This window comes from Klebsiella sp. BIGb0132 (assembly GCF_024810075.1).
Lineage (GTDB): Bacteria > Pseudomonadota > Gammaproteobacteria > Enterobacterales > Enterobacteriaceae > Klebsiella > Klebsiella terrigena.
The window spans coordinates 57,672-115,342 of sequence record NZ_JANUDW010000011.1 but is presented as its reverse complement, the minus strand read 5'-3'; the positions used below and the strand labels follow the sequence as shown (position 1 = coordinate 115,342).

39 protein-coding genes (2 of these 39 cut by a window edge) are annotated in these 57,671 nt (G+C 60.4%); 16 read left to right on the top strand and 23 right to left on the bottom strand.

The window, feature by feature from the left end; translation table 11 throughout:
- The 14 genes from M2416_RS23170 to M2416_RS23105 form a co-directional block, all read right to left on the bottom strand.
- On the bottom strand, positions 1 to 859 hold the 5' portion of the coding sequence (locus M2416_RS23170; RefSeq protein WP_259227059.1) for an ABC transporter ATP-binding protein. 617 nt of this gene lie to the left of the window's left edge; only the first 859 of its 1,476 coding nucleotides appear in the window; it begins with the start codon at positions 857 to 859; the stop codon falls past the left edge of the window.
- Positions 859 to 1,611, bottom strand: coding sequence for an ABC transporter permease (locus M2416_RS23165; protein WP_259227057.1), 753 nt, complete (start codon positions 1,609 to 1,611; stop codon positions 859 to 861). The genes M2416_RS23170 and M2416_RS23165 overlap by 1 nt, the downstream gene beginning before the upstream one ends.
- Positions 1,608 to 2,555 carry an ABC transporter permease gene (locus M2416_RS23160; RefSeq protein WP_259227055.1) on the bottom strand — a complete coding sequence of 316 codons (948 nt, stop codon included), beginning with the start codon at positions 2,553 to 2,555 and terminating at the stop codon, positions 1,608 to 1,610. The genes M2416_RS23165 and M2416_RS23160 overlap by 4 nt, the downstream gene beginning before the upstream one ends.
- The gene (locus M2416_RS23155; protein WP_259227053.1) at positions 2,552 to 4,039 is read right to left on the bottom strand and encodes an ABC transporter substrate-binding protein; all 1,488 of its coding nucleotides are present in this window, start codon (positions 4,037 to 4,039) and stop codon (positions 2,552 to 2,554) included. Before M2416_RS23155 ends, M2416_RS23160 begins: the two co-directional genes overlap by 4 nt.
- A 58-nt stretch (positions 4,040 to 4,097) precedes the next feature.
- On the bottom strand, positions 4,098 to 6,296 hold the full coding sequence (locus M2416_RS23150; RefSeq protein WP_259227052.1) for a TonB-dependent receptor: 2,199 nt from the start codon (positions 6,294 to 6,296) through the stop codon (positions 4,098 to 4,100).
- Between the two features lie 133 nt (positions 6,297 to 6,429).
- Positions 6,430 to 7,383, bottom strand: coding sequence for a helix-turn-helix transcriptional regulator (locus tag M2416_RS23145; protein WP_045859363.1), 954 nt, complete (start codon positions 7,381 to 7,383; stop codon positions 6,430 to 6,432).
- 275 nt (positions 7,384 to 7,658) lie between these two features.
- Complete coding sequence (locus M2416_RS23140; RefSeq protein ID WP_076945572.1) at positions 7,659 to 8,984, bottom strand: salicylate synthase; 1,326 nt, start codon at positions 8,982 to 8,984, stop codon at positions 7,659 to 7,661.
- A gap of 15 nt (positions 8,985 to 8,999) precedes the next feature.
- Positions 9,000 to 10,604, bottom strand: coding sequence for a (2,3-dihydroxybenzoyl)adenylate synthase (locus M2416_RS23135; protein WP_259227049.1), 1,605 nt, complete (start codon positions 10,602 to 10,604; stop codon positions 9,000 to 9,002).
- Positions 10,597 to 11,301 (bottom strand): class I SAM-dependent methyltransferase, encoded by a 705-nt coding sequence (locus tag M2416_RS23130; protein ID WP_076945574.1) that lies wholly within the window; start codon positions 11,299 to 11,301, stop codon positions 10,597 to 10,599. The genes M2416_RS23135 and M2416_RS23130 overlap by 8 nt, the downstream gene beginning before the upstream one ends.
- Positions 11,302 to 11,304: 3 nt before the next feature.
- Positions 11,305 to 12,069, bottom strand: coding sequence for a thioesterase II family protein (locus tag M2416_RS23125; protein WP_259227047.1), 765 nt, complete (start codon positions 12,067 to 12,069; stop codon positions 11,305 to 11,307).
- Positions 12,066 to 13,157, bottom strand: coding sequence for a Gfo/Idh/MocA family oxidoreductase (locus M2416_RS23120; RefSeq protein ID WP_259227046.1), 1,092 nt, complete (start codon positions 13,155 to 13,157; stop codon positions 12,066 to 12,068). Before M2416_RS23120 ends, M2416_RS23125 begins: the two co-directional genes overlap by 4 nt.
- Positions 13,154 to 14,281 carry a saccharopine dehydrogenase NADP-binding domain-containing protein gene (locus M2416_RS23115; protein WP_259227044.1) on the bottom strand — a complete coding sequence of 376 codons (1,128 nt, stop codon included), beginning with the start codon at positions 14,279 to 14,281 and terminating at the stop codon, positions 13,154 to 13,156. Before M2416_RS23115 ends, M2416_RS23120 begins: the two co-directional genes overlap by 4 nt.
- Positions 14,281 to 19,698, bottom strand: a complete 5,418-nt coding sequence (locus M2416_RS23110) for a non-ribosomal peptide synthetase (protein WP_259227042.1) — start codon at positions 19,696 to 19,698, stop codon at positions 14,281 to 14,283. Before M2416_RS23110 ends, M2416_RS23115 begins: the two co-directional genes overlap by 1 nt.
- Positions 19,695 to 29,273: a non-ribosomal peptide synthetase gene (locus M2416_RS23105; protein WP_259227041.1), complete on the bottom strand. Its 9,579-nt coding sequence runs from the start codon at positions 29,271 to 29,273 to the stop codon at positions 19,695 to 19,697. Before M2416_RS23105 ends, M2416_RS23110 begins: the two co-directional genes overlap by 4 nt.
- A 404-nt stretch (positions 29,274 to 29,677) precedes the next feature.
- On the opposite strand from M2416_RS23105, the gene M2416_RS23100 reads away from it, so the two are divergent.
- The 6 genes from M2416_RS23100 to fabF all read left to right on the top strand — a co-directional run bounded on the left by M2416_RS23100 (position 29,678) and on the right by fabF (position 36,100).
- Positions 29,678 to 30,391: a 4'-phosphopantetheinyl transferase family protein gene (locus tag M2416_RS23100; RefSeq protein WP_076945580.1), complete on the top strand. Its 714-nt coding sequence runs from the start codon at positions 29,678 to 29,680 to the stop codon at positions 30,389 to 30,391.
- Positions 30,392 to 30,571: 180 nt separating this feature from the next.
- A complete protein-coding gene (locus M2416_RS23095) occupies positions 30,572 to 31,318 on the top strand; it encodes an NADPH-dependent F420 reductase (protein WP_259227037.1) in 747 nt (248 codons plus the stop codon).
- Between the two features lie 344 nt (positions 31,319 to 31,662).
- Positions 31,663 to 32,220: a winged helix-turn-helix transcriptional regulator gene (locus M2416_RS23090; RefSeq protein ID WP_041146304.1), complete on the top strand. Its 558-nt coding sequence runs from the start codon at positions 31,663 to 31,665 to the stop codon at positions 32,218 to 32,220.
- Entirely contained in the window at positions 32,204 to 33,247 is a 1,044-nt protein-coding gene (locus M2416_RS23085) for an HlyD family secretion protein (RefSeq protein ID WP_259227034.1), read from the top strand. Before M2416_RS23090 ends, M2416_RS23085 begins: the two co-directional genes overlap by 17 nt.
- On the top strand, positions 33,244 to 34,806 hold the full coding sequence (locus M2416_RS23080) for a DHA2 family efflux MFS transporter permease subunit (protein ID WP_259227032.1): 1,563 nt from the start codon (positions 33,244 to 33,246) through the stop codon (positions 34,804 to 34,806). The genes M2416_RS23085 and M2416_RS23080 overlap by 4 nt, the downstream gene beginning before the upstream one ends.
- 19 nt (positions 34,807 to 34,825) lie before the next feature.
- Positions 34,826 to 36,100: a beta-ketoacyl-ACP synthase II gene (gene fabF / locus M2416_RS23075; RefSeq protein WP_259227031.1), complete on the top strand. Its 1,275-nt coding sequence runs from the start codon at positions 34,826 to 34,828 to the stop codon at positions 36,098 to 36,100.
- Between the two features lie 240 nt (positions 36,101 to 36,340).
- Here the strand turns inward: fabF and M2416_RS23070 are convergent, their stop codons facing one another.
- The 4 genes from M2416_RS23070 to M2416_RS23055 all read right to left on the bottom strand — a co-directional run bounded on the left by M2416_RS23070 (position 36,341) and on the right by M2416_RS23055 (position 40,450).
- Positions 36,341 to 36,643, bottom strand: coding sequence for a helix-turn-helix domain-containing protein (locus M2416_RS23070; RefSeq protein ID WP_076945586.1), 303 nt, complete (start codon positions 36,641 to 36,643; stop codon positions 36,341 to 36,343).
- A gap of 4 nt (positions 36,644 to 36,647) precedes the next feature.
- Entirely contained in the window at positions 36,648 to 37,001 is a 354-nt protein-coding gene (locus M2416_RS23065; protein ID WP_076945587.1) for a type II toxin-antitoxin system RelE/ParE family toxin, read from the bottom strand.
- A gap of 279 nt (positions 37,002 to 37,280) precedes the next feature.
- The gene (locus tag M2416_RS23060) at positions 37,281 to 39,968 is read right to left on the bottom strand and encodes a cation-transporting P-type ATPase (RefSeq protein ID WP_259227030.1); all 2,688 of its coding nucleotides are present in this window, start codon (positions 39,966 to 39,968) and stop codon (positions 37,281 to 37,283) included.
- Between the two features lie 50 nt (positions 39,969 to 40,018).
- A complete protein-coding gene (locus tag M2416_RS23055; protein ID WP_076945589.1) occupies positions 40,019 to 40,450 on the bottom strand; it encodes a universal stress protein in 432 nt (143 codons plus the stop codon).
- A gap of 532 nt (positions 40,451 to 40,982) precedes the next feature.
- On the opposite strand from M2416_RS23055, the gene M2416_RS23050 reads away from it, so the two are divergent.
- Genes M2416_RS23050 through M2416_RS23040 form a run of 3 tightly spaced genes read left to right on the top strand, consistent with a single transcriptional unit; the run spans position 40,983 to position 46,092 of the window.
- Positions 40,983 to 42,068 (top strand): efflux RND transporter periplasmic adaptor subunit, encoded by a 1,086-nt coding sequence (locus tag M2416_RS23050; protein WP_076945590.1) that lies wholly within the window; start codon positions 40,983 to 40,985, stop codon positions 42,066 to 42,068.
- Complete coding sequence (locus M2416_RS23045; RefSeq protein WP_259227027.1) at positions 42,068 to 45,130, top strand: efflux RND transporter permease subunit; 3,063 nt, start codon at positions 42,068 to 42,070, stop codon at positions 45,128 to 45,130. The genes M2416_RS23050 and M2416_RS23045 overlap by 1 nt, the downstream gene beginning before the upstream one ends.
- On the top strand, positions 45,127 to 46,092 hold the full coding sequence (locus tag M2416_RS23040) for an acyltransferase (protein ID WP_041146314.1): 966 nt from the start codon (positions 45,127 to 45,129) through the stop codon (positions 46,090 to 46,092). Before M2416_RS23045 ends, M2416_RS23040 begins: the two co-directional genes overlap by 4 nt.
- 27 nt (positions 46,093 to 46,119) lie before the next feature.
- On the opposite strand, the gene pagP is transcribed toward M2416_RS23040, so the two are convergent.
- Complete coding sequence (gene pagP, locus M2416_RS23035; RefSeq protein WP_076945593.1) at positions 46,120 to 46,695, bottom strand: lipid IV(A) palmitoyltransferase PagP; 576 nt, start codon at positions 46,693 to 46,695, stop codon at positions 46,120 to 46,122.
- A 225-nt stretch (positions 46,696 to 46,920) separates the two neighbouring features.
- On the opposite strand from pagP, the gene M2416_RS23030 reads away from it, so the two are divergent.
- The gene (locus M2416_RS23030) at positions 46,921 to 47,853 is read left to right on the top strand and encodes a nucleoside recognition domain-containing protein (protein ID WP_076945594.1); all 933 of its coding nucleotides are present in this window, start codon (positions 46,921 to 46,923) and stop codon (positions 47,851 to 47,853) included.
- Here the strand turns inward: M2416_RS23030 and M2416_RS23025 are convergent.
- Positions 47,845 to 49,386, bottom strand: coding sequence for an alpha/beta hydrolase (locus M2416_RS23025; RefSeq protein ID WP_374761804.1), 1,542 nt, complete (start codon positions 49,384 to 49,386; stop codon positions 47,845 to 47,847). The two genes, M2416_RS23030 and M2416_RS23025, sit on opposite strands and share 9 nt — an antisense overlap.
- 188 nt (positions 49,387 to 49,574) lie before the next feature.
- Between M2416_RS23025 and M2416_RS23020 the strand changes: the two genes are divergently transcribed.
- The 6 genes from M2416_RS23020 (at position 49,575) to M2416_RS22995 (ending at position 56,216) form a co-directional block, all read left to right on the top strand.
- Positions 49,575 to 49,820 (top strand): histidine kinase, encoded by a 246-nt coding sequence (locus M2416_RS23020; RefSeq protein WP_259227024.1) that lies wholly within the window; start codon positions 49,575 to 49,577, stop codon positions 49,818 to 49,820.
- Positions 49,821 to 49,952: 132 nt separating this feature from the next.
- Positions 49,953 to 51,407, top strand: coding sequence for an AMP nucleosidase (locus M2416_RS23015; protein ID WP_123709178.1), 1,455 nt, complete (start codon positions 49,953 to 49,955; stop codon positions 51,405 to 51,407).
- Between the two features lie 50 nt (positions 51,408 to 51,457).
- The gene (locus tag M2416_RS23010) at positions 51,458 to 51,793 is read left to right on the top strand and encodes a hypothetical protein (protein WP_259227022.1); all 336 of its coding nucleotides are present in this window, start codon (positions 51,458 to 51,460) and stop codon (positions 51,791 to 51,793) included.
- 57 nt (positions 51,794 to 51,850) lie between these two features.
- On the top strand, positions 51,851 to 55,075 hold the full coding sequence (locus tag M2416_RS23005; protein ID WP_259227021.1) for a molybdopterin cofactor-binding domain-containing protein: 3,225 nt from the start codon (positions 51,851 to 51,853) through the stop codon (positions 55,073 to 55,075).
- On the top strand, positions 55,072 to 55,530 hold the full coding sequence (locus M2416_RS23000; RefSeq protein WP_076945598.1) for a (2Fe-2S)-binding protein: 459 nt from the start codon (positions 55,072 to 55,074) through the stop codon (positions 55,528 to 55,530). The genes M2416_RS23005 and M2416_RS23000 overlap by 4 nt, the downstream gene beginning before the upstream one ends.
- Positions 55,531 to 55,622: 92 nt before the next feature.
- Positions 55,623 to 56,216: an NTP transferase domain-containing protein gene (locus M2416_RS22995; protein ID WP_374761803.1), complete on the top strand. Its 594-nt coding sequence runs from the start codon at positions 55,623 to 55,625 to the stop codon at positions 56,214 to 56,216.
- Positions 56,217 to 56,236: 20 nt separating this feature from the next.
- Here the strand turns inward: M2416_RS22995 and M2416_RS22990 are convergent, their stop codons facing one another.
- The 3 genes from M2416_RS22990 to M2416_RS22980 form a co-directional block, all read right to left on the bottom strand.
- The gene (locus M2416_RS22990; protein ID WP_217698312.1) at positions 56,237 to 57,226 is read right to left on the bottom strand and encodes a Gfo/Idh/MocA family protein; all 990 of its coding nucleotides are present in this window, start codon (positions 57,224 to 57,226) and stop codon (positions 56,237 to 56,239) included.
- Positions 57,219 to 57,539 (bottom strand): putative quinol monooxygenase, encoded by a 321-nt coding sequence (locus M2416_RS22985; RefSeq protein WP_076945600.1) that lies wholly within the window; start codon positions 57,537 to 57,539, stop codon positions 57,219 to 57,221. Before M2416_RS22985 ends, M2416_RS22990 begins: the two co-directional genes overlap by 8 nt.
- A 68-nt stretch (positions 57,540 to 57,607) precedes the next feature.
- Positions 57,608 to 57,671, bottom strand: partial view of an adenosylhomocysteinase gene (locus tag M2416_RS22980; RefSeq protein WP_259227018.1) — the 3' end only. The gene runs 1,094 nt beyond the window's last position; only the last 64 of its 1,158 coding nucleotides appear in the window; the start codon falls outside the window, past its right edge; the stop codon is at positions 57,608 to 57,610.

The following is a 57,671-nucleotide window of genomic DNA, read 5'->3' as shown; positions in this document are numbered from 1 at the left end:
GCCCCGGATGCAGCGCGAAACTCAGCGCCGGCAGCGCGGTCGGTCGCGAATCCCCCGGATGCCAGTGCGTAACCCGCAGCAGCGGCTCCCCCTCAGTGGTTACCGGTCGCGAGCAGGTCACAGGAGACAACCACGCCTGCAGCAGCGGGCTTTTTGGGGTGGCAAAAAGCTGCCGGGTGTCACCATATTCCAGCTGCTGCCCGTTATGCAGTACCAGCATCCGTTGCGCTATCTCCGCCACGGCGTTGAGCTGGTGACCGATCAGCAGCAGGGCAAAGCGGTATTGCCGCTGTAGCTGACGCAGTTCCGCCATCATCTGCTCACGATGTCGCCGATCTAATCCGGCGAAGGGCTCATCGAGAATGAGGAGCTGCGGGCGCTTCAATAACACCCGAGCCAGTGCGACCCGCCGACGCTGCCCGCCGGAAAGCTGGTGAGGTAAACGCTGCAGGAAAGCGTCATCCTGCGGTAATCCGAGCGACGCCAGCATCTCGCGAATGGCGTTGGCATCACCATGATGAAATTCATTAAGCTGACGCCGCACCGACATACCCGGCGTCAGCTCCTGTGCCGGGTCCTGGCCAAGCCAGGCGGTATGCCTGAATCTGAGCTGCCGGAGCTGGCGAGGCGTCGCCTGCAATACCTCGCACCCGCAGCAGATAATCTGCCCGTCGGCGTGGCGCTGCCCGGAGGTCAGGTCACCCAGCAGCGCGCGCCCAAGGGTGCTTTTCCCCGCCCCGCTGCCGCCAATCAGCGCCAGCGAACCACCCGCGGCCAGCTCAAAGTTAATATCCTGCAACACCGCATCGCCCTGCGGGTTGCGGATCGTCAGGCCGGATACCTGCACCACCCAGCGCATCAGATCCTGCTCCAGCGGTCAGTCTGCAAACTGATGGCCACCACCACCAGCGCGATACCAAGCGCAGGTAGCAGCGCCGCCCATGGGTTTAGCATCAGTCCGGGTAATCCGTCGCGCACCATTGACGCCCAGTCGATCCCGCCGGGAGTGGCGATACCGAGAAAACTGGCCGAGGCGAGCAGGTAAATCGCCGCGACTAAACGGGTTGTCCCATCGGCCAGGATACCGGGCACAATCACCGGCAGGACTTCGCGCCATAGCAGTAACGGCAGCGCATCGCCTGCCGCACGCGCGACCTCAACGTAACCGGTATCGAGGACGGGATCCGCCAGCGAACGTACGTAGCGCAGGGTAAAAGGGATATTGAGTAACGTCATCCCGATCAACAGCGCGACCTGCCCGTTGCCAAAGACATAGATCACCCCAATCAGTACCAGCAGCGGGGGCATGTACAGCAGCGGATCCAGTAACACCACCAGCCTTCTCCCGCGATCGGGCAAAGCCACCAGCAGCAGCGCGCACAGGCTGCCTAAAAATGAGGAGCACAGCGCGCACAACAGAGGGAATAGCAGAATATTGCGACCGCCGCTCAGCAGACGGCTCAAGACATCCCGCCCCAGGCCATCGCTGCCCAGCCACAGCGTTTTATCCGGCAGTTGCCAGGCCAGGCCGAGGCTACGCTGTGGGTTATAGGGGGCCAGCCATGGGCCACAGATAATCAGGGTAATCATCAATAAAGCGACGATTCTCACGAGCGCCTCCGCCAGGGATCGAGCCAGACCGCCAGGATATCCGCCGTGAACCAACACAGGGCGGTAATCAGCGCCAGCAGCATCGCTACCCCCTGAAGCAAAATGGCATCACGGGTATTCAGCGCCGTCAGCAGCAGCTCGCCGAGGCCGGGAAAGCCAAATACGCGTTCCACCACCACGGCGCCGCCAATCAGGTAGGGTAAACTGGCGGCAAACAATTGGGCCAGCGGCCCCGCAGCCTGCGGCAGCAAATGGCGGGCCACCAGCGTCAGCCCGCGCACACCGTTAAGGCGGGCGCTGAGGATATTGGGCGCGGCCGTCAGCCTTATCAGCGAGGCGCGTATCATACGCAGCAAATAACAGCCGCCGATCAGTGCCAGAGTCAGCGCGGGGAGAACCAGAATCGACCACTGGTCGCTGATATTGCCGGAAGCCGGCAGCAGGGAGACCGCCGGGAACCACCCCGCCCCAACCGCCAACAGCAGGATCATCAGAGTGGCAACAATAAATTCCGGGGTGCTTAATCCGCTCATTGCGATAAATGAGAGCAGCCGGTCCTGCCAGCGATCGCGATACATCGCCGCCAGTACGCCGCCGGAGCCTCCCAGCAGCAGCATCCCGCAGGCGGCCAGCAGCGCCAGCAGCCCGCTCCGGCGGGCGGCGGGAGCGATAATATCGGCTACCGGCTGTTGGCTGGTTATAGAGATGCCGGGATCGCCGCGCAGAATACCGCTAAGCCACTGCCAGTACCTTGCGGCAACGGGCCGATCGAGACCAAACTGATGCCGCAGCGTCTGCAACGCCTGCGGGGTGGCGCGTTCACCCAGTGCCTGCACTGCGGCATCTCCGGGCGCCAGCGCCAGGGTGAAGAAGATCAACATGCTAGCCAGCCACAGCAGCAGCAGAGCGCTGAGCAGACGCCAGAGGACAAATCTGGCCATCATTGGCCGGCCGCCATTCGGGCGCTGCGGAACAGAGGGATCCCCTGGTTGAGCTCAACGCCCTGTAAAGCCGTCACCGCCGCCGAAAGCCCATCGCGATATCCCCAGAGCAAATACGGCCCCTGTTGCCACAGCTGTTGTTGTAACCGGTCGAGCTGCTGCTGTTGGCGCTGCGGATCGAGTGTTTTACGCGCCTGCTCTACCCCTGCCACAAAATCGTCCGGATACCACCCGCCATAGTTATAGGGGTTGTCATTACCGAACAGCATCGGGATCGCCGCCAGGAAGGGGCGATTTAACGCGTACATCGACAGCATCTGCGCCTGATGCAGACGCGACATATCCCCCAGATAATCGGCCGCGGCCACCGTCTCAACCCTGAGGGTAATACCCACGTCGGCCAGCTGCTGGCGTAATAGTTCTGCCGAGTCGTTCAGCCCCGGAGTCAGATCGGCGGTCAGCAAGGTCAGCTGCGTGATCCCTTTTTTGCGCAGCAGCGCCTGCGCCTCGGCAGCATCGGTCCGGCGCTGAGGGAGCTGGCTGTCAAAACCGCTGAGCCCCTGGCCGAACACGTCATTCCCGAGATAGCCATAGCCGCCGAGAACCACATCAAGCAGCTGCTGACGGTTGACCAGCGTTTTCAGCGCCTGCCGGACCTCAACGTCGTCAAACGGTTTGACCCTGGTATTCATGGCAAAGTAATAACCGCTGGCATTCGCCACGCCGCTGCGGATGATTTGCCAGCCCTGACGTCCGTCCACGCTGCGGGCGCTGCTAACCGGAATATCAAAGGCATAGTCTGCCGCACCGCTCAGCAGGGCGTTTACCCGCGCCGTGGCATCGGCCAGCGGGCGAATTTCAATGCGATCAAACCACGCCGCAGGCTGCCATGCGTAAGGGTTGCGGCTGAGCAGCGCCCCGTTCTGCGCGTTGAAGGAGGCGACCTGATACGGACCGCTGCATACCGGGATCGCCGCATCGCCCCGCCCCTGCTTCCATACCATGCTGGCGGCGGTCAGCACGGTGGTGACCAGATCGGCACGCGGACGGGTAAGAACCAGCTCCAGCTCTTCGGCATTCACCACGCGGCTGGCCTGCATATCGACATCGCTGAAGAATCCGGCAAAGCCGGGAGAGGCGGCCAGGAAGCGCAGGCTCGCCAGCGCATCATCAGCGGTGAGCGGCGATCCATCGGAAAAGCGCACCCCGGAACGCAGTGAGACAGTCCAGCGCGTAGCATCCTGATTGGGGGTAATGGCACGACTCAGCTGATAGTCGGGACGGCCCTGCCGATCCGCCACCAGCACATCGCAGACGTTGCCGCTCACCGCCCAGGGGTAATAGGTTTGCGCGCGCCCGTAATCGAGCGTTTCGCTCTGGCTGCCCAACATCACCACCCGGAGAGTCCGGTCAGCGGCGGCCTGCGCGGCGGGCAGAGCCATTGTCACACCCAGGAACAGCCACCCTGGCAGGCGTAATTTCATCATAGTTGCATCCGGGTAAACTGAATGATGCGCCCGAACACCATCCGGGCGCAGCGGGTAATCAGAATTTAATTTGCGTGCCGACGCCCAACACGCGGCCATGTCCAACGGTAACCGCCTCGCTGCCCGGACCGTAATACAGACCAATGTACTGCGGGCGTTCATCCGTCAGGTTTTGACCAAAGACGTAGACATCGAAGGAGGAGAATTCCAGCCCCACTTTGGCGTTGTAGAGTTGGTAGGCATCAAGCTTGAAGTGGCTGCCGACATCCGCTTCACGACTGCCGACGTACTGATGCTGCGCCAGGGCGAAGATATTGGCTTCCGGCAGTCCCAGCCAGGCGGCAGAATCGTAGTATTGCAGCGTCAGGTTGGTGTTGAATTTCGGTACCGCCGGTACCCGGTTGCCATTGCGTGCGCCGGATGAAGCCGCGACATCATCCGAAACATTGCGTAATTCCGTATGGGTGTAACCCGCCCCGCCGCTGACCTTCCAGTGCTCTGCCAGCTGCAGCGAGCCTTCCAGCTCCATGCCGTAGTTACGGGTATCCATCGGCTTCGGCACGAAGGTGAATGAGGCGGAATCCAGCGCGAACAGGTTTTCATCTTTTACGCTGTTATAGAACAACGAGGCGTTCAGCTCGGCACGCCCGTCGAGGAAACGGTTTTTGCTGCCGATCTCGTAGCTCCAGGAGGAGGAATCCTTATAAGGCTCATCCTTCAAGCCGCTGGGCGCGTTGTTGGTAAAATTAGGGAAACCGCCGCTTTTCGCGCCGCGGGCGACGCTGGTATAGATCGTCGAGTCATCGGTCAGGTCATAACTCAGCGCCGCGCGGCCCGTCACCATGTCGTAATTCAGCACCCCGCTTTGATTGAAGGAGGCCACCGTCCCGGGGAAGCCGTTGGAACGATACAGCGATTCATAGGTTTTACGGTCATGGGTATAGCGACCGCCTAACGTCCCTTTCAGTTTTTCGGAGCCAAATAGCGGCACCGTCACCTCGCCAAAGGCGGCATAGCTGTCGGTGGTGTAATCCCCGTTACGCGTACCGTTGGTGGAAGCGAAGAACGCGGAATCATATTGGGTGGTCAGCTTGTAGCTGTCATGCAGATAGTTGATGCCGCCGACCCAGACAATATCCGCGTCATCGAGGCTACTCAGGCGCAGCTCCTGATACAGGCTGTTCTGGCTTTCGTCATAAGTACTCCAGTCGGTGGCTGGAATAAACGCCGACGTCGGCATACCGAACACTTTGCTAAACGTCAGCGCCTCGGAATTATTGGTCAGGTTTTTAAAATCGTAATGGTTCACCGCGGATACGGAGGTGAACTGCATCCGATCAAGCTGACGGCTGGCGGTTAATGACAGACCGGAGATCTCGCGATCGACCCAGCCTTTAGGATCCAGCTCCACCGTGGGGAAGTTCGGGCCATTTTTGAGAATGAAGTTTGACGGCGTGTTGTTGTCCCGCTCGTAGTTGCCGGTCAGCACGAAGCGGGTACGATCGTCGGGGGTGAAGACCAGCGAACCGCGGAACACCCCGGTTTCCACCTTGCCCAGCTTGCCACCCGGCGCGTTGTTATCCACATCGGCGCCCAGGTTGGAATAGGCGGCGGAGAAGCGCCCGCCCAGACGGTCCTCAATCAGTGGTCCGGAAACCGTCAGCTGACCCACGTTCTCGGATTCACTGTTCAGGCCCGCTTCCGCACGCAAGGTGCCTTCAAAGGTATCGCCAGGCTGGCGCGTGGTGATGTTTATCGCCCCCGCCTGGGCGTTGCGTCCAAACACCGTGCCCTGCGGGCCGCGCAGGACTTCAATCCGTTCAACATCCAGGAAACGCAGATCCGCACCGAAGGCCGGTTGCGGCACGCCGTCGATATAGGTCACGACCGATGTATCATCAAAGCCGAGCGGCTGGGCCATCGGCCCGACCCCTCGGATCGACATATAGGTTGAGCGCATATCCCCCAGTGAGCTGAAGCTGATGTTTGGCACGTCACGGATCAGGTGCTCCACATCATCAATGCGCCGATCGCTCAGCGTCTGGCGATCGAACAAGGTCATGCTGACCGGGACTTTCAACGGATCCTCTTTCACCTTACGAGCCGTCACCACCAGAGTTTCTTCTTTTTTGCTATCGGTGGTTTGTTCCGCGGTAAAAGCCGGGGCTGAAATCGCCAGACCGCACAGCAGGCAGAGCGGTTTAATGGTGCCAGGTAGATTTTGTTTTAAGCGAAACTGGTGTGAACTGGTGCGCATGACCATCCCCATGGTGCTGAAACAGAAACAAAAAAAATCGTTTTATATCTGTCACAATTATATGGGGGTGGTCCTACGACACCCTAGTTAACTCAGCTATGAGCAAAGCCAAATGAGTTATGTTTTCAGCCAGTCAGAGGCTGAGAGAATCGCGCGGAGGCATACCAAATTTGCGGCGATAGGCAGTAGAAAAGTTACTGGGATGCTGATAACCCACATAGTAGGCGGCCTGCTTGACCGTCCACCCTTCCGACTCTAATCCCTGACGGGCCCGGGTCAGGCGCTGGTCGCGCAGGAAGGCGAAAACCGACTGCCCCATGACCGCCTGGAACTTGCTTTTCAGCGCGCTGACGCTGATGCCAACATCGCGCGCCAGGTCGCACAGGCAGTGGTTGCAGTCCAGTTCGGTGACCAGCTTATCCCGCACCTTCAGCATCCGCGCCACGTCGCGATGCGGCGCCATTACCCCCACCTGGGGCACATCCTGATTCGCCGCGCGCAGCACCTGGGCCATCAGATCCAGTACGCAGCTATGGGTCTGCAGCCGACCAATCACGCAGTTATCGCAAAAGCCAAACAGCTCATTGGCCCGATCGATGGTGTACTGCGGGATGATCAAGCTAAAGACATGGTTACGTTGCAAAATACGTTCGACCTGATCCGCCAGCTCTTTATCGCTGATTCGTTCGGGAGCGGCCTGAATCACCAGGCTGCGGCAGTGATGCCCGCGCGGATTGCGGCACCACAGGCGCATACGATCTTTGGTGGCAATCACCTTCGCCATGCCCCGTTCTGCCGGCAGCGGGCTGCCGTCATCGAGGTGATAATTAGGCTCATCGCCGCCGAGGGTCAGTAAAATAGTCAAACAATGCTGAAGCGTGCCGCTGCGATGATCGTCGCCGTTGGCGGTCAGCTCATTGAGACAGAGGTTGACGCCATAGGGCAGCGTGACCGTTTTGATTGTCCCTTCAAACTCGCCAGACTGGCGAACCGAGCGGCTGGCATTTGCCAGCTCGTAGTCATAGCCCCACTGGTGCGCCATATCGGTTAACTGCTGCAGAGAATGTAACTGGTGAGTGGATTGCATAAAAAACCCTCTTTTGTAAGTACCCGGCTGGCGAAGTCGCCGGGTGCTTAGTTCCCGAAACGAAACTCAGGGAATCATCATACTGGGGTTTATAAATATGTAAATAATAATCATTATCAATTAATGACGCTCTCCCCATGCAACAAACAAACGGGGCAGGCTCTACGATCGCCGCATTACGCAGGCGCCCTTCTCAGCCAGGAGGGCGCTTTCGCAACAGGTCAATGAGCCAAAACATCAGCAGTTCTCGCGCCGGTTGCGTCAGGCATCATCCCTCATTTCGCCTGCGAAACCACCAGGTAAGGCGCCACGCTGGAAAGCTTCTCGCAGGTCTCCGTCAGCTCACGTAATGCATTCGACTGAGCAATCACCCCGGCTCCGGCCTGGATCCAGCTTCTCCGCGCATCCTGAAATGCGCTGCGCAGGACCAGTGCCGCTTCGAACGATCGTTCGCCTTCCAGCATCAGTATCGCGCCGGAGTAAAGTTCGCGCGGCACCGTCTCCAGGCGGAGGATGGCAGCCAGCGCCGGGAGCTTGGGAATACCGGATGCGGTGATCGCCGGGAACAGCACATCAAAAGCATCCCAGGCATCGCGCCCCGACGCCAGTTTGCCGCACACCTGAGACCCCAGATGTTGCACGCTCCCTCTTTCGCGTACCGACATCAGATCGGTGACCGCCACCGAGTCACGCACGCACAGCGTTTCCAGCTCCCCAATCGCCGCTTTGACCGAGATAACGTGTTCCACAATCTCTTTGCTATCGCTTTGCAGCTCAGCCCGATTGTAAGCATCTTCTCCCGCCGAACCGGATAGCGCGCGGGTGCCGGCCAGAGGTTCGCTGGTGACGATATCCTGCTCCACCGTCACCACCATCTCCGGGCTAAAACCGGTCGCGGCAAACGCCCCCTGCTGCAGCAAGAAACTGCGCGCCGGGGTATTGGACATTCTCCCGCGCCAGAGGGTCGCGGGCATGTCGATGCGCTCGGCAAGCGCCAGCGCGCGCGACACAATCACCTTGGTGTATTCACCGGCGGCGATCTCTTCAAGCGCGCGCGTCACCTGGTGCTGATAATCTTTCCCCTGCGCGGTGAGGTCGGCCAGCAGCGCCCCCCCGGCCGGGGCCGGGGAGATATCCTGTAACTGCCGGGCGAGGTGCCGGCATTGGTCAGCGCTGTGCGCCAGGATCGTCACTTCCCCCGCGTCAAAAACCAGTTCATCACGCGGCACGAGGAGAGACAGCAGCGGCCACTCCCCGGGCGGAAACGCGATCCCACGAATGCAGGCCGCGTAGTTAAATCCGGCCATACCGAAAACGCGCTGTCCTGCGCCGGCATGCTGCGCACGGAACTGACGGGCATAGTGCGCCAGCGACGAGGTAACGGGCGCTGTCCGACAGCCCTCTTCGCTTTCGGTTATGGCCTGCGAGCCATCAGGCGAAAGGGTTAAACTCGCCCGTTTACCCAGGCCAACATACCAGCATGGCGGCCGCTCATAGACATAGTAATCCTCCGTCGGATTCTGCCGGATAAGGCTGACAATCGCGGCCAGGGTCCGATCTGCGGGCAGATTGAGTCGAAGTTCGCTGCGTGTATCCGTCATGTTGACTCCTGAAAGTTAAACCGCCAGCCGGGCCGCCAGCGCTTGTTTATTGATTTTGCCAATCGGCGTCAGCGGGAAAGCATCAACCAGCGTCAGCCGATCCGGCCATTTAAATGGCGCGACCTGCTGCTGTTCAAGAAACGCCCGCATCTCGGCCAGGGTGAGAGGGGAATGGGCGATGACGACTGCATGGATCGCTTCCTGCTGCTCAGCGAACGTCTCTGCCAGCACCGTCACGTCGCGTACCAGCGGATGCGCCCGCAGGCACTCCTCGATTTCATCGGCGGGCACCGATTCCCCGTGGCGGTTGATGGTGTCGCGGGTTCGCCCCTCCACCAGCAGCTCGCCGCCGGGCAGCTGCCGTACCCGATCTCCGCTGCGGTAGAACCCCCCGGCGGCAAACGCCTGACGATTGTGTTCAGGCGCGCGATAGTAGCCGCGGATGGTGTAAGGCCCGCGAACCAGCAACTCCCCGGCCTGCCCGCGACCCACCGGCAGGCCCTGCTCGTCAACCACCCGGATCTCATCCTCGTCGCATAGCGGTCGGCCCTGCGTGGTGGTAATCAGCTCAGGCGAGTCATCCAGCCGCGTGTAGTTCAGCAGCCCTTCCGCCATGCCAAACACCTGCTGCAGCTGGCATCCCCAGCGGGCCAGCAGCCGGCGGGCGGCATCGGCTCCGAGCCTCGCCCCCCCCACCTGAACCAGCCTCAGCGAGCTAAGGTCGGGTTGCTCCCACTCCGTCGCGTCCAGCCATAGCGTTGCCAGCGAAGGGACCAGCGCCGTGAGCGTCACGCGGTGCCGATGAATCGCGTCAAACGCATCCTCAGCGGCGACGGTGGCCGGGACCACCACGCAGCCTCCGCGGGAAAAGATCCCGAGGATGCCCGGACAGGCGAGGGGAAAGTTATGCGCCATTGAAAGCACGGCCAGGTAGCGGTCATCCGGCTGGACATGGCAAAGCGCGGCGCTGGCGCGAAAGTTGTAGTGATAATCGGCGTGGGTGCGGGGGATCAGCTTGGGTAAGCCGGTTGTACCGCCGGAAAGCAGCAGCAGAGCAATATTGTGGGGCGCATCGCCGGGAGGCAATCCCGCCATCGCCGGCGCCTGGCTGGCGGAAAAACGCCGCTCCGTCGTGGAGAACAGGCTCTGACAGTCGGGTACCTTTGCGCGCAGGCTCTGCGCCTCAATTCCCGCCTGTTTGCCGTCACTCAGGAACCAGCGCGCCTGCGCCAGCTCCACCACGTGCAGGATTTCACGCTGGCGGTGAGCCGGTAGCATCAGTACGGGCACCGCCCCGTTAAGGATCGCCGCGAACAAGGCCACCACGAAATCGGCCCCGTTGGGCAACTGAATAACGACCGTTTCCCCGCCTTGCATCCCTCGCTGCCGGAGTTCACCGGCGAAACGACAGGCCTGGTTGATTAACTGGTGATAGCTCCAGCTGCGGTCCGGTTCGATCAGGGCGGTGCGGTCACCATACTGCCGCCATTGCAGAATCAACTGGCCGAGCGTTTCCGGCTGCCAGTAGCCGCGTTGCGTATAGCGCTCGGCCAGCGCCACCGGCCAGCGCATCTCCTCCGGCAGGATACGACGATCGGGGGAGGCAATCGGTTCAGACATACAGCACCCCCGCCTGCGCGGTCAGACGTTCAGCATGCAGCCCGGTTTCGCGGGCGAGATCGTCCAGACCAAAGGTATGCCAGACGCTCCGGTTACGGATTACCTGCGTGGCGCAGGGGCCGCCGCTTACCGTCCAGCATGAGGTCAGCAGCATGGTGTCGTTGGGTCCAGGCTCACCCTCGAGGGTCGCGTGATAGTGACGCTGGCCGATCGTTTCACTGGCCAACGTCATCGTCGGCAATACCATCGGTTTTTCGACCGGCAGCAGCTCCACGAACACCGGCGCGCCGGGTGCCAGCCGCGGCAGCAATATTGACCACAGCGCCTGACGCGCCTCCGTCGTCAGGTGTCCCAGCACCCCGAAGGCCACGACCGCACCCAGGCGTTCGGGTAGCTGCAGCTTGTCCACCGTGTCCGGGATAATCGTGACGCGCCGCCGCAGCTCCGGCCTTTGCGCCACGCAATGGGTCAGCACCGCGCGCATGGCCGGGGCTGGCTCCACCGCCAGAATATCCACCAGCGGCACGGTTTCGGCTATCGCCTGCACCGTTCGTCCGGTGCCAGCGCCGATATCCAGCACCGGGTCGTGAATATCGGTGAATGCCGACAGCCGCTCGCGCAGCGCGGTTTCACCCGCGGAGTGCGCGCGACCAACCAGATCGTAAAACTCAGCGACCGGAGAGTAGAAGTCTTCCATAGATTATCCTTCACTGAACAAGGGTGAGAACTGCCGTAATGCCTGCCGCACGCAGGCCACCACGGCGGCACGCTGGCTGGCAATGAAAAAGTGATCGCCAGGAAAACGATGCACAATACTTTCCGCGGAGGTGTATGCCGCCCAGGCCTCGGCCTGCGACAGAGGCAGTTCACCGTCGCCTTCGCCGCTCAGCACCACTATCGGGCAGGTAAGCAAACGCGCAGGCTGCGGGCGGTAACGCTCAATCAGCCGGTAATCATTGCGGATCGCCGGTAGCAGCAGCTCCGCCAGCTCTGGCTGTTCGCGCAGCGTCTGGTTATCGTCGCTGAGGCGCAGCAGTTCCTCGATAATTTGCCGATCGCTCCCCAGATGAATACCGCTATCCAGCGGATGAAAATCCGGCGGCTGGCGGCCTGAGACGATCAGCAGTTCCGGATGCCAGCCGTGGGCGGCCAGCGACTGCGCCAGCTCATGGGCGATGGCACCGCCCATGCTGTGTCCGAGCAGGGCAAAACGGCGTCCCGCCAGATGCGGCAACAGCTCCTCCTGCAAGGCGGTCAGCAGCTCGGGCATATTGTCGATGAAGGGCTCAGCGAAGCGGTCCTCGCGTCCCGGATACTGCACCACGGCCAGCTCCGCCTCAGACGCATCGAACAAGTAAGGCCACGGGCGAAACGTACTGGCCGCCCCGCCGGCATGGGGTAAGCAAACCAGCAACAGCGGCGCAGCGGGTGCGGGCTGGTAAAAGCGTAAAAAATGCTGACTCATCGCGGGGTCTCCTCAGTTAACCGATCAATAAGTGGCAGGATGGCCGGCGTGTCGGGATAAATCAGTTCTGGCGGCCCCAGCACCGATGACACCCGATGCCAGAATCCGGTCACGCCCAGCGCCCATTGCACCTGCTGCTGCGCCAGCGCAGGGGCGTCGATGGAGCGCTGAAAATCCGCCACAGCGCAGTCAATGGCCTGCGGCCACAGCCGTTCAAAAATCTCGCTGAAGCTGACGGCTTCGCTGCCGGGCAAAAGGGTGCTGCTGGCTGCCGATAAGCGTTCTGTCCCCTCGCCCTCCAGCACCAGGCGATGGGTTTCATCGCGATGGGTATGTAATCTGGGGCTCCAGATCGCCGGGCCGTGGGTATCCGCGAGTGCCAGTACGCCGCTTTCAGCGGTGATGGTCAGGCGGTGCAGCAACAGCGCGTGGTTGTCGGCGTCCGCCGGATGGATTTGGTTCTGCACGCGCAGCGTCAGCGGAACCCCGCCGATACTGCCGTGCAGGCAGGTGTAGGGCCCCACCTGGCGAGGCTCCATCAGCGCCAGCTGCGCCGGGCGCAGTTTTCCCAGCGCGCGCGCAATCACATCCAGCAGCGGGTAGAGAACCTGTGCGCCGCACACGCCTTCGATGTATTGCACCGGCTGGCGCTGACGCAGAATCTCGGCCGCCTCGAGAAAGCGGCGGATGGGGGCCACAAAGGGGTAGAAGGCATTGATGCCAAAGCGGACGCGATGCTGGTACGCCGTGCGCAGGCAATCGGCCAGCTCGTCAGGATGAAGCGGATGCTCCTGCAATACGTGAATGCCCCGCGATAACAGCTGACAGGCGATTTCCGCGCCCTTGCCGCCCGAGACCGCCGCCCTCACCACCACGCAGGCAAGATCTATATCGGCCGGCAGGCTTGCTACCGAGGTGTAGTGCGCGATATTCAGCTCACGGGCGTAGCCCGCGGACGCGGCAGAGCCGCTGGAAAGGATCCCAACCAGTTCAATCGTCGGATTGTTGGCCAGCGCGCGCAGATAAAAGCGGCCAAAGCTGGTACCACAGACAATCGCGCGGCGGCGGGGTGTCGAAGCTGGAGTCATATCACCCCCTGCTCTGGCTGCCTGTCCGGCAGATACTGGCTGATGTGGGTGCCCGCATGCAGCCGCGTGATATCAGCCAGCACGGTCGCCGGGCTCAGGACGCGGTCGGCAAAATGCACGCCCGGCGCAATCTCGCCGCGCATCAGGCTCATAACGGTACTGACGGCGGTGGCAGCGGTGAGTGCCAGGCTGCTGTCCGTGCGCACCACGACGCGCCGACGCGGCTCTCCCTCCTGCTGCCAGTCAAACACCATCTGGTAATAAGGGGCGTAGCCCGCCAGATCGATTTCGCTGGCCTTCTCCACCGCTGCGCGGGCCAGCGCGAGACTCTGCGATGTGCCATCCACCTTGCCGCGCAGCCCGGTCAGGGTTTCCCGCAGGCATTGACCGCTGAAAACGTTGTACCAGCTCAGCGCGGAGAGATGATGGCGCAGCGCCAGCCGCTCGGCGTCGGCGCTCAGCCAGGGCAGTAACGTAACGTGACCGCTGAAATGCGCCAGCGTATCCGTCTGCTGCGTCGACAGAACGTGGCGTGCGCGACGGCCGAGCCGCCAGCCGGCACCGGCTTCTCCGTACCAGTAATCGCTGCCCTGCAACGCATTGCATTGTTCATTTAGCGACAGCACCAGATCGGCAGCCGCCGCGCCGCTCACCCGCTCAATGCCGCCGCTGTAAACCGTCAGATCGCCGCCGGCACGCTGGCTCATCCAGCCCGGCACCAGATTTGCCAGCCCGGGCAGCATCCCGGCGGAGAGCACCGCAGTCCAGTGCTTATCGCCGGCAGGTTGCCCCTGCAACAGATGCCATGCCGGGCCATCGCCTGAGACATCCACATAATGCGCATGCGCCGAGGCAGCAGCACGCGCCACCCGATCGAGCACCTGATAGGAGGGACCGGCGCAGTTCACCACCGCGACGCAGCCTCGGCAAAACTCGCGCAGCGCCTCCTCCTGCCATAGATCCACCGGCCGAGCCTCCGCATCCAGCCGCGTTGCCAGCTGCCGTAAGGGATCGCCACGGCGACCGCCGAGCCGCAATGCAAATCCTGCCTCAGCCAGCCAGCGGCTGACATAGCGCCCTGCGCCGCCGGTGGCGCCGAGTACCGCGATAATGCTGTCGTTCATCAGGCTTCTCCCGGCGCGGCGTGGCGCGCGATCAGCGCAGCCAGGGTCGGCGCATGCTGACGAGCCAGGCAGCTAAAATGGTCGCCGGGCGTGTCTTCAACAACGAGTTCCCCCAGGCACAGCCGGCGCCAGTAGTCGTGAACGTCGCCGGGCGTACCGGGCAAGAGAGGATCGCTTTCGCTGTTACGCAGCAGAATGGTTTTACCAAACCAGGGATCGGGGCGATATTGCCCCACTGACGCCATGCTGTGTCCGAACAGGGCGTAACGACTCGCAAACAACGCGCTGGCTTCATCCTCCTGATGGTAGGCTCCCTGGGCCATGCCGGCCGTCTGCAGCGCCTGCAGGCGAACGGCCTGCGGCTGCCGGAACCAGCGCGTCAGCGCCTGCGCGACCTGCGGATGGCCGTCGAGGCAATCAAATGCGTCTTCGGCGATACGCTGCGGGGTCCGCTGCAGGATAGCGCTCACGGCGGCGGCCAGCGCCGGCTCCTGCGGCAGACCCAGCTTCTCGAGGTCAGCTCCGATCGCGCGGGCAAACACGTAATCCACCAGCCGCGCGTCATCCACCTGCGGCGGCTGATACGCGCTGATGACCACCAGCTCGCGCACGTTTTTGCCGCGCTCGCTGAGCTGACGGGCGATTTCCGCCGCCAGCAAGCCACCGAGGCAATACCCCAGCAAAGTGAAGCTTTCCCCCTGCGCTGACAACGCATCGGCATAGTGACCGGCCAGCGTCACCAGCGCCTCATGCGGCGCCAGCGCCATAAACGCCTGCTGGCTGGGCAGTTCGAGACCAACACCGCGGGCAAATAGCGACTTGTCCAGGCTCGCCAGCAGATGCTGATACGGCTGGAGATTGCCGGTACCGGCGTGAAGCAGCACGCAGCAGTGGCGGTGATAATCCTGCTGGCCCCACAGTGGAACCAGCACGGCGCGAGCCTGCTGTTGCTGCTCACCCTGCGCCGCGCTGCTGCGTAGCAAACCCGCCAGCGCCATCACCGTGGACTCCCGCAACAGATGGCGCAGCAGGGTTTCCCATTCGAAATGGGCCGCCGCCGCGACCCGGGCGCGCAGACGTCCGATCATGCGAGATAACAGCAGGGAGTCGCCGCCCAGCGCATAGAAGTCAGCATCGCGCTGCACGTCCGCCAGCCCCAACACTTCTGCCCAGACGGCGGCAATCTGCTGTTCCAGCGCGTCGCGCGGGGCGTTACCGCCGCCTGCCTGCTCCGCCTTGCTCAGCTGCTGCGGCGCGGCGCTCAGCAGCCGCTGACGATCGGTTTTACCGTTAGCCGTGCGCGGCAGACGATCCAGCAGATGCAGATGCGCAGGCACCATATAGCCCGGCAGCCGATCGCGCAGAAAATCCCGCAGCTCATCGCTGTGGAGGCTGGCGCGGTCCGTGTTGAACTGGGCGGTAAATACCCCTTGCCCGGAGCTGGACAGCGCGCTTTCCGCCGGCGGGGCGCAATCGGATATCGTCGCCCCCGCCTGCGCCAGCAGATCAAGCCACTGCTCGCGGGTAAAGAACGTTTGATCGGTGGTGGCGCGCAGATCGGTAAAGCCCGTCAGCTCCGGGAAGAACTCCATCGAAACCAGCAGCGGATAGTTATGACGACGGAAAGGTTCGATAAACACCAGCGTACCGCCGGGCGCCAGCAAGGAGGAGAATTGCGCCAGCACGTCACCCGCGTTGCGGGCGTTATGCAGCACGTTGGCGCACAGGATCACATCGAAGCTATTCGCCGCCATCCCCTGCCGCCCGGCATCTTCGTTCATGTCAAAAATGCCGTAGTGCATCCACGGATAAGGGGCGAAGAGCTTACGCGCTTCAACGAGGAAGAACTCTGACAGATCGGTAAACCAGTATTCTGGCTGCCAGGGCGCCAGAGCAGGCACCAAATCGCTGGCGGTCCCCGCCACGCCGGCCCCCACTTCCAGCACCCGTAACGGGCGGGCGCTGGAAGCCGCCAGCGCCGAGATCGCCGCAATCACGATCGCGTTCATGCTCTGACTGACCAGGTTATCCCGGTAGGCCGCGTGGGCGGTCGACAGCTCGCCTTCCGGGAACAGAATACCGCGGACATCGGTTTCGCCACGCAGCAGCCCGCTCAGGCAATCGCTGCAAACGCGGATATAGTGCAGCGTCTGGCTGCCATATCCGGCACGCTGCTCAAGCTGTTCCACCTCGTGCCAGCCCTGCTGCAAGGTGGCCGCATCGCAGGGGATCAGCTCTGCGTAGCGTCCCTGCGCGTCCTGGGTGAGCGCACCGGCGCTGACCAATCCGGCCAGCCAGCGGCGCAACAGTCGCTGATGCACCTCCGCCACCCCGGTCGCCTGATAGATCTCCTCCAGCGCGTGACGGGAGTCGGTCGCGGCGAACAGGCCATCCTGGCGCAGGCGATCGGACATCGCGAGAATCGCCACGCGATCCGCTCCCGCCATTAACGCCTCGAAAGCTGCACCATCAATCTGCTGTTCAATATGCCGCGCACGCTGCCGGGCGCTTTCCATCGCCGGCCGACTGCTGGGCTGCTCGCCCGCCGCCAGTTCCGCAAATCCCAGCAGGTTGCTGGCGGTGCCATGACCTTCCGTCAGGCATACGGCCGCATCGGCGACCGCCGGGTGTTGGCGCATCGCCGCGGCGATTTCACCCAGCTCAACGCGGTGTCCGCGGATTTTGACCTGGCTATCGACCCGCCCCAGAAACTCGATGTTGCCATCCGGCCAGTACCGCCCCCGATCTCCGGTCAGGTACAGGCGCCGCCCGTCATCGCGGGTCACAAAACGCGCGGCGGTCTTCTCTCTATCCATCCAGTAACAGTCCGCCAGCCCGTCACCGCTGATGGCGATCTCGCCGCTGACCCAGTTGGGGCGATCGTGCAGGCGCTCATCAACAATATGCAGTTGCTGATTGGCCAGCGGCTTACCATACGGAATGCTCTGCCAGGACGGCGCGACGTGCGTGACCGGATGGAATACCGACCAGATTGCCGCTTCAGTCGCACCGCCCAGCGCTATCAGTTGACCATCGGCTGAGATGGCCTGCAGTTGTTCCAGCAGATTGAGCGGAACCCAGTCTCCCGATACCAGCGCCAGGCGTAGCGTCGGCAGGGGCTGTTGCGTATCGGCCAGCATCTGCAGCTGGGCCGGCACGCTGTTCCATAGGGTGACGCCATATTGAGCGATGCATTCAGCCCAGTGTGAAGGGTCCGCCTTTCTCGCTTCCTGCGGGTAGACCAGAGCACCTCCCGCCGCCAGCACGCCAAACAGATCGTACACTGACAGATCGAAACTCAGGTTAGCCACCGCCAGGACCCGATCACGGGCGCCCGCCGCAAAGCGGCGGTTGATATCGGCAATCGTATTCCAGGCGGCATGATGGTTAATGACCACGCCCTTCGGTTCACCGGTGGACCCGGAGGTATAGATAATATAGGCGGGCTGATGGAGACCGATTCTTACTGGCTGGAAATCACCCGCCGACGTCTCCGTCCGCCAGGCGATCGGTTCTACGTCCTCAGGCAGTTGTTCAGGATCGTCACAGATTGCCCGGCGCACCCCGGCGTTACGCAAGATCGCCTCCCGGCGGCGGGCAGGCTGTTGCACATCAACCGGCACATAGCACCCGCCGTTGAGCAGGACGGCAAGAGGGGCGAGCGCATGGGCGCGCCCTTTCCCGCACATCACCGCGACGGCTTCGCCTGGACAGTGCCCCGCCCGCTGCAAATCCGCCGCCAGTCCGTAAGCCCGGGCGGCCAGCTCGCCGTAAGTCATGCTCCCTTCATCGTCCCACAGCGCAATGGCATCCGGCTGCCGTTCCGCCTTATCCAGGAATCCCTGCTGTAGCAGCCGGGCGAAATCTGGCTGGCTATCCGCGTTAGTCTGTTGGCGAACGGCGGCTTGTGCCGCAGGCAGCGTCAGCAGCTGACGCTGGTTAAGACAAGACTCACCCTCCTCCAGCAGCCGCTGGATTAAACCGCTGAAGGCATCAAACGCGTGCTCAATAAACCGCTCGGGGAATAGCCCCTCGCGCGAATCCCACGCCAGCATCATGCCATCGGGCTGGGCGGTGACCTGGCAGTCAATCAACACCTGCGGGGTTTGGGTTAACCCCTGCTCGATACGATAGCGCGCCGGGGCCGCCTGCCGCTCCCCCTGGCCGAGCGTGCTGGTAAACACCACCGGCATCAGCACCGCTTCACCATGATGGCGCGACAGTTCGCTCAACGCTTCAAGACCTGAGAACGCGCTATGGTCGAGATCGGCAAACAGGCGCTGATTGAGGGTCAGCAGCTGTTGAGCAAACGCCTCATCCCCACGCAGATCGACCTCCAGCAGCGTGACGGAGGTGAAATCCCCGACCACCCGTTCAAGGTCATGATGCTGCCCCTCGCGGCGGAAAATGGGCAGATTGAGCGTGAAGTGGCGGCTGTCGCTGTAGAACCCCATCACCTGCGAGAACGCCCCCAGCAGCAGCGCGTTCAGCGTCACCTGCGCCTTCGCGGCCAGCTGGTTCAGCCGCTGGCGCTGTTGATGGGACAAGCGCAGATGGCGACGGACAAAGGCGGCTTTCTCAGCGGCGGCGCTAGCGGGCAAGGCCGGAGCATTGGGAAGCTCGGGGATCCGCTCCCGCCAGTATTGCTGCGCCTTACGGTAGCGTACGCCCTGGCGCGCCGCGCGCCGGGCAATCACGTAGTCACGGAACCCCAGCGAGGGCGCGGGCAGCAGCGTCTCGGGGGCAAACAGCAGCTGATCCAGTTCATCCACCAGCAGATAAAGGCTGGCGGAATCCACCAGGATCAGCTCAATCGACAACAGCAGGCGGGTTTGTCCTGCCGCGAGGATAGTGGCCGCGGCAAAAAGCGGCCAGCGCTGGTAATCCGCCGGAGCAGCCAGCATCGCTTCGCGCAGCTCAGCGATACGCGCCCCGATCTCTGTGGTGGGCAGGTCTGGCCATTCGTGTTGCTGCGGCTGGAATAGCGGCACCTGCGGCAAAACGCGCTGGAATCCCTCTTCCTCAATCACCACCCGCAGCATGTCGTGGCGAGCAATCAGCTGATTAAGCGCCCGGCTGAGCTGCGCAGGCGTGACGGGCCGATCGAAACAGATCTCCAGATATCCCCGACAGGCGACACCGCCGAACGCGAACGCGCTATGGCGCCCGACAAAATAGGCCTGCTGCGCCTCCGTTAAGGGGAAAGGTGCAAAACGCGCATCGGGATCGGCCTGCAGCGCTGCCCCGCTCTCCCGCTGCCTGAGCCAGTCGAGGATGGCCGGTTTATGGTCGCGCAGTTCCTGCATAATGGCTTCGGTCATCACGCCCGCGGGGGCGCGAAAGCGCAGCTGGTTCTCTTCCTGCCATAGCTCAATGCCCTGGGTTTCCAGTCGTACGATAACGTCAGAAATTTTCACAATAAACCTTCTTCCATACTGTTTTTGTCAGCCAAATGCCTTTCGACGGATGCGCAAAGGCCCGAGAGGGTAGCGTCGGCAAAAAAGTCTCGTAGTGTTAGACGGATACCGAAGTGTTTGCAGATTTGCGCCACCAGGCGGGTGCCCAGTAGCGAATTACCGCCAGCGCTGAAGAAGCTTTCGCCGGCATGGCCCGGGTGTGCGCCCAGCACCTGCTGCCAGATGTCCGCCAGCGCCTGCTGGTGAGGGTCGTCCAGCGACAACGCGGTTTCCGCACTCTGAGCGCTGAGCTGCGCCAGCGCCTTGCGGTCGATTTTGCCGTTAGCGGTGAGTGGCCAGCGGCTGAGAGAAGCGATGGCCGCAGGGATCGCCCAGCCAGGCAACACGCTACGCAGCCCGCACTGCACCGCATCGATCGCTGCCTCGCCCTCATAGAAGGCGTGCAGGCTGGCGCTGGCGCCGCTCCCCTTGAGTAACACCACCGCGCGGCGTACCCCAGGACAACGCTGCAGCTGCTGCTCAATTTCGCCCAGCTCAATGCGGTGGCCGCGTAGCTTCACCTGACCATCGCGTCGCCCGAGGAATTCGAGGACGCCGTCGGGGCGGTAACGTCCCATATCGCCCGTGCGGTACCAGCGCTGCGGGTAGTCGCCGCTAAAACTGGCCTGGGTCAGATGCCGATCGCCACAGTACCCGCGCGCCACCCCCATCCCGCCAATCCACAGCTCCCCGGCCACCCAGTCCGGCAGATCGCAGCCCAGTTCATCCACCACCCTGAAGCGCTGATTGCGCAGCGGTAAACCGTAAGGGACCGATGTCCAGTCGCGCGGCGGCCGGGCCGGAACCGCCCAGGCGTTGGACCAGATGGCGGCTTCCGTCGCACCGCCCAGCGCAATGGTCCGGCACTGCGGCGCGATAGGTTCCAGCCTGGCGGCAATATCCGGGCTGACCCAATCGCCTGACAGCAATGCCAGACGCAGGTCCGGTAGTTCAGCCCCGCGCAGCTGCGCGATTTCGAGCGTCATCTCCATCAGCGTGGGGACGCTGTTCCAGACGCTGACCCGGTGCTGCTGCATTAGCGCCAGCCACCCCTCGGCATCGCGGTGCTCCTCTTCCGCGCTGAGCACCAGCTGTGCGCCCTGGCTCAAGGCGCCGAAGATATCGAAAACCGACAGGTCAAAATCGAGCGCGGCCACCCCCAAAAACACATCCTGGCTGCGGATGGCGTAGCGCTGGCAAATGTCGTCAACGGTGTTACTGGCGCTGCGGTGTTCAACTTCCACGCCTTTGGGTTCACCGGTCGATCCGGAGGTAAAGATGATGTAGGCCAGGCTGGCCGCATCGGGCAGCACCGGCTCAGGCAGCGGCGCGCAGTTGAGTAGCTGTTGCAGGGGAAGAGATATGGCGCCGTCCACGCAGCCAATCGCCCGCTTCGCCTGCGCTTTACGGCATAGCAGTGCCTGCCTGGCGGGCGGATGTTTGCTATTGACGGGCAGATAGGCGGCGCCCGCCGCCAGCACGCCCAGCACCGCCGCTATCTGTTCGCCGCCGCGCGGCAGACCTATCGCCACGCAGTCGCCTTCGTTAACCCCCTGCTGCTGAAGACCCGCCGCCACCGCAAGCGCGCTTTCCCGCAGCTCGCCGTAGCTGATGGCGCCGCTCTGCTCGTCCCACAGCGCTATCCGCTGCGGGTGACGACGCGCCTGCTCAAAGAAGCCCTGATGCAGCAGTACCGGGCCCTGCTGCGGTGCGTCGGTGGCATTGATCCGCTGGCGAACGCTCCGCTGAGCGAGCGGCAGCTGGCGCGGCGGCGGCAGCTGCCAGTCGTCGTCGGCCAGCCGCTGCAGGGCCGCACAATAGCCGGCAAACATCTGCTCCACCATCTGCGGCGGGAACAGGTCCTCCAGATAATCCCAGCTCAGCAGCAGGCCGTCTTCGAGGTCAATCACCTGATGGTCCAGCCACACCTGCGGCGTCTGAGACAGCGTGAAATCGGGCCAGGGAGCGGCTTTCGCCAGCGCATCGGCCACGCCGAGCATGCTGGTGAACACCACCGGCACCGCGCGCGTTTCCCCGCCATGATGCTGCGCCAGCTGCCGCATCACGCTGACAGCGGAGACCTCCTGATGATCCAAATCGCGCCAGATTTGCGCCTGCATCCGCTGGGCATGACTGAGCCAGCTCTCATCCGCCCGGGCGTGGTATTCCGCCAGTATCAGCGAGGTAAAGTCGCCGATGACCCGGTTGATGTCAGGATGGAGCGGCTTGCGGTCAAACAGCGTCATATTAACCACCAGCGAGCGCTGCCCGCTCCAGCGGCTCAGCACCTCGGAGAAGCAGGTCAACAGCAGCACCGAGGGGGTGATCTGCGCCTGGCGCGCCCGCTGCAGGATCTTTTGCCACTGCGGCGTTGCCAGCCTGGCCTGCAGCAGGTGGAATAGAGGCTGAGTCAGCGTCTCCGGTTCAACCTGCGTCGGTAATGCCGGCGCGGCAGGCAACGAAGCCAGCCGCTGCTGCCAGTATTGCCGGGATTCCGAGGCGGTCCCCTGCTGCTGGCGCAGGCACTGGTAATCGCGGAACCCTACGCCGAGCGGCGGCAAAGGCTGCTCAGGGTGCTGGTAGTAATGGAACAGTTCGGTGAACAGCGTCAGCATGCTGAGACCATCGACAATCAGGTTGTCGAGCAGCACGGCCAGCCGCAGCTGGCGATCGCCGTAATGGATGACCTGGACGTCGTAGAGACGCCCGCTGTCGGGGGCGAGTTTCTGTCGCGCCATCTGCTGACGCAGTTCATCCAAAGAAGCGGCGCCCGGGTGATGCTGGCGGAAGTGGTAGAAAGGCACCTCCTGCATAATCTGCTGCTGGCCGTCTGCGGTGATGCGACAACGCAGCATGTCATGACGCAGCACCAGCTGATGCCATGCCTGCTCCATGCGCGCGACGTCCATACCCGGCAGTTCATATTCGTTGTAGCACTGCGCCGCGATATCACCGAGCGTGAACGCCGCCTGGCGGCCCAGCCAGTACGCCTGCTGCACATCGGTCAGCGGGAAGGGCTGGTAGCGGCAGGTTGCATCATGCGTTAGCACCGGCTGCTGCGCCGTTGCTTCACGTTTCAGGCTGGCAGCAAACGGGCGTAGCTCAGGGGTGCTAAACAGGGATGAGAGCGCCCCACGGAAACCGGCCTGCTGTAGTCGGCTCATCAGGCGGGTTGCCACCAGGCTGTCGCCGCCAAGGCTGAAGAAGTTATCGCTCGCGGCAACCTGCGGCACCGCCAGCAGCTCACGCCACAGCTGCGCCAGCAGGGTCTCCGCCTCGCCGCTGATGGGCTGTTGCTCACCGGCATGCCCTGCCTGTTCCAGCCGCTCCGCAATCTGTCGCGTGATAGCTTCACGATCGACTTTGCCATTGGCGGTAAGCGGGATCTGGCTGATTTGGATCAGATGCTCAGGCACCTCATAATCCGGCAGGCTGGCCCGCGCGGCGTGTTTGACCGCGGCCAGGTCGATCGGCCGGGAGGCTACCAGCGCCGCCGCGAGCTGCCGCGTGGTGCCGGTTAACACCACCGCCACGGCGCTCTCCACCTGTGGCAGACGGCTGAGCGCGCCCTCCACCTCGCCCAATTCGATGCGGTGACCGCGGATCTTGACCTGATTATCGGCCCGGCCAAAGAACTCCAGCACGCCGTTGGGACGATAGCTGGCGACATCGCCGGTGCGATACCAGCGACGTTGCTGCCACGCGACGAACTTCTCTGCGCTGCGCGGTTCATCACCGTGGTAGCCCGTCGCCACGCCGGCCCCGCTGACCCACAGCTCACCCTTGACCCAGTCCGGGCAGTCACCTCCCTGCTGGTCCACCACCCGGCACTGCATATTCGCCAGCGGGACGCCGTACGGCGCCGATGCCCACCAGGGATCGTCAGGCTGGATCTCATAATACGTCGAGTGAATCGCCGCCTCGGTCATCCCACCGAGGGAGACGAAACGCGCCTGTGGCGACAGCTGCCATACATCCTGCGGCAGCTGGCGCACCACGCGATCGCCCCCGACCATCACCAGACGCAGCGCCTGAGTGAGTCCATGCGCCTGAGCCGCCACGGTAATCATCTCGATCAACGCGGGTACGGCGCTGATGACGCTGACCTGCCAACGGCTAATTAACCCCACCCAGGCGGCGGCATCACGGCGCTCAGCCTCATCCACCACCACCAGCGAGGCGCCGCGCCCGAGGAAGGTGAAAATGTCGTAGGCTGAGAGATCGAAATCGAGGGCCGACAGGGTGATGGAGCGATCGCTGTCGCTGATGCCGAACCGCGCCGCAACGGCATCAACGGTGTTCGCCACCGCACCATGACTCACCACCACGCCTTTGGGGGTACCGGTTGAACCGGAGGTAAAGATAATGTACTTCGCGGCCTCCGCGGGCTGCACACGGGGCGCGGCCAGGGGGGTCGCCCGCAATGCCTCACTCAGGCTGGTTACCGCTACGCCCTGCGGCCAGCTGAGCTGATGCAAGCTGTTTTCATCGCACAGCACCCGCTTTACCCCGGCATCGCGATAGACCACCGCGCGGCGCGCTTGCGGTAAACCGATGCCGGAGGGAACATAGCAGCCCCCCGCCGCTAGCACGCCCAGCAGCGCGACAATTTGCCGGGGGCCTTTGGCATGAGTGATGGCGACTCTGTCGCCGGGTTGTACCCCCTGTTGCTGCAGATAACCCGCAACCGCCAGCGCCTGCTGCGCCAGAGTGCCGTAATCCATCCGCCCTTCCTGGCCCCAGAGCAGCGCGGCGGCGTCCGGACGTTGACGGGCCTCGGCAAAGAAACGCAGGTACAGCGGTCGCGAATCCGGGAATGAGAACGCGGTCTGATTGATGAGCCGCCGCACCTGCTGCTGGCTCTCCGGTAAGGGTAGCGCCACCGGCTGGCGCCAGTCGGATTGGGTTAACTGCGCCACCAGTTGACAGTAGCCGCTGAACATCGCCTCGATCATGCCCGCCGGGAATAACGCCTCCAACGCATCCCACTCCAGCAGCAGACGCCCACGCGACTCGCTGATTTTTGCGTCCAGCCACACCTGCGGCGTTTGCGTGATGGCAAAGATTTGTTGGGGGAAGGCATCCGAAAGATCGAGCGACGCGTCTTTATCCAGCCCAATAACGCTGGTGAACACCACCGGCATTGAGGCCATAGTCTGACCTTTCTGGCGGGCCAGTTCGCGCAATACCCAGATCCCGGACACGCCGCGTTGCGCCAGGGCCGCCCCTTCCTGCTGCTGCAGGCGACGGGCCGCGGCGAGGAAATCGCCTCCGGCGCTGCTTTGATAGCCCAGCAGCAGAATGGAGGCAAAATCGCCGACCACATGGTTAATCTGCGGATGGCGCGGCTGACGATCGAACATCGTCAGGTTGATGGCCAGCGCAGACTGGTTGCTCCAGCGAGCCAGCACTTCGCCATAGGCGGCGGCCAGCACCACGCTCGGCGTAATGCCGTAACTTTTCGCCACCGCCTTTAACTGCTGCCAGCGGTCGGGAGATAGCTCGTGACTCCAGCGGCGAAAACGCGGCTGTTGCAGGGTTTCCGGCGCGACCGCCAGCGGCAGCGCGGGACGTTCCGGTAACGTTGAGAGATGCTGCTGCCACCACGCCTGCGCCTGCCGCTCGCGCTCCGCAGCGGGCTGATTTTGCACGACATAGTCGCGGTAGCGGATAGCCAGTTCCGGCAGGCTGGCGCGGGGTTCGCAATACAGCCGATCCCATTCAGTAAACAGCACCATGATGCTGCGGCCATCCAGCATCATACTGTCCAGGCTGACGAATAAACGCTGGCGCTGCGCATAATGGGCGACATGGATGGCGAACAACGGCCACTGACAGGGATCGTAAACCTGATGCGACAGCGTTTCGCGCAGGGTTGCCAGTTCAGCCTGCGCATCTTCATTCAACCAGTGCTGCTCAATTTCCCACACCGGAAGCTGCTCCGCGACCTGCTGCTGCCCCTCCTCCGTTACGCGAACGCGCAGCATGTCATGACGCATCATCAGTTGACGCCAGGCCTGTTCCAGCCGCACGACATCCAGGCCCTGGCCGTCGAATTCAATGTAGAAGTGCGACCCTACCGCCCCCAGCGTCATTTCCCCGGAGCGACCGATCCAGAAGGCGCGCTGGATATCGCTGAGCGGGAACGGTTGATAACGATTGGCTTCATCGGCGCTAAGCGGCTGGTCAGGCACCTGATGCTGGCGTCGGACATGGCCACAAAATGCCGCCAGCGTTGGCGTGGCGAAGAGTTCGGCCAGGGGGGCGGTAAGGCTTTGCTCGTGCATTCTGGCGATTAAGCGCGTGGCGATCAGGCTGTCGCCACCCAGCACGAAGAAATTGTCCTCGCGCCCCACCTGCGCGACCTGCAGCAGCTGCTGCCATAGGGCGGCGACCCGTTGCTCAATCTCCCCTTCGGGAGGCAGAAATTGTCGTTCAGCGCTCGCCAGCTGCCGCTCTGCCTGCTGCTGCAACGCGCGACGGTCCAGTTTACCGTTCGCCGTCAGCGGCATTTCTGTGAGGAACTGATAGTGTTCCGGCACGGCATAGGCCGGCAGCTGCGCCTGTAGCCAGCTGCGCAGCGTGGCATGGCTCAGGGGTTGCAACGTCACCAGGCTGGCGCACAGCTGTCTGGCCGCCGGCGATACGATGCCAACGCTTGCCTGAAGCACCTGAGGATGGCTGAGTAACGCGGTTTCAATCTCACCCAATTCAATACGGTGGCCGCGTATTTTAATTTGCTGATCGGTACGCCCAATGTACTCAATAATGCCTTCAGGCCAGTAGCGTACCCGGTCGCCGCTGCGATACCAGCGGCGGCCCGCATCCTCAACAAACTTTTCCGCGCTACGGACGGGATCTTTCAGATAACCCAGAGCCAGGCCGGGTCCGCTAACCCACAGCTCGCCGCCGACCCAGGCCGGGCAATCGCGACCGCGATCATCGACGATACGGCAATGCATATTTGCCAGCGGCTGCCCGAAAGGCACCGCTGACCATCGCGTATCATCGGGCTGCAGGACAAACACCGTTGAGTGGATAGCCGCTTCCGTCATCCCGCCCAGCCCGACAAATGCGGCCTGCCCGGTCAGCGACCACCAGCGCGAGGCCATCTCCGCCGGGATGCGATCGCCCCCCATCATCACCAGGCGCAGCGATGGTAGGGGGTTGTCGGCCGCGGCGGTGAGGATCATATCCAATAGCGCCGGAACGCAGCTGATGACCGTGACCTGCCAGCGCTGTAACAACGCCACCCACGCGTGGGCATCCCGGCGCTGGAATTCATCGACCACCACCAGACCAGCCCCACGGCTCAGGCTGGCGAAGATATCGTAAGCCGACAGGTCAAAATCCAGCTCAGAAAGCGAGATGGTGCGATCCGCTGGCGTGAACCGGAACAGACCGTCGACGGCATCAATGGTATTGGCCACCGCGCCATGTGAAACGGCCACGCCTTTTGGCGTCCCCGTCGATCCGGATGTGAAGATCGCGTAGATGGCCTGCTGAGGCGAAACCGGCAGGCAAGATGGCAATGGCGGGCTGGCGAGCGCCGCGCTGAGCGGCACCACGGCCACCCCTTCTGGCCATGACGGCCGGCAATCGGGCCGATCGTCGCTCAGGACCCAGCGCGCGTCAGCCGTCTGATATACCTGCCGGCGGCGTTGTAACGGTACATCTATCCCGCAGGGGACATAGGCTGCGCCGGCGGCCAAAATACCCAGCACGGCGATGACCTGGCCGATGCCCTTCCCCATGCTGACGGCAACGTAGTCTCCTGTCTTCACGCCCTGCTGCTGCAGATATCCGGCAACGCATAGCGCCTGATGCGCCAGCTCGCCATAGGTCAGCTGCTGCTTCTCCCCCCACATCAGCGCAATCACCTGTGGGCGCCGTTGAGCCTGGTGGAAAAAGCGCTGATGGAGCGGGATACCCGATGCGACAGGCGCTTCGGGCTGAGGGAATGAGACCAGCGGAACCGGCGTGGCAAGCGGTTTCCGCCAGCTGACGGGATCGTCCAGCAGCGCAAGCGTACGCTGACTGAACCAGTCAAACATCGCGTCAATAGCCTGGGGTAAGAACAGATCGGCGCGGAAATCCCAGTTCAGCAGAATACCTCCCTGGTACTCTGTGGCCTGGGCATCCAGCCACACCTGCGGCCCCTGCGAGATTGACCAAACCGGGTCGCCCAGCGTCTGCCTGACCTGGGGTTCATACAATTCACCCAGCGCCAGCGCGCTGGTGAAAACCACCGGAGCCAGTACCTGTTCGCCATTTTGCTGGCGGGCCAGATCGCGCAGCACCTCAACGCCGCCGTAGGTCGAATGCGCCATTGCCTGATGCAGCTTTTCCTGGAATCCTCGCGCCTGGGCAATAAAGTCAGGCTGACTGGCAGGTTCAATCGTCACCAGCACCGAGCTGGAAAAATCACCGACCAGCAGATCGACCTGAGGATGGTCGGAGTGGCGGGAAAATACGGGCAGGTTAAGCACGAAGGGGGCGGCTCCGCTCCATAAACCCACTGCCTCAGAAAACAACGTTGCCAACACGACCGGAACGGTTAGCCCGGCCTGTTGGCTCAGCTGTGACAGCGTCTGACTTTGAGCTTCACTAAGACAGAAGTGTTTGCGTTCAGTACGGGGAACAGCGCTGGTGGTACGCAGCGGTAAGGCCGGCGGACCGGCTAAATCGGCTAATTGCTGCTGCCACCAGCGGCGATCTTCCTGCCACTGCGACTGCTGGTTTTCACGCTTTTGCCGGAGATAGCTCTGGTAGCTGAAATTTAGCTCAGGAAGGGAAGCGTCGGGCCGGACATAGAGCAAGGCCAATTCGCGCAGCAGGATGCGCAGACTGGCGGCGTCACCCGCGATCATATCGAGATCCAGATGCAGCCGGCTGCGCCGTCCGGGCAGCCGCGTCAGCGCCAGCATCATCGTCTGGCCCTGTTCGATATCCAGCCGCTGATGGGTGTAGCGTTGACGATATTTTTCCAGCTGTAGCGTCACTTCCATTGCGCAGAGATCGGTTAAGTCATTCACCTGTAGCTGACAATCTGAAACCGCGACGGTGTGCTGTAACCCTTCGCTATTGATACGCATCCGTAGCATCGGATGGCGGGCGATAAGCTGCTTAAATGCCTGATTAAGACGCTCAGGTTCCAGCTCCGCCCCATCAAGCTCGGCATAAAAATGGGCGCAGACGCCGCCAAGTTGCTGTTGCTCCTGGCGACCGATCCAGAAGGCATGTTGCATCGCCGCCAGTTCAAAAGGGGCTTCGCCCGCGTTGACGTGCATGGCTGGGGGCTCGGTGATGCTATTGGCCACCCGCACAACGGCAATCCATTCCGCCAGCGTTCTTTTTCCAATCAGCTCGGTAAACCTGACGGAGATACCTGCGCGGCGCAGTTCACTGGCCGCACGCATGGTGCGCATCGAATCCAGGCCGTGGCAGATTAAGTCACTTTCGTCATGCAACTGCTCTGAGGGCACACCTAACAGCCGGGTTAACAGACTTTTTAACAGCGCTTCTGGCGAACTCATGGTGGTGATATCTCCTGTAAATAGCCGAAAACAGGTTTCGGCCATTTCCTTGCCGATGAGGAGATATGTTGGTTTTAATCACTGTCCGCCGTCATGCGTTATAAGTTATGCCTTAAGACATTTGAATATGCGAAGGGCCAAATAACATCACCGAATATGTGCTCTTCACTCAGAAAAATTGTGAAATTCAAAACCGTCCCGCTCAGCGCTGCAGGCAGATATCCATTTCAATGACGTGGATAAGTGTTCGTCGTATCCCCGACAAATGCCCTGCCTGGCAAACAGGCTGATTTTCCCCAGCCGACGCCTGATATCTAAAATCACAATAAAATTGCTAAAACACGCTGCTCCGTATAGCCTGAATAGAATATGTCCCCAGCTTCAACCATGGTCTCATTTCAATCATGTTTGTGTTTACAAAAAAGCTACCTGATGGCAAATTCATTCGCTCACATAAAACCGGCCATCTTATTCACCAACCCTCAATAGGTGTTTGTGAGATAGCGTTTCAAACAAGCAACTATCGCGATGAGCTATTCACGGAGCATTCGATTCCGTTTCCAGAAAAGCTCTTCGCCGCGGTAGCAAAGCGTCGCTGCGAATATCTTTGCGGGCGTCTTGCCGCGCAAACGCTATTAAGCGAAAGGCAAATTTATGCGCAGGTCGCCCAATCAGCGGAAGGGGCGCCCATATGGCCAGAGGGATGGCTTGGTTCTATTTCTCATACAGAACGCTGTGCGATAGCGGTTATCGCCCCGCAAAATAAAGGATACGTGCTCGGTATTGATATTGAGAATTTTAACCCCGAAGCGCTGGACGAAATAGCCGAAACGATCGCTCAAGAAAGTGAGCAAAAACGCCTGGCGAAAAGTGAAATAGATTATAACACGGCATTACACATCGCGTTTTCGGCAAAAGAGAGCCTCTATAAGGCGTTATATCCCCAGGTGAGAAAAGTTTTCGGTTTTGACAGCGCGATCATTACCGATATAAACACGCGCAATCAAACCTTCAGTATCCAGCTGACGCACGCCCTGACGTCCGCGCTTCCAGCTGGATTCCAGTGCACCGGTTATTATCAGCTCGATACAGACAAAGTCATTACCGTTATTTACTAACCATGTCATTATTATCGTCTCAACCGATTTAATACCGATGAGAGATGTTGATAATAAAATTCTTATTTCAGCAATAAAACTGAGGACTATGACAAAAGATCGCTAAAAATGAATGGTTCGTTTTGCCGGGATACTTACAATTAGTGTATCCCCTATTACATTCAACTTCAGGCGTTAAATATGAAAATCGGCATAATTGGTACAGGCAATATTGGCGGTACGCTTGCACGTAAGTTAAGCGAAGCTGGCCATGAGGTAAAAGTGGCGAATTCACGCGGTTTAGACGCTGTAAGGGAATTTGCCCGTGAAATTAACGCAGTGCCTGCGGACATACATGGTGTAGTTACTGACGTGGATGCCATTATTCTGTCAATTCCACTCCCGGCGCTGAGTAGTCTGCCTGATGAGCTTTTCTCGGGTTTACCTCCACATGTCCCTGTAATTGACACGAGCAACTATTATCCAGGCCTACGCGATCCGCAGATTGCTGCGCTGGATGAAGGTCAGACGGAAAGCGAATGGGTTCAGGAGCAGATTGGGCATTCAGTTATCAAAGCCTTTAACAATATACTCGCCGACTCTCTGGCAGGACTGGGACTGCCTGAGGGGAGCCGCGGTCGCCTGGCGATTGCAGTAGCAGGAGATCATCCAGCCGCAGTACAGGTCACTATGTCGCTGGTTAACGATACCGGCTTTGACCCCGTTTTTTCCGGGTCTGCCGCTGAATCATGGCGTCAGCAGCCGTGCACACCTTCCTATTGCTGCGACTGGGAGGCTGCCACCATGCTGCGTGCTTTCCCTCTGGCGAAAAAGGGAGAAGGTCTGGCCCGTCTGCCTTCACTTTATGCCAGTTTCGGTAAGCTGGGGGAGGCACCGACTCATGAAAATATCATTGATAACAATCGAGCTCTCAACTGGCCTGTATAACATGGCTGCCGGCGATTAAGAAAACCGTGCCTTTCAGAGTAACGGCAAAATATCTCTTTTTAGAAAAATCGATGGTCAGATGCCGGATTAACAAATCCGTTCCAGGGATGCTTTTGGTTTGCGTTGGCGTCTGATCATTAACTTAATCCTCGAAATCCATACCCCGCTGATAATAAGCCTGTTCCTGCCGCTAAACCGTATGGTCACCCCGTTAAGGTGTATCTCCTCTCTACCTTAGCGCCTGCGCCATGAATTAGCTGAGAGATCGTTTTCAAGTAACTTGCATTTTGATAGTTACTATGGCAATTTGCTCCCGAAAGCCACCAATCCATCCAGGCCAGCCGATGAAAAATGAACCGCTTTGCCTCGCTCCCTGCCCCATCGCCCGCAGCCTTGGCCGCATCGGTGACAGCTGGAGCATAATGATCCTGCGCGACGCCTTCGCGGGCTTTACCCGCTTTGACGAGTTCCAGAAAAGCAGCAACGTCGCGCCCAATATTCTTTCGCGCCGCCTGAAGGCGCTGGTAGACGACGGACTGCTGGAGAAGATTTGCTACAGCAGCACACCGCCGCGCTATGAATACCACCTCACGCCAAGCGGCCGCGATTTTCGCATGGTACTGCTGGCGCTGGCGGAATGGGGAAACCGTCACTTCGCACCCGAGGGCCGTCAGATGCAGTTGGTGGAAAGTGAAACCCAGCGGCGCGTAGAGCCGATCATGGTCGATAAAGCGACCGGCGAAGAGATTATCCCGGGTAAATACATCATGGTGCCGGGACCCGCAGCCTCGCCGATGATGAAATACCGTCACGAATATCTGCTACGCAAACGCGAGGGCGATAGCGGGCAAAAGTTCCAACCCGAATCCTACAGAGATGCCAGCAATGAATCCGGCCAGTAGGAAAAGAGCCCTCATCCTGGCGGCGGTCGGCGTCGCCTCACTGGCGGCAGCGAGCTACGGCGCTTACTGGTGGCATACCGGGCGCTTTATGCAGACGACCGATGATGCCTATGTTGGCGGTGACATTAGCGCCATCTCCAGCAAAATCTCCGGCTATATCCAGCAGCTAGCGGTGCAGGACAATATGGCGGTGAGAAAAGGCGACCTGCTGATTCGCATTGACGACCGCGATTATCGCGCCGCACTGGCAAAAGCCGCCGGAGAAGTGGCGGCGCAGCAGGCCGCGCTGGCCGATATCATTGCCACCCGGCAGCTACAACAGGCGATGATTGCCGGCTCTGCGGCCTCGTTACAGGCCGCCACGGCGGCGGCCGAAAAATTGGCTAACGACAACCGGCGCTATAACGCCCTGGCCGCGTCGAGCGCAATTGCCGCACAAATTCGCGATAACGCCTCCGCCGATTACCGCCGGGCGCACGCCGAGCAGGACAAAGCAAAAGCGGATAAAACCGCGGCTGAACGCCAGCTAGCGGTGCTGGATGCCCGCCAACAACAAACTCTGGCCGCCCTGGCGCAGGCCCAGGCTAGCCTCGAGATGGCCAGGCTGAATCTCAGCTATACCGAAATTCGCGCGCCGTTCGATGGGGTGATTGGCAACCGACGCGCGTGGTCCGGTTCGTTCGTCAGCAGCGGCACGCAGCTGCTTTCCCTGGTTCCCGCGCACGGCCTGTGGATTGACGCCAACTTCAAGGAAAACCAGTTGGCGCATATGCGTCCCGGCCAACCGGTGACCATCGTGGCCGATGTACTGCCGAACCATACCTTTAAGGGCCATGTTGTCAGCCTGGCGCCGGCGACCGGCTCACGCTTCAGCATTCTTCCTGCAGAGAACGCGACGGGGAATTTCACTAAAATCGTTCAGCGCGTGCCGGTCCGCATTGCGCTGGAAGGAGAAGGGGCAAAACTTGACGTACTGCGCCCGGGGCTATCGGCGATCGTCACAGTGAACGAAAAGAGCCGCCGATGAGCACCACTCAGGCGTTGTCCGCCCCGCATGGTCTGTCGATGCCGATGGCGAAGAAGATCTTCGCTTTCGCCAGCATGTGCGTGGGGATGTTTATCGCGCTTATCGATATCCAGATCGTGTCTGCCTCGCTGCGGGATATCGGCGGCGGCCTGTCGGCGGGCGACGATGAAACCGTCTGGGTACAAACCAGCTACCTGATCGCCGAGATCATTATTATCCCGCTTTCCGGCTGGCTGGCACGGGTCATGTCAACGCGCTGGCTGTTTGCCGCTTCCGCGGCGGGCTTCACGCTGATGAGCCTGCTGTGCGGCTGGGCGTGGAACATCCAGAGTATGATCGCCTTCCGTGCCCTGCAGGGACTGGCTGGCGGGTCGATGATCCCGTTGGTTTTCACCACCGCCTTCACCTTTTTCCAGGGCAAACAGCGGGTCATTGCCGCCGCGACGATCGGCGGCCTGGCCTCCCTGGCCCCCACGCTTGGCCCGACGGTGGGCGGCTGGATCACCGAAAACTTCAACTGGCACTGGCTGTTTTTTATCAACGTTATTCCGGGGATTTACATCGCGGTTGCCGTACCGCTGCTGGTGAAAGTGGATACCGCCGACCTCTCGCTGCTGCGCGGTGCAGACTACCTCAGTATTCTGCTGCTGGCGCTATCGCTCGGCTGCCTGGAATATACCCTGGAAGAAGGCCCGCGCTGGGGCTGGTTTGACGACGCGACTTTGACGATGACCGCCTGGGTCGCCCTGCTGTGCGGCGTGGCGTTTATTGTCCGCACCCTGCGTCATCCGCAGCCGGTCATGGATCTCCGGGCCCTGCAGGACCGAACCTTCAGCCTCGGCTGCTATTTCTCGTTTATGGCCGGCGTCGGCATCTTCGCCACCATCTATTTAACACCGCTGTACCTCGGCAGCGTGCGCGGTTTCAGCGCGCTGGAGATTGGCCTGGCGGTATTTTCCACCGGCCTGTTCCAGGTCATGTCGATCCCGTTTTATTCGTGGCTCGCCAACCGCGTCGATCTGCGCTGGCTGCTTATGGCCGGGCTGATCGGCTTTGCGATTTCGATGTACAGCTTTGTCCCGATAACCCACGACTGGGGCGCGGACCAACTGCTGTTACCACAGGCTTTTCGCGGACTGGCGCAGCAGTTTGCCGTCGCGCCTACCGTGACCCTGACGCTGGGCAGCCTGCCTCCCGCGCGCCTTAAGCTGGCCTCCGGGCTGTTTAATTTAATGCGCAACCTCGGCGGCGCCATCGGCATCGCCCTGTGCGGAACGGTGCTTAACGACAGGACCAATTTGCATTACAGCCGCCTGGCGGATCGTCTGAATAACGCCAACCTGGCCATGAGCGATTTTGTGCAGCGCAGCGCGGCAAACCTTGTCACTCAGGGGATCTCGCCGGATGCCGCTCATACGGCGGCGCTGAAGAATCTTTCCGCTCTGACGCTGCGGGAGGCGCGAACACAGGCATTTTCTGATGCTTTTTACCTCATCATGATCGGTTTTTTGATTGCCGCGCTGCTGGTTCCGTTGATGAAAAAGCCGCCGGCACACTGATATTACAGGAGAGTTTATTATGGGCGTTTCAGCTAAACGCATTGTCGTGACCGGGATGGGGATTGTCAGCCCTCTGGGCTGCGGCGTACAGCACGTCTGGCAGTCACTGCTGGCAGGGAAGTCAGGTATTACAAAGCTTAGCGAGCAGATGGTCGAAGATATTCCCTGCAAAGTGGCCGGACAGGTTCCGTCCATTGAACGCGATCCGTTGCACGGCTTCGATCCGCTGGCAACCATCCCGGCCAAGGAGCGCAAAAAGATGGATCGCTTTATCGAGTTTGCGCTGGTCGCCGCGCGTGAAGCGCTGACGCAGGCCGGGTGGTCGCCTGCATCAGCGGCAGAACAAGATCGCACCGCAACGGTCATCGCCACCGGGATCGGCGGGTTCAGCGAAATCGCCAATGCGGTACATACGACGGATGAGCGCGGGCCGCGTCGCCTGTCTCCGTTCACTATCCCCTCTTTTCTTGCCAACCTGGCCGCCGGGCATGTGTCTATCGCCCACGGTTTCCGTGGCCCCATCGGCGCGCCGGTAACCGCCTGCGCGGCAGGCGCTCAGGCCATTGGTGATGCTGCACGGATGATCCGCAGCGGCGAGGCGGATATCGCTCTCTGCGGCGGCGCAGAAGCGGCGATTCATCGCGTTAGCCTTGCCGGATTTGCCGCAGCAAGGGCGCTCTCCAGCGCATCCAATGACCAGCCGGAAGCGGCTTCCCGCCCCTTTGACCGCGACCGCGATGGTTTTGTGATGGGAGAAGGCGCCGGGCTTATCGTGATTGAGTCGCTGGAGCACGCGCTGGCGCGCGGCGCCACGCCGCTGGCAGAGCTGGTCGGCTACGGCACCAGCGCAGATGCCTATCACCTGACCGCTGGCCCGGAAGACGGTAACGGCGCACGTCGGGCCATGGAAACTGCCATTCGTCAGGCGGGGGTCACAGCAGAGGAGATTGACCATATCAACGCCCACGCCACCTCGACTCAGGTAGGCGACAAAGGCGAACTGGCGGCGATTAAAAACCTGTTTGGCACGCATCCCGTCGCCGTTACGTCGACGAAATCAGCAACCGGCCATCTGTTAGGCGCGGCCGGCGGGATTGAGGCTATCTTCACCATTCAGGCGTTGCGTGACCAGATGGTGCCGCCGACGTTGAACCTGCATCACCCCGATGAAGACGCGGAAGGCCTGAACCTGGTGGCGCTGGCGGCCCGCCCGCAGAAGATGCGTTATGCGCTGTCGAACGGTTTTGGCTTTGGCGGCGTCAACGCCAGCCTGCTGCTGAAACGCTGGGAATAATTGTTCAGTTCCCCCTCTGGCAAAAGCCGGCGGGGGACTTCCGCCAGAGCAAAACACGCATTGATACTCACGGCTTAATTTCGCTTGTCGATGCTTACGTTTTCCCCGCGTTTAAGTGAGGCATAACCCATCGTTTACATCGCGGCTCCAGTTGTGGATTAATCTTCCTGCACTTCAGCGGCCAGATGCACAGCCTGGTGAGCCAGAGCCTGCTGCACCGGGCCTGGCGCTAGCCGGTCTTTACAGAGCAAAGCCGAAGTGAGAGCCGTCAGGCAGCTCCACATCGAGACGCAGTTTACCGCCTGCCGCCTCAACGTAACGCTTAAGGGTGGAGAGTTTCAAATCGCGCCCCTGCTTTTCCATGCTGGCGACGGTAGGTTGCCGGATGCCCAGGGCCTGCGCCATTTCTACCTGCGTTTTCTGCACCTTTTCACGCAGTTCGGCAAGATGGATGTTGAGCAGGATGTCCGTCGCCATTGTCTGCGCGTCGGCCACCACCTCCGGTTTCTCATCCGCAAGAAGCTGTTCGAGCGTTCTGCCCATTGCATTACTCCTTATCATCTAACGTATTCAAATAATCTGTGAATTCCCGGTCGGCAATTGGGATCGTCTGCTCATAGAAGCGTTTTTCATTACCGACCTTGTGACCCGCGCAGAGCAGGATGCCGGTCCGGAATGGGTCGAAGGCGAAAAACACCCGGATGGGATCGCCCCGACTCTGAACGCGCAGCTCTTTCATGTTGCCGTAGCATGAGCCTTTGAGCGTATCGGCATAAGGTCTGGACAAGCCCGGCCCTCTTTCCCGCAGAACCAGTAGCAATGCCAGTACACATGCCCGATCGGTTGCGCAAAGCGCGCTAAACCAGCCGTCAAACCGATCCGTCGTCTTAATTATCCACACGGGACCTCCTCACAATATAGATCGCAAACTATATAGATGCAAAGCAATAGTGAAGATAATGACGCCTGGCCGGACGCAACGCATACCCTTTTGCCAGCAAAAGGAAGGCATATTCCAGTCATTGATTGAATAAGATGAAAACCGATCGTCGCCTTGCGACGCGGGCCGCATAAGCACGTTTGCCAGCGGGGAGGATACCCGCTCTGATTGAGAAGGGAGCGACCGGACGGCCTGCCCCCTTAAGTTGGAAGGTGCGTTTTTAACCCTGCTTTCCGCCCGTCAGGACGTACGCCATTTCCGGGTTAACGGTTTTTCGATTTCGACAATCAGGAACATCACAAATCCGATGATAAAGGTGATCACCCAGTAGCGGAACGGCAGCGCGGCGGTACCAAACAGCATCTGCATAAACGGCGCGTAGATGATCAGCAGCTGCAGTACCAGCAGAACGCCGCTGACGATCCAGATGCCTCTGTTGGCCAGTAATCCTTTGCTCAGAGAGAAACCGTCGGCGACGCGACAGTTGAGCATATAGAACCACTGAGCGGTGACCAGCGTTTGCAGCAGGACGGTACGAATGAACTCCGGCGAGTAGCCGCGCGGCTGGAGCCAGGCTTCCAGTACGAAGGCGCTCACGGCGATCATCGAGCCGACGAAAATGACCCTCCAGATAGCGAAACCGTCCATAACGTGCAGCTTAGGATCGCGCGGCGGACGCTTCATGATGTTCTTTTCGCCGGCCTCAAACGCCAGGCCAAACGACAGCGTGGCCGAGGTCGCCATGTTCATCCACAGGATCAGCACCGGAGTCAGCGGAATTAAATTCCCCGCCAGCAGGGCAATAATAATCAACAGCCCCTGCGCCAGGTTAGTCGGCATAATAAAGAGGATGGTTTTCTTCAGGTTATCGTACACCCGCCGCCCTTCCCTGACCGCGCTGGCGATGGTGGCGAAGTTATCATCGGTAAGCACCATATCGGCCGCTTCCTTGGTCACTTCGGTACCCTTGATGCCCATGGCGATGCCAACGTCGGCCTGCTTCAGCGCCGGCGCATCGTTCACCCCGTCGCCGGTCATCCCGACCACCTCTTTTTTACTCTGCAGCGCCTGCACCAGGCGGAACTTATCCTCCGGGCTGGTACGGGCGAAAATATCAAACTTCTGCGCGGCTTCGCTGAGCTGCTGGTCGTCCATTACCTCAAGCTCGCGCCCGGTAATGGCCGTGCCGGCGTTGCCGATGCCCAGCATCTGCCCAATGCTCATCGCCGTTTGCGGGTGATCGCCGGTGATCATCTTCACGCGGATCCCCGCCTGCAGGCAGTCGCCGATCGCCGTAATGGCTTCCGGACGCGGCGGATCCATCATCCCGGCAATACCGAGGAGAATGACCCCCTCCTGCAAATCCTGGTGGGTCAGCTCGGTCTGACCGCTGGCCGCAGGCTTCCACGCCGCCGCCACCATGCGCAGCCCTTCCCGCGCGTACTCTTCAATTTTTGCCTCCCAGTACGGCTGATCGAGAGGCTGCAGGCCGCTATCGGTCTGCTGCTGCTGGCAGAGCCGGAACAGCACGTCCGGGGCGCCGGTAATTAAGATCATCTCCTCGTCGCCGATGCGGTAGAGCGTCGACATATATTTATACTGCGAGTCGAAGGGAATTTTGCTCCGCAGCTCGGTTGCCACCGCCGGCAGCGCGACCTTCGCCGCCAGCACCTTCAGCGCCCCTTCCGTCGGGCCGCCGGTAATTTTCCATAATCCGCTTTCATCCTTGATGAGCTGGCTGTCGTTACATAAATCAATGGTCCGCAGATAGCGCTCAAGCAGCGTACCCGGCGCCACCACCACCGGCCCGGAATCATCTACCGGATGGATATTACCGACCGGTTCATAGCTATCCCCTTCGACCCGATAAATGGTATCCGCGGTAATGACGGCTTTGACCGTCATCTCGTTCATGGTCAGCGTCCCGGTTTTATCCGAGCAAATCACCGTCATCGCACCCAGGGTCTCAACGGTCGGCAGCTTGCGGATAATCGCCTTCTGCCGGGCCATGGTCTGCACGCCCAGAGAGAGAATAATCGAGATGATCGCCGGCAGCCCTTCCGGCACCGACGCCACCGCGAGGCTAATCAGCGAGAGCATCAGCTCCGAAACCGGCATATCGCGGAACAGCAGGCTGAAGACAAACAGCGCGGCCATCATCACCAGAATGATGATAAAAATGGCTTTCCCGAGCTTGTCCATCTGCACCAGCAGCGGCGTGCGGTGCTTTTCAATATCCGCCATCATCTGGTTGATATGGCCCAGCTCGGTATCACCGCCGGTCGCCACCACCAGGCCTTTACCGCCGCCGGAGCTCACCGTGGTCCCCGAGAACAGCAGGTTCGTGCGGTCGCCGAGAGGAAGCTCGCCGCTCAGCGCCTCGGTGCTTTTCTCAACCACCGTTGATTCACCGGTGAGAATCGCCTCCTCCACGCGCAGATTGTGGGCTTCGATAACCCGCAGGTCGGCAGGAATACGGTCGCCCGCGCGGATCACCACAATATCGCCCGGCACCAGCGCGGTGGTCGGAATCGTTTCATGGTTCCCCTGGCGGATCACCACCGCTTCGCTGGACAGCATATTGCGAATGCTCTGCAGCGATTTTTCGGCGTTACTTTCCTGAATATGGCCAATCAGGGCATTGATCACCGCGACGCCCAGAATCACCAGGGTATCGACCCAGTGGCCCATGACCGCGGTCAGCAGCGCCGCCGCTAGCAGGACGTAAATCAGAACATCGTTGAAGTGGGCCAGGAAGCGCAGCCAGGCGGGTTTGCCCGGCTTTTGCGGTAACGCGTTCTCGCCGAATTGCTGGAGTCGCGATGCCGCTTCCGCGCTGCTAATCCCCTCGGGGGAGCTGTTGGTGCTGGACAGGGTTTCATCGACGGAGAGCTTGTAGAACGGGCCGCCCGGTTTGTCTGTACTCATAGTTATCTCCTCACTCCTGTAACGGAAATCAGAACAGCATCAGGCCGCCCTTAACGCACAACAAAAACCGGAACGTGAGCATAACGAACGATACTGGCCGCCTCGGAACCCAGCAAATGGGTCTGAATATTGGGGTTGCGCGAGCCAATGATCACCACATCCGCCCGCAGCTCGTCGGCCAGCTTCGTGACTTCGTCACGCACGTTGCCGCTGCGAACGTGAATCTCAACGGCACCTTCCGCCAGACCCGACTTTTTGACGAGCTCAGCAAGTTTTTCCTGAGAATTTTTAACGAGGTAGTCCTCCATTTTCCGCGCATCGGAAATAAATCCCCGCGTCAGCGCCGGGGAAAAGAGAGGATTTACGTGCACCAGGTGAATTTTCCCGGCAGAGCTTTGTGCGAGGAACTGTGCGTGGGATAGCGCTTTGTCGGCAAGGCCGATTTCAAAGACATCAACCGGGACCAGAATATTTTTATACATACAGACAATCCTTTTATTACCAATAGAATAGATCGCGAATAGCTCCTCAACGAGACGCGTTGAGGAAAAATCTCAGCAACAAAAACTGGCATAGAAGTCGGTATGATTAAACGTAGCACAGGACTGTTAACATTTTTAAGCCACCAATTAATATATTGAAAAATATCACGGAGATAGCCGCCCTCAGACAATTCATCTGCAAACCACCCTAAACCGTCGACATAAGGGCAATTTTTACTCTTTTTAACATTTCCGCTTTTCTGCGACTATGCTCATTATCAGGGGCCCTGTCGCTTCTGAAAACCACTCAAGAATTAGGTAGATAAGACTTTACTTACTCTATAACCAGTACTAAAGGAGGAACGATGTTTGGCTATAGCCTGTTTCGCCTGAGCCTGTTTATTGCCCTGGCAATAATTGCCTGTACGGCTACGGGATTATTCACCTATGTCGTCGTCTCTGCCCTGGCTGAATAAGTTCGACGTTTGTCACTAACATTTAAAATAAATCTTTTAGCTCTGAGGGGAATACAGTGAACCGTTATTTTTCTCTCATTCCTGTTGTTATTTTAATAACAACAGCTTGCGACCAGAAAGCGCCGCAGGTTACGCCGCTGCCGCGGATGGTGAAAGCCGCTGAGGTGACCGCGGTGGGTGATTCACAGCAGCGTATTTTCCCCGCGCGCATCGAGTCCGGGGACTCCACGGAGCTGTCCTTTAAACGCGGCGGCCAGGTTGAATCGCTCGACGTTCGCCAGGGCGCAAACGTTACGCAAGGGCAGGTCCTCGCCCGGCTCAACGCGCGCGAAGCCCAGCAGCGCGTCAATGAACGACAAACCGCCGCCACGCTTGCGCAGCGGCAGTTCGATCGCTTCCAGACCCTCGCCGGCCGTCAGGCTATTTCGAAAGCGGAAATGGACGTTCAGCGCGCCAGCCGCGACTCGGCTAACGCCGCGCTGAAAATTGCCCGCGAAGAGCTCGGCCAGATGACGCTCAGCGCGCCCTTTAGCGGGGTAGCGGCCAGCGTGCCGGTGCGCAATCATCAGGTCGTCGCCGCCGGGCAAACCGTGGTAACCCTGACGCGCACCGATCTGCTCGACGTGGTCTTTAGCATCCCGGAAAACCTGTTTAGCGCCTTTGATATTCGCAACGCCCAGTATCGCCCGATCGTCAGAATCAACTCCCTGCCGGACCGCCAGTTCACCGCGCAGTACAAAGAGCATTCCGGCAGCAGCGACAATAGCAGCCTCACCTGGCAGGTGATCCTGACCATGCCGCGCCCGGCCGATTTCCCAACGGTAGGCGGCGTTAGCGGAACCGTGACGGTTAACCTGGCAAACCTCCCCGCCAACGCCGGCCGCGAGGCGCTGGTGGTGCCGGTTGAGGCGGTCTTCAATCCCGATAGTCATCAGCGCAACGAGCCGCACGTGTGGGTGATTAAAGGCGATGGCGAGCAGCTGCATCTTGAGGATCGCAAAGTGAGCGTCGGGCAGGTGACAACCCAGGGGGTGGTCATTACCGACGGGCTCAGCGCCGGCGAGCGCGTAGTGGCCGCTGGCGTAAGCGAACTGCATGCGCAGCAGCCGGTTCGAATCTGGACGCGTGAACGAGGCCTTTAATGGATATATCCCGCCAGTTTATCAATAATCCCGTCCGCGTCTGGCTGACCATTCTGCTGCTCGGCATGGGCGGTATTTTCGCCCTGCTCAATATCGGCCGTCTGGAAGATCCGGCGTTTACGATTAAAACCGCCGTGGTCATTACCCACTATCCTGGCGCTTCCGCCCAGCAGGTTGAGGAGGAGGTCACACTGCCGCTGGAAAATGCCCTGCAGCAACTGCCCTACCTGGATAACGTCAGCTCCATCTCCTCCAACGGGCTGTCGCAGATTACCGTCAACATCGCCTCGAACTATCACTCCAGCGAGCTGCCGCAGATATGGGACGAGCTGCGGCGCCGGGTAGGAGACGCGGCCCGGCTCTTCCCGCCCGGCGTGGTTGCCCCCTTCGTCAACGATGATTTCGGCGACGTGTTTGGCTTTTTCTTTGCCATTTCCGGCGACAGCTTTACCAATCCGGAGCTGGTTCGCTATGCCGAGCAGCTGCGCCGGGAGCTGGTGCTGGTACCCGGCGTCGGCAAGGTCGCCATCGGCGGCGCGATCCCGCAGCAAATTAATATTGATATCTCGCTGCCCAAAATGGCGGCCCGCGGCATTACGCTGAACCAGCTTTCCGCCATTCTCAGCCGCCTGAACGTCGTTTCCAGCGCCGGGGAGATTAAATCCGGCAGCGAGTCCATTCGCCTGCATCCGACCGGGGAATTTGAGAATATCGACGAGCTGGGCGATCTGCCCATCAACCCCCACGGCACCGGGGCAACGACCCGGCTGCGGGATATTGCCACCCTCTCGCGCGGGCTGAGCGAATCGCCCTCCAGCATCTACCACGCCAACGGTCGCCAGGCGGTGACGATGGGCGTGTCGTTCATCCCCGGCGTCAACGTCATCGACGTTGGCCACGCGCTGGAGGCGAGGCTTGAGCAAATGTCGGCGGAAAAACCCGCCGGGATCAAAATCGATCTGTTCTACGATCAGGCGGCCGAAGTCGGCCACTCGGTGAGCGGATTTATCACCAACTTCCTGATGGCGCTGGCCATTGTCGTCGGCGTGCTGCTGATCTTCATGGGCGTGCGCAGCGGCATTATTATCGCTTTCTCGCTGGCGCTTAACGTGCTGGGTACGCTGCTGATTATGTATCTGTGGGGCATTGAGCTGCAGCGGATTTCGCTGGGCGCGCTGATTATCGCCCTCAGCATGCTGGTCGATAACGCCATCGTCATCGTCGAAGGGGTGCTGATTGCCCGCCAGCAGGGATCGACGCTGCTGACCGCCGTTAACTACGTTATCCGCCGATCCGCCCTGCCCCTGCTGGGGGCGACCGTGATTGCGATCCTCGCCTTCGCGCCTATCGGTCTGTCGCAGGACTCGACGGGGGAATACTGTAAATCGCTGTTCCAGGTGCTGTTAATTTCCCTGATGCTCAGCTGGTTCTCGGCGCTGACCATCACCCCGGTGCTGATCAAATGGTGGCTGTTTAAAGGCGCAGCGTCCCCGGCGCCGGCCGCCGAGGCCGATCCCTACCGCGGGCGCTTTTACCGCAGCTATCAGCAGATCCTTAACGCCCTGCTGATGCGCAAAACCATCACCCTCGTGCTGATGGCGGCGCTGCTAGGGGGCGCTATCTGGGGATTCGGTTCGGTGCGGCAGAACTTTTTCCCTTCATCAAACACGCCGATCTTCTTCGTTGACCTGTGGCTGCCCTACGGTACCGATATTGCGGCAACCGAAAAAATGACCAGCGATATCGAAACGACGATTAACGGCCAGCCCGGCGTCGTCACCACCGTGGCTACCGTCGGTCAGGGCAGCATGCGCTTTATCCTCACCTACAGCGGCCAGCGGCAGTACAGCAACTATGCGCAGATTATGGTTCGCATGGACGATCGGCGCAGCATCGACGCCCTGACGCGCCACGTTGACGCCTATATTGCGCGCAACTATCCGCAGGTCAACGCCAGCAGCAAGCGGGTGATGTTCGGCCCGTCTGGCGACAGCGCGATCGAGGTGCGGATCAAAGGCCCCGATCCCGACAGATTACGGCTGATAGCCAGCCAGGTGAGCACCATCCTCTCCGCGGACCCGGCCGCCGGCAGCGTGCGTAACGACTGGCAGAACCGCAGTAAAACCATCCGACCGCAGTACTCGACCACCCTCGGGCGCGAGCTGGGGGTAGATAAACAGGATATCGACAGCGCGCTGCAGATGAACTTCACCGGCAGCCGCGTCGGGCTGTACCGCGAAGGCGCCGATCTGCTGCCGGTGGTGGTCCGTCCGCCGGCCGCCGAACGTCAGGATGCTAACCATCTCAACAACGTGCTGGTGTTGAGCCAGAGCCGGCAGCAGTACATCCCGCTGAGCAACGTGGTCAGCGACTTTACCCTTGAATGGGAAGATCCGTTGATTCTGCGCCGCGACCGCAGCCGCGTACTGACGGTGATGACCGACCCCGACCCTCTGAGCAACCAAACCTCGGGGGATATTCTGGCGCGGGTGCAGCCGCAGATTAACGCGATCAGCCTGCCGCACGGCTACAGCATTGAGTGGGGAGGCGATGCAGAGAACTCCAGCGAAGCGCAGCAGGGGCTCTTCACCACCCTACCGCTAGGCTATCTGGTGATGTTTGTCATCACCGTGCTGATGTTCAGCTCGCTGAAAAATGCGGTTGCCATCTGGCTGACCGTGCCGCTGGCGCTTATCGGCGTGACCCCGGGCTTTTTAATTACCGGCATACCTTTCGGCTTTATGGCGCTGATCGGTTTACTCAGCCTGAGCGGAATGCTTATCCGCAACGGCATCGTGCTGGTGGAAGAGATTGAACAGCAGAAACAGGAAAAACCGCAGCACCAGGCAATTATCTATGCCGCAACCTCGCGCTTACGCCCTATACTGCTCACGGCCTTCACCACCGTGCTCGGGCTGGCGCCGCTGCTGCTGGACATCTTCTTCCAGAGCATGGCGGTTGTTATCATGTTTGGACTGGGTTTTGCGACCATCCTGACGCTACTGGTTCTTCCGGTTATTTACGCCTGTTTCCACCCTAAGGATATGCAGCAAGCACAATGAACACCACCGGGTTAAATATTATTAAAACGCTGGGATGCATGACGGCGGTAACGTTCTTTACCATCTATAACACCTGGGATCTGTATGATTATGATTATCACTGGATCCTCGGCTTTCTGACGTTTGTATCGACCATCGCCACCCCGCTATTTTTTGTGGTGGCGGGCTATCTCGACGCCCAGTCCCGGCACGGCGAGCGCTGGCAGATGGGCAAAATTAAAAGCGTGGTGATCGTCTTCCTTTTCTGGATGACGATTTACTACCTCTTTGAGCCCTACCAGCGCGGCTATCTGATTCAGCCGTGGTTTGTCTTTACCTTTATTGTGATCTATACCTTCCACCCGCTGATCGAGTGGCTAAGCCTGCGCAGAAGGATCTTTTTTAGCGCGGTGTTTGCCCTGCTGCTGTTCTCCTACGGCTACGATCTGCTGGCGGCACTCTATCCCGACGTTCATGTGCTAAGCCTGGCGCCGCAGTATCGCCTGTGGACCTGGCTGTTGTTCTATTTAACCGGCCAGCTGTTTAACGATCCAATGGTCGTGCGCTGGCTGACTCGCGATAAAGTGGTAAAAGCCGCGATGTGTGCCATACCGTTTATTTATCTTTTCACCTGGTTTTACGAACGCCATTTCTTTTTCGCCCTGTTTAAGGCCGACAGAAATGCGTTCCTGCTCACCGGTTCGCAAATTTATATTCTGGTGGTGGCGCTGGTTATTGCGGCTAACGGCGTTCGTTTTCGTAAAAACAGCGAGTTTAAGGAGAGTATTCTGGCGGCAATCAGCAAAACGATGACCGGGGTCTATATCCTCCACTACTCAGTTTTTCATCTCCTGAGCTCCCTTATCCCGATCGGTTCGCTGAGCACAAAATTAATGCTGATTGCCCTGACGTTTGTCGCCTCGGTATTGATTTCAATGCTGGTGTTATCAAACCCGGTCGCTAAAAAGGTGATCACCCTTTAAGCCTTCCGACCCGGCCTGGCGCCGGGTTTAAAAACCATAGCGCAGCCAGGCAAAAAGGACGTTACCGTTATTATAGGTGCCGGGAATATAGGTAAACTGCACGCTAAGCCGCTGATAACTTGCGGAAAACAGCGGCAGGATAATCGGTAGCGGCACGTAATTAGCGAAATCATCGCGCGCGGTAATTCCGGCGGTCACCCCGAGCCCAAGGCGGAAATCGCGGGCGCTATCCAGATACCAGCCCTTCTCCCAGCCGTAGCCGATGATGGGCTGCCACTCGTTATGCGAATCCTTAAACATCATGGCGTACAGCGAGCTCCAGTCGCCGTCATCGTGGTAGCGAGAGAAGCCGAAGCCGCCGCCCCAGGGCATCTCGTTGTAGTTATCCGTTTTCTCTTTATCGTAGGTTAAGCGGTTGTGCCAGCTAAGAAACGGCAGATACAGGTCATAGTTTTGCGGCTCATTCCAGGTTTGCGAAACATCATTTTTTAACCAGTCCCACCAGCCGCTGATGCGCTGCTCGCCGTAAACGCCCTTTTCAGCCCGCGCCGCAGAGGCAAAAATAACCAGGGCTGCCAATACTATCAGCCGACAACGTGGCATAGGCTTTTCCTTATAGATAATGTCCACTGAGTATTCAGTCTGAGAATAATAACCGCGCTTTGCAAATATCGTGGCGGCATTTTACCGGTGATACGCGCCCCTTATGATCAGTATATATAACAACCGGCAGGGCGGTTGCCAATAGCGGCAAAGCGTATCATTTCGCGGCAGCGGGGATTATCATGAGGCTAATTAGTGATTTTGCAGGCGGTGCTCGAAAAATAAATGGATGTCATAAGCATTATTATGTCGGCGGGGAAATCCTCGGTTAACGTCGCGCTGTATACCCTGCTACCCATTATGGTAGTGATGCTGATCATCATGAAATACCTGGAAGTACGCGGGGTGCTCGACGTTATCGTCCGCTGGGTGGCGCCGCTGCTCAAGCCGTTTGGTTTAACCGGGATGAGCGCTTTTGCCCTGATCCAGATGAATTTCGTCAGCTTTGCCGCCCCGCTGGCGACCCTGTCGATTATGGATAAACGCGGCGTCTCTGACCGACAGATGGCCGCGACCCTGGCCATGGTCTTTGCTATGGGTCAAGGCAACGTCTTCTACCCCCTCGCGCCCTTCGGCCTGCACTGGATGGCCTCGATAATCATTTCGATTGTTGGCGGGCTGTGCGCGGCGGCGGCAACCTGGTACTTCACCGGCCGCCGGCTGTCGACCGTCGAAAACGCCCGCGCGGAGGCGCTACCCAACGCGGAGCAAAATAGCCAGGGGATCATTTCCGTTATCAACAGCGCCGGCTCCGACGCAATTCGTCTGGCCCTCGGCGCGGTGCCGATGCTGATCCTGTCGCTCACCATCGTCGGGCTGGTGCAGGCGGCCGGGCTGATTGATATGCTGCAGCGCCTGCTGATGCCGCTGCTGCTGTGGCTGCATATTCCGGAAAACTTCGTCCTGCCGGCGCTGGTCAAATGCGTGGCCGGCGGCACGGCCTACTTTGGCGTCATCTCTGAGCTCATTCAGCAGGGCAAGGTCACCGTCAGCCAGATTAACGCTTCCGCCGGGCTGCTGATTCAAACCTTCGATCTGCCGGGGATCGGCATTTTTCTTGGCGTCAGCTCGCGGTTTGTCCGCCTATTCCGCTTTGTCGCGCCTGGCGCCATGGTTGGCATCGCGGTTCGCACCCTGATGCACGTCTCGCTATTTTGAGGCCTCAACCCGCGCTTCAGGCCGCAGGCAGGCCCGCATATCAGGCTGGAAGCCGCAGCCGATGCGCTGGTCAATGCGCGCCATCATAAACGGGAAGAACGGGTTGGAGGTCACGCGCATCAGCGTATCCAGCCCGACGCTGAGGCTGGAGGTCTCTCCCCGGAGCGAAATCGTACCGATGCTAATACCGTAAAGGTTCTTCTCCGTCGGCTCGCGGCCGTACAGGGAGTCGTTCAGCGGGAACGGCACCGCCACGTGCGAAAGCGAATACATATCCTGCGGCCACGCGAGGTTCAGCGGCGTCACCCGCTCCTCTTTTTCTCCTGCCGGCGTGGTGCGTGCCACCGTCTCGTAGGTGGTGGGCGAGGCGTTGGTAATCACCGTGGTGCTATATTGCCGCGGCGCGGGCGGCAGAAGCGCGCTGACCGCAGAGTAGAGCGCGGGACGAAACAGCGCCCGCAGGTTGGCGGCCTGGTTGATATCAAAAATCACCAGCTCGCTGCCGTTTTGCGGCAGGTAACGATACAGCGAATCAACCACCGCTCGGGTGCTCACCGTGGAGTCCATCACCGACTGGAAGGTCAGCACCGGCGGCAGCGCGGCAAGCCGCTGGCTGCGGGAGGCCTGGATAATCTGCTCCTGCAGCGCCTGGGTTAACAGCCACGACTGGCGGGCCGCCTTCACCGGAAACGAGTTGTATTTGTAAGGATTAAACTCCGGCACCACGTTCAGCCATGCCGCCCGTGCAAAGGCCGGGAACACCGCCGGCAGCCCCGTCAGCCCGGCAAAGCGGGCAAACGCGGTCACCCCGATCATCGGCGACAGCAGGACTATCTGCTGCGGCTCGGGCAGGGCATTATCATCCAGCGCGTCGAGCGCATACTTCAGCGCCAGCGCGCCGCCGTTGGAGTAGCCGATCACGTGCAGCGGTACCTGCGCCCCGCCCAGCCGCGTCGCTTCGCGCACCGCCAGGCGCGTTGTCGCCATCCACGCCTGCCAGTCAACGGCGGTGAGCGATCCCGGCGCGGTGCCGTGTCCCGGCAGCCTCGGCACCACCGCCACGAACCCCTGCTGCTGATAGGCTTTTGCCAGATAGCGCACGCTGTAGGGCGAGTCCGTCAGCCCGTGCAGTAGCACAGCGGTGCCGCGCGGCTTTCCCTCCGGCAGCAGCACGAAGGAGCGGTTCCAGTTAGGCTGAAACTTCTCCGGGTAGACCTCGCTTTGGGCATAAAAACGGTTGAGCGGCGTTTTTTCATTATCTGGAAGCGCATCCGTCAGCTGGGTTTTCATCTGCTGAAAAATAACCCCCTCCCGCGCCAGATATCCGGCGAAGGTGGTGCGGTCAATCTCAGCCGCCGACATTTCATCGGCGGACCAGGTATGCCACGAATGCAGCGCAGGCCCGCGCTGGGTTTCATAAATACGTCCGGCAAAAAAAACGCCAATCACGATAAGCAGGCCCACGGCGATTTTTTTCACCAGCGAGGCGACTTTTAAACCAGCTTTATTCAGGTGTCGGGTAAAGCGCATCATTGCCATATCGCTGTCCATTTTCTATGCCGTATATGACGACCGTTGGCGCATTGGCGCCTTGGTGTTTGTGTGATTAAAGCCTGCGAGACGCTTTTTAAACATAGACTAAACCGAAAGGCTATTCTTATTGTCAGAAGCGGAGCAAAAGACAATTATCGCCGGGAATATAACAGGCCAGAGAGAAAGAGATGGAGTGGTGGGTAAAAAAGGTCTGCACCGAGACGACCCGCGTGGTTTTACAAAGCGGCCAGCTGCTGATCATTGCCGAGATTGAACCCTGCCACTGCGGCTTAAAAATCGGCGATAAGCTCACGCCGCTGGCAAACGCCCGCTACCGCATCAACGACGACCCCGCGGTGACCCTGAAGGTGCAAAAGGCGACGCACTTCAGCGCCGAGCGCTGGGCAGATAGCGCGCATTCCGAGGCCGAATAGCCGCCAGTAATCATCACCAACTGTTTCTATTTGCAGTATTTTCATCGCTCAGCCGGTGAAATTCCCCTTCGCTCTTTTCGGTCTGTGACATACTATCGAACACGTCAGCAGACCTGAAACAAGGAGCGAATGATGAACCACAAGGCCGCCAGTCTGACCCCGGAACAAGCGCTGAGTCAGCTAGAAACGCAGTATGAGCAGTCGGTCAATGCGCTACGTAAAGCCATTGGCGAGTACATCAACCACAACGTGCTCCCTGACGAGAGCGTCCGTGCCCAGGGGCTGTTTGTCTATCCCCTGCTGTCCGTTTCCTGGGATGGTGCCGATCACAAGGCCCTCAAAACCCGCGCCTGGGGCCGCTTCACCCACGCCGGTTGCTACAGCACCACTATTACCAATCCTAAGCTATTTCGCACCTACCTCCTCGAACAGCTCACCCTGCTGTATGAGGATTACGGCGCGCACATTAGCGTTGGGCTTTCGCAGCATGAAATTCCCTACCCTTACGTAATCGACGGTTCCGCGCTGACCCTCGATCGCTCGATGAGCGCGGGCCTGACCCGCCATTTCCCGACCACCGAGCTGTCGCAGATTGGCGATGAAACCGCCGACGGGATATTCCACCCGACCGAAAACCACCCGCTTTCCCACTTCGATGCCCGACGCGTCGATTTCTCCCTCGCCCGCCTGCGCCACTACACCGGCACGCCGGTCGATCATTTCCAGCCGTACGTCCTGTTCACCAACTACACCCGCTACGTGGATGAGTTCGTGCGCTGGGGCTGCAGCCAGATCCTCGATCCCGACAGCCCCTATATCGCGCTCTCTTGCGCCGGCGGGATCTGGATCACCGCCGATACCGAAGCGCCGGAGCAGGCCGTGTCCGACCTGGCATGGAAAAAGCACCAGATGCCCGCCTGGCACCTGATCACCAAAGATGGCCAGGGGATCACCTTGATTAACATCGGCGTTGGCCCTTCTAACGCCAAGAATATCTGCGATCATCTGGCGGTACTGCGCCCGGACGTGTGGCTGATGATTGGCCACTGCGGCGGCCTGCGCGAAAGCCAGACCATCGGCGACTACGTGCTGGCGCACGCCTATCTGCGCGACGACCACGTGCTCGATGCGGTGCTGCCGCCGGATATCCCGATCCCCAGCATCGCCGAGGTCCAGCGCGCGCTGTACGACGCCACCAAGCAGATCAGCGGCATGCCGGGCGAAGAGGTTAAGCAGCGGCTACGCACCGGGACGGTCGTCACCACCGACGATCGCAACTGGGAGCTGCGCTATTCCGCCTCGGCGCTGCGCTTCAACCTCAGCCGCGCCGTCGCAATTGATATGGAAAGCGCGACTATCGCCGCTCAGGGCTACCGCTTCCGCGTCCCTTACGGCACGCTGCTGTGCGTCTCTGATAAGCCGCTGCACGGTGAGATAAAGCTTCCCGGCCAGGCCAACCGTTTTTATGAAGGGGCTATTTCAGAGCATTTGCAGATTGGCATTAAGGCCATCGACCTCCTGCGGGCCGAAGGCGATCATATGCATTCGCGCAAGCTGCGCACCTTCAACGAACCGCCTTTCCGCTAGCTTTCCTTCCCCGAATTCTCCTGGGCGCAACCCGGCGCCCAGGGGCGCTAATGCCGGGAAACGCCCGCGGAACGCCCCGCCCTCTGGTCGCCATGCGCCACCTCCCGACGCCGAAAGGCTATCTCTTCATCACCGCCCTTTATCATTATGATAATAATTATCGCCCGGCAGGTGATAATCCCCCGGCAACGGCGGCGGCCTCTCTCGCAGGCAGCGTCGTTTCGCCAATAAGTTCGATCGGCATCACAGTTGGCAACCCCGAAAACCGCATTCCTTTGAGCTGGCATAGCTATTGCTACTTCTCGCCCGATAGGCAAAAACGTCTTTACGACCGTTATGCCGCGCAACAGACATCCGCGCAGCTGCGGCAGTGCGACCTACGGTGACACCATCCGTCGGGCGTCGTTCGTATAAGGGACAGGACCCTGGAAACGGAGAAAAATATGACCACTACGCTGGTTGGCAATGAAGTCGCGCGCGTTGATGGCCTGGCCAAGGTGAGCGGCAAGGCTATTTACGGCGATGATATTAAAATGGCAAATATGCTGTACGGCGTTTGTCGTTTTGTCGATATTCCTGCAGGACGCATTGATTCGCTCGACTTATCTGCGGCGAGGAGCGTTCCTGGCGTGGTGCGTATTGCCACGTGGGAGGATATTCCCGGCGAGAAGAGCCTTGGCGTTATCATTCCCGACTATCCCCCCATTATTCGCGATGAAATTGCTTATCGCGGTGATGTCATTGCGGTCGTCGCCGCCGAAACCTATGAAGCGGCGTGCCTTGCCGCGGAAAAGATCGCTATAACCTATACGCCATGGCAGCCCATCGTGTCGCCAGAAGAGGCCATGAAGCCCGGAGCGCGCTTGATTCATAGCGAACTCGACAGCAATATTATTAATCACCACCACACCGTCAAAGGCGATATCGACAGCGGCTTTGCCGCCTCTACGCATATTTTTGAACGCGAGTACGAGGTGGGGTTTCAGGAACATGGCTATATAGAACCTGAATCCATTACCGCCTGGATCGATAATAACGAGCAGGTGATGACCCTTACCGGCTCGATTCAGAACGCCCACCGGATACGCGGGATCGTGGCAAAATACCTCGCCCTTCCGCAGTCGCGGGTCAACGTTAAGCGCTCGATACTGGGCGGGTCCTTTGGCGGCAAGGACGATATTATCGACAATATTGCCTGCCGGGCCGCCCTGCTGGCGCATCTGACCTCCCGCCCGGTCAAGATCTCCTACAATCGGGAACAGTCGATGCGGGAGAGCTATAAACGCCATCCCTATAAGATGAAGTACAAGATTGGCCTCGATGATGAGGCCCGCATTCAGGCGATTAAGGTCGATATTATCGCCGATGGCGGCAGCTACTCCGGGCAGACCATGTTCGTAACCTGGCGCAGCTCCGTGCAGGCCGCCGGGCCTTACAACATTCCCAACGTGCGGGTCGACGTGACGGGGGTCTATACCAACAATAACTACACTTCCGCCTATCGCGGCTACGGCGCTCCGCAGGTGATTTTTGCCAATGAATCGCTGATGGACGAGGTTGCCGAAGCGATGGGGCTCTCCCCGGTCGAGCTGCGCCTGCGCAATATTCTCCGCCAGGGCGATACCAGCATGGCCGGGCAGGTGTTTGATAATCATACGGTCTCCGCGCAGGAGGTCCTCGAAAAAGCCATGGCGAAAGCGGAGTTCGTTGCCAGGCGTGAGCACTATCGCAAGCTCAACGCCGAGGGCGGGCCGGTGCGCTACGGTATCGGCCTGGCGCTCAGCCACCGCGGGTGCTCCCTCGGCGCGGAGGGCCTCGACGCCTCATCGGCGCTGATGCAGGTGAACGCCGATGGCAGCATCAACATTTCAACCTCCGTCTCTGAAAACGGCCAGGGTTTGCAAACCACCATGTCGCTGATTACCGCGGAAGCCTTCGGCATCGGCCTGGATCGGGTGATGTTCTCTGAGCCTGACACCTCGATGATCGCCGACGGCGGCTCTACCGTCGCCTCCCGCGGCACGCTGATGGGCGGCCAGGCCATCCTGAGCGCCGCCAATAAAATCAAGAAGCGGATGGCCAACGCCGTCAGCCAGCGGCTGGGGGCCGCCGGTATCGACGATCTGGTATGGCAGGAGGGGAAAGTCTTCAATCGGCACCAACCGCAAACTACCCTGACCTTTCAGGAGGTTGTCGATTTGACCCGGGCGACGGGAGCCAACCTCTCCTCCTACGGCTGGCACGTGGCGCCGGCGATCCACTGGGATGAAGAAAAAGGCTGCGGCAGCCCCTATTTCACCTGGGTCTATGGCTGCCAGATCGCCGATATTGCGCTGGATACCCGCACCGGCAAGATTGCTATCAATCACGTCGTCGCCGCCCACGATGTGGGTAAGGTGATAAATCCCGTCGGCTTTGCCGGCCAGGTCTACGGCGGCGTGCTGCAGGGGATGGTGGGATACGGCATGCTGGAGGATTTTAATACCGAAAACGGGACCGTGAAATCCGAGAATTTTGACACCTATCTGCTGCCCACCATCCAGGATATGCCCCATATCGATATTATCGCCGTCGAAAACCACGACCGCGCCGGGCCTTTAGGCGCCAAGGTCATCGGCGAGCCGGTCCTTGAGCTGGGAGCCGCGGCGCTTAACAACGCGGTCTGCTTCGCTCTGGAGAAACGCAACCGTCAGCTTCCCCTGACCCTCGAGCGCGTGCGCCTCGGCTATAACCTGAAAAAACCCGAGCGCCAGAGCGAACTCATGGCGGAGGGAGCGGAGCATAAGCAGGTTCTGCGCCTCAATACGCTGCGAATGGCGACGCCGAAAAATCTGGACGAGGCGCTGCGGATGCTGGCGCGGGAAAATAGCCAGCCCATCGCCGGCGGGACCGACGTTCTGGTACAGGCGCGGTTGAAAACCGACGAGGTTGAGCTGGTCAATATTGCGGGGCTGCAGGAGCTCAGGCAGATAGAAGAGCTTAACGACGAGCTGATTATCGGCTCAGGGGTCTGCTTTACCGACCTGGTCAGGCACCCGCAGATTAAGGCGCGCTACCCTCTGCTGGTCACGGCCTGCAAAACTATCGGCTCTCTCCAGCTGCGCAACCAGGCGACGGTCGGCGGGAATATCGTTAACGCCGCGCCCTGCGCCGACTCGGTTCCACCGCTGATTATTTATGACGCCAGGCTGGAGCTGTGCAGCGCCAGCGGCGCGCGGCAGATAGCGCTCAGCGACTTTATCGTCGGCGGCTACCGCACGGCGCTGGATCAAGGTGAAATCGTCACCAGGGTCATATTACCCGCCCCGCCCGCGCCGCTATCACAGCAGCGGTATTTACAGTTGGGACGCCGCAACGCGCTGAATATCACCCGCCAAAGCCTGACGGGCCTGTTCACCTTTTCTGCCGATGGCACCCTGGCGCTCTGCCGCCTGGTGGATGGCGCTCTGCTCAGCAAACCCCAGCGGCTAACGGAGGTTGAGGCCTGCCTGACGGGGTTTGTCCTCGACGAGAAGAGAATTGAGGATGCGGTCCAGGCGCTGAACAAAATCATGCATGAGGCGATAGGCGGACGCTGGTCGGCCCCTTACAAAATACCGGTATTTGAAGATATGTTCCGGCAAATGATGCAGGAAACGCTGGCAGAGCAGAAGGTGGCAAAAAAATGAACCGAATTGAGCTGAAGGTTAATGGCATTCGCATCAGTCGCGAAGTGGACGATAACACCCGCCTGCTGGATTTCCTGCGGGAGGATCTGCGGCTAACCGGCACCAAGGAGGGCTGCTCCGTCGGCGAGTGCGGGGCCTGCACGGTGATTATGAACCAAAAGTCGGTCTGCTCGTGCCTCCTGCTGGCCGCCCAGTGCCACGGCGCGGAAATCACCACGATTGAGGCCCTGCAGCATGACGCCGTCGGGAAGAAGCTGCAAAACGCGTTCGTGCGCCACGGCGGCGTCCAGTGCGGCTTCTGTACGCCGGGGGTACTGATGAGCACGAAGGCCCTGTTAGATCAAAACCCTCAACCTTCCGATAGCGAAATTTGCGAGGCGCTGGAGGGTAACCTCTGCCGCTGCACCGGCTATCAGCCGATTATCACCTCGATAAAAGCGATTCTGAAGGCCTGAGCTTGCGGCGCCCCGGACGAGCTGATATCCGGGGCGCCGAGAGTGGCGGAGGACGTATGCCTGTTAAAGAGTGTTTGATTCTGGCGGCGGGAATGTCAACCAGAATGGGGACCTGGAAAATGATGCTGCCATGGAGAGAGGGGACCGTCCTCGACGGCGCCATCGCCGATGCGCTCTCATTCTGCGATCGGGTTATCCTGGTGACCGGATTCAGAGGTGCCGAGCTGCATCAGCGCTATGCGCATCATCCAGATATTGAGCTGGTTCATAACGCGAGCTATCAGGAGGGGATGTTTTCATCCATCCAGGCGGGCGTAAAGCACATTAAAGCGCGCCATTTTTTTATCGCCCTCGGCGATATGCCGGCTGCCGGCGCTGGCGTCTATGCGACCCTGTGGCGGCAGCGCAAAGAGACGTGCCTTATCCCCGAGTATCAGCAGGGCCGGGGTCATCCGATTCTGCTGCCGTTTTCGATTATTGAAAAAATAGTCTCTGCCGGCGCCGACGATAATCTCAAAACGGTTGTGCGTCAGTTTGGTAGCCAAGCGGTCGGCGTGGCAGAAAATGGCATTCACTGGGATGTTGATACCCCGCAGCAGTATCAGCAGCTGCTGGCCCGCTGCCGGGCCAGCGGCGAGACGCCGGAGAGGGTCGCCCCGCCGACGCCCGCGTCGACGAGGGGCTGAACGCGATATATTTGTCGCGCCTACGCCAGACCGGCTTCGGCGCCCTGCTCCCAGGCGGTGAGCATCCGCATAATGGCCAGCGAGTCTTCGGCTCTCGCCGCCGGTCGCGCCACTTCCCGCGCCCCCTGCGCCAGCGCGCTGCCGACCGCCAGCACCTGATAGTCAAACGCGTCGCCCGCGGCGGCGATATCGATATAGCGGGTTTTTCCCTCGTAGGGAGTGACGGCGATGCGGTTGCCGCCGGCTTCCGGGAGCCAGGGGTTACTCTCAATGCGCAGCGAACCGACGCTGCCCTGGATGCTGAAATCCCAGAACATGCCGTAATCTTCCGTACAGTGCAGGGAGGCCACTGCCCCATCGGCCCAGCTCAGGATTGCCGTGGCCTCGGCGAGATTGCCGTCTGCGCCACGGCGGCCCATCGCCGCCAGGCGGTAGTCGCCCACCGCGTCGCCGAGGCGGTGCTGCATCACCAAATGGGCTAATGAGGCCGGATAGCAGCCGAGGTTGTAAATCGCCCCCCGGCTGTCCGGATTCACCAGGTGGGCAATGCTGGCGCCGTAGCGGGCCGTCAGCGAACGGACCTCCCCCAGCTCGCCGCCGTTGAGGATATCGATCAGCGCGGCAATCAGCGGATGGTGCAGGTACATCAGGCCCTCCATAAAGAAGACGCGATGCTCTTCTACCGCCGCCAGCGCCGCTTCGGTTCGCGGCATATCCACCGACAGCGATTTCTCACACAAGATGGCTTTTCCCGCCCGGGCGGCCTGCATCACGAAATCATGATGGATATGGTTTGGCAGGGCGATATAGACCACGTCAACCTCAGGATCGGCGATAAGCCGGGCGTAGTCGTTAAACAGGCGCTGCGGCGCGTACTTTTCGCCAAATGAGGCCAGCCCGGCGGCCGAGCGCCCCGCCGCCGCATAGAGCCGGTGTCCGGGCGCGCGGGCGATGGCCTCGGCCATCACCCCGGAAATGAAGCTGGTGCCCAAAATGCCCCAGTTAATCATGGTTATGCTCCCCACCGGCGCGCGCCGGCAACGTGGTTTCGAAAACCCGAACCAGGCTGACCCACCCGGCGTCGATAAACGCCTGGGTATGCGGCAGGGTAAAGTGGCGCTGGTGGGCCGCCGGGTCCTCATAGCGCTCCCAGAGAATAAACCGGCGCGGGTCGGCATTATCCTGCCAGGCCTGGGCCAGGGTGCAGCCCGGCTCCTGGCGCATCGCGGCGCAGAAGTCATCGATGGCGCGCTGCCCCTCCTCGATGGACCACCGGGCGTTAAGGGTGATTTCGGCGGTAATAAAATGGCCGCTGCTTTCCATACTGTTCCTCTTGCTGTGAATCCGGCGGGCGTCCTCGACGTCGGCTCCGCGCCGGGAGTTGTCTATGATTAATGCCCTGCCGGGTAGTGCAGGTTGAGGTAGCCGTTGGCGACCCGCTCATCGATTTCGCGC

Excerpts from the sequence above, each read along its gene's own strand:
- M2416_RS23160 (WP_259227055.1), bottom strand. The coding sequence starts at position 2,555 with ATGATGGCCAGATTTGTCCTCTGGCGTCTGCTCAGCGCTCTGCTGCTG.
- M2416_RS23155 (WP_259227053.1), bottom strand. The coding sequence starts at position 4,039 with ATGATGAAATTACGCCTGCCAGGGTGGCTGTTCCTGGGTGTGACAATG.
- M2416_RS23150 (WP_259227052.1), bottom strand. The coding sequence starts at position 6,296 with ATGCGCACCAGTTCACACCAGTTTCGCTTAAAACAAAATCTACCTGGC.
- M2416_RS23145 (WP_045859363.1), bottom strand. The coding sequence starts at position 7,383 with ATGCAATCCACTCACCAGTTACATTCTCTGCAGCAGTTAACCGATATG.
- M2416_RS23140 (WP_076945572.1), bottom strand. The coding sequence starts at position 8,984 with ATGACGGATACACGCAGCGAACTTCGACTCAATCTGCCCGCAGATCGG.
- M2416_RS23135 (WP_259227049.1), bottom strand. The coding sequence starts at position 10,604 with ATGTCTGAACCGATTGCCTCCCCCGATCGTCGTATCCTGCCGGAGGAG.
- M2416_RS23130 (WP_076945574.1), bottom strand. The coding sequence starts at position 11,301 with ATGGAAGACTTCTACTCTCCGGTCGCTGAGTTTTACGATCTGGTTGGT.
- M2416_RS23125 (WP_259227047.1), bottom strand. The coding sequence starts at position 12,069 with ATGAGTCAGCATTTTTTACGCTTTTACCAGCCCGCACCCGCTGCGCCG.
- M2416_RS23120 (WP_259227046.1), bottom strand. The coding sequence starts at position 13,157 with ATGACTCCAGCTTCGACACCCCGCCGCCGCGCGATTGTCTGTGGTACC.
- M2416_RS23115 (WP_259227044.1), bottom strand. The coding sequence starts at position 14,281 with ATGAACGACAGCATTATCGCGGTACTCGGCGCCACCGGCGGCGCAGGG.
- M2416_RS23105 (WP_259227041.1), bottom strand. The coding sequence starts at position 29,273 with ATGAGTTCGCCAGAAGCGCTGTTAAAAAGTCTGTTAACCCGGCTGTTA.
- M2416_RS23100 (WP_076945580.1), top strand. The coding sequence starts at position 29,678 with ATGTTTGTGTTTACAAAAAAGCTACCTGATGGCAAATTCATTCGCTCA.
- M2416_RS23095 (WP_259227037.1), top strand. The coding sequence starts at position 30,572 with ATGAAAATCGGCATAATTGGTACAGGCAATATTGGCGGTACGCTTGCA.
- M2416_RS23090 (WP_041146304.1), top strand. The coding sequence starts at position 31,663 with ATGAAAAATGAACCGCTTTGCCTCGCTCCCTGCCCCATCGCCCGCAGC.
- M2416_RS23085 (WP_259227034.1), top strand. The coding sequence starts at position 32,204 with ATGAATCCGGCCAGTAGGAAAAGAGCCCTCATCCTGGCGGCGGTCGGC.
- M2416_RS23080 (WP_259227032.1), top strand. The coding sequence starts at position 33,244 with ATGAGCACCACTCAGGCGTTGTCCGCCCCGCATGGTCTGTCGATGCCG.
- fabF (WP_259227031.1), top strand. The coding sequence starts at position 34,826 with ATGGGCGTTTCAGCTAAACGCATTGTCGTGACCGGGATGGGGATTGTC.
- M2416_RS23070 (WP_076945586.1), bottom strand. The coding sequence starts at position 36,643 with ATGGGCAGAACGCTCGAACAGCTTCTTGCGGATGAGAAACCGGAGGTG.
- M2416_RS23060 (WP_259227030.1), bottom strand. The coding sequence starts at position 39,968 with ATGAGTACAGACAAACCGGGCGGCCCGTTCTACAAGCTCTCCGTCGAT.
- M2416_RS23055 (WP_076945589.1), bottom strand. The coding sequence starts at position 40,450 with ATGTATAAAAATATTCTGGTCCCGGTTGATGTCTTTGAAATCGGCCTT.
- M2416_RS23045 (WP_259227027.1), top strand. The coding sequence starts at position 42,068 with ATGGATATATCCCGCCAGTTTATCAATAATCCCGTCCGCGTCTGGCTG.
- M2416_RS23040 (WP_041146314.1), top strand. The coding sequence starts at position 45,127 with ATGAACACCACCGGGTTAAATATTATTAAAACGCTGGGATGCATGACG.
- pagP (WP_076945593.1), bottom strand. The coding sequence starts at position 46,695 with ATGCCACGTTGTCGGCTGATAGTATTGGCAGCCCTGGTTATTTTTGCC.
- M2416_RS23030 (WP_076945594.1), top strand. The coding sequence starts at position 46,921 with ATGGATGTCATAAGCATTATTATGTCGGCGGGGAAATCCTCGGTTAAC.
- M2416_RS23025 (WP_374761804.1), bottom strand. The coding sequence starts at position 49,386 with ATGATGCGCTTTACCCGACACCTGAATAAAGCTGGTTTAAAAGTCGCC.
- M2416_RS23020 (WP_259227024.1), top strand. The coding sequence starts at position 49,575 with ATGGAGTGGTGGGTAAAAAAGGTCTGCACCGAGACGACCCGCGTGGTT.
- M2416_RS23015 (WP_123709178.1), top strand. The coding sequence starts at position 49,953 with ATGAACCACAAGGCCGCCAGTCTGACCCCGGAACAAGCGCTGAGTCAG.
- M2416_RS23010 (WP_259227022.1), top strand. The coding sequence starts at position 51,458 with ATGCCGGGAAACGCCCGCGGAACGCCCCGCCCTCTGGTCGCCATGCGC.
- M2416_RS23005 (WP_259227021.1), top strand. The coding sequence starts at position 51,851 with ATGACCACTACGCTGGTTGGCAATGAAGTCGCGCGCGTTGATGGCCTG.
- M2416_RS23000 (WP_076945598.1), top strand. The coding sequence starts at position 55,072 with ATGAACCGAATTGAGCTGAAGGTTAATGGCATTCGCATCAGTCGCGAA.
- M2416_RS22995 (WP_374761803.1), top strand. The coding sequence starts at position 55,623 with ATGTCAACCAGAATGGGGACCTGGAAAATGATGCTGCCATGGAGAGAG.
- M2416_RS22990 (WP_217698312.1), bottom strand. The coding sequence starts at position 57,226 with ATGATTAACTGGGGCATTTTGGGCACCAGCTTCATTTCCGGGGTGATG.
- M2416_RS22985 (WP_076945600.1), bottom strand. The coding sequence starts at position 57,539 with ATGGAAAGCAGCGGCCATTTTATTACCGCCGAAATCACCCTTAACGCC.